Source organism: Bhargavaea ullalensis, from assembly GCF_042432615.1.
GTDB classification, from domain to species: Bacteria; Bacillota; Bacilli; order Bacillales_A; family Planococcaceae; genus Bhargavaea; species Bhargavaea ullalensis.
The window spans coordinates 57,672-114,312 of record NZ_JBHLWY010000005.1; the positions used below are offsets into that span (position 1 = coordinate 57,672).

General features: G+C 59.0%; 57 protein-coding genes and 1 other annotated feature (2 of these 58 only partly in view). Of the genes, 50 read left to right on the forward strand and 7 right to left on the reverse strand.

Annotated elements, in window-relative coordinates:
- The 5 genes from ACFFIY_RS01055 to ACFFIY_RS01075 form a co-directional block, all read left to right on the forward strand.
- Window positions 1–1,441 carry the 3' portion of an MDR family MFS transporter gene (locus tag ACFFIY_RS01055; protein WP_354197503.1) on the forward strand. It extends 224 nt beyond the left edge of the window, so the window shows 1,441 of its 1,665 coding nt (coding positions 225–1,665); its start codon lies off the left edge, out of view; it ends in the stop codon at window positions 1,439–1,441.
- A 186-nt stretch (window positions 1,442–1,627) separates the two neighbouring features.
- Window positions 1,628–2,407, forward strand: a complete 780-nt coding sequence (nadX, locus tag ACFFIY_RS01060) for an aspartate dehydrogenase (RefSeq protein WP_354197505.1) — start codon at window positions 1,628–1,630, stop codon at window positions 2,405–2,407.
- A 19-nt stretch (window positions 2,408–2,426) separates the two neighbouring features.
- Window positions 2,427–2,912, forward strand: a complete 486-nt coding sequence (locus ACFFIY_RS01065) for a tetratricopeptide repeat protein (RefSeq protein ID WP_354197507.1) — start codon at window positions 2,427–2,429, stop codon at window positions 2,910–2,912.
- Between the two features lie 30 nt (window positions 2,913–2,942).
- Window positions 2,943–3,137, forward strand: coding sequence for a DUF6980 family protein (locus ACFFIY_RS01070; protein ID WP_376837138.1), 195 nt, complete (start codon window positions 2,943–2,945; stop codon window positions 3,135–3,137).
- 89 nt (window positions 3,138–3,226) lie between these two features.
- Complete coding sequence (locus ACFFIY_RS01075) at window positions 3,227–3,571, forward strand: cell division protein FtsK (RefSeq protein ID WP_354197509.1); 345 nt, start codon at window positions 3,227–3,229, stop codon at window positions 3,569–3,571.
- Window positions 3,572–3,707: 136 nt separating this feature from the next.
- Here the strand turns inward: ACFFIY_RS01075 and pgeF are convergent, their stop codons facing one another.
- Window positions 3,708–4,505 carry a peptidoglycan editing factor PgeF gene (gene pgeF, locus ACFFIY_RS01080; protein WP_354197511.1) on the reverse strand — a complete coding sequence of 266 codons (798 nt, stop codon included), beginning with the start codon at window positions 4,503–4,505 and terminating at the stop codon, window positions 3,708–3,710.
- Between the two features lie 167 nt (window positions 4,506–4,672).
- Between pgeF and ACFFIY_RS01085 the strand changes: the two genes are divergently transcribed.
- The gene (locus ACFFIY_RS01085; protein WP_354197513.1) at window positions 4,673–5,281 is read left to right on the forward strand and encodes a biotin transporter BioY; all 609 of its coding nucleotides are present in this window, start codon (window positions 4,673–4,675) and stop codon (window positions 5,279–5,281) included.
- Between the two features lie 5 nt (window positions 5,282–5,286).
- The gene (gene bioB / locus ACFFIY_RS01090; RefSeq protein WP_354197533.1) at window positions 5,287–6,279 is read left to right on the forward strand and encodes a biotin synthase BioB; all 993 of its coding nucleotides are present in this window, start codon (window positions 5,287–5,289) and stop codon (window positions 6,277–6,279) included.
- 54 nt (window positions 6,280–6,333) lie between these two features.
- On the opposite strand, the gene ACFFIY_RS01095 is transcribed toward bioB, so the two are convergent.
- Window positions 6,334–6,960 carry a LysE family transporter gene (locus ACFFIY_RS01095; protein WP_354197515.1) on the reverse strand — a complete coding sequence of 209 codons (627 nt, stop codon included), beginning with the start codon at window positions 6,958–6,960 and terminating at the stop codon, window positions 6,334–6,336.
- A 382-nt stretch (window positions 6,961–7,342) separates the two neighbouring features.
- Here ACFFIY_RS01095 and ACFFIY_RS01100 point away from each other — a divergent pair, with 382 nt between their 5' ends.
- The 10 genes from ACFFIY_RS01100 to ACFFIY_RS01145 all read left to right on the forward strand — a co-directional run bounded on the left by ACFFIY_RS01100 (window position 7,343) and on the right by ACFFIY_RS01145 (window position 18,594).
- Window positions 7,343–7,999, forward strand: coding sequence for a hypothetical protein (locus ACFFIY_RS01100; protein WP_354197517.1), 657 nt, complete (start codon window positions 7,343–7,345; stop codon window positions 7,997–7,999).
- 172 nt (window positions 8,000–8,171) lie between these two features.
- Window positions 8,172–9,113, forward strand: coding sequence for an aminoglycoside phosphotransferase family protein (locus tag ACFFIY_RS01105; RefSeq protein WP_354197519.1), 942 nt, complete (start codon window positions 8,172–8,174; stop codon window positions 9,111–9,113).
- Between the two features lie 49 nt (window positions 9,114–9,162).
- Window positions 9,163–9,780, forward strand: coding sequence for a class I SAM-dependent methyltransferase (locus ACFFIY_RS01110; protein ID WP_354197521.1), 618 nt, complete (start codon window positions 9,163–9,165; stop codon window positions 9,778–9,780).
- Between the two features lie 164 nt (window positions 9,781–9,944).
- A complete protein-coding gene (locus ACFFIY_RS01115; RefSeq protein WP_354197535.1) occupies window positions 9,945–10,439 on the forward strand; it encodes a flavin reductase family protein in 495 nt (164 codons plus the stop codon).
- Between the two features lie 152 nt (window positions 10,440–10,591).
- Complete coding sequence (locus ACFFIY_RS01120; RefSeq protein WP_354197537.1) at window positions 10,592–11,200, forward strand: LytTR family DNA-binding domain-containing protein; 609 nt, start codon at window positions 10,592–10,594, stop codon at window positions 11,198–11,200.
- Between the two features lie 167 nt (window positions 11,201–11,367).
- Entirely contained in the window at window positions 11,368–12,897 is a 1,530-nt protein-coding gene (scpC, locus tag ACFFIY_RS01125; RefSeq protein WP_354197523.1) for a succinyl-CoA:acetate CoA-transferase ScpC, read from the forward strand.
- Between the two features lie 123 nt (window positions 12,898–13,020).
- Window positions 13,021–13,569: a cysteine hydrolase family protein gene (locus tag ACFFIY_RS01130; RefSeq protein ID WP_354197525.1), complete on the forward strand. Its 549-nt coding sequence runs from the start codon at window positions 13,021–13,023 to the stop codon at window positions 13,567–13,569.
- A 120-nt stretch (window positions 13,570–13,689) separates the two neighbouring features.
- Window positions 13,690–15,519, forward strand: a complete 1,830-nt coding sequence (locus tag ACFFIY_RS01135; RefSeq protein WP_354197527.1) for a hypothetical protein — start codon at window positions 13,690–13,692, stop codon at window positions 15,517–15,519.
- A 25-nt stretch (window positions 15,520–15,544) separates the two neighbouring features.
- Window positions 15,545–17,974, forward strand: a complete 2,430-nt coding sequence (locus tag ACFFIY_RS01140; RefSeq protein WP_376837139.1) for an LPXTG cell wall anchor domain-containing protein — start codon at window positions 15,545–15,547, stop codon at window positions 17,972–17,974.
- A 20-nt stretch (window positions 17,975–17,994) separates the two neighbouring features.
- Window positions 17,995–18,594 carry a class D sortase gene (locus ACFFIY_RS01145; RefSeq protein WP_354194055.1) on the forward strand — a complete coding sequence of 200 codons (600 nt, stop codon included), beginning with the start codon at window positions 17,995–17,997 and terminating at the stop codon, window positions 18,592–18,594.
- A 59-nt stretch (window positions 18,595–18,653) separates the two neighbouring features.
- Here the strand turns inward: ACFFIY_RS01145 and ACFFIY_RS01150 are convergent, their stop codons facing one another.
- Window positions 18,654–19,007 (reverse strand): hypothetical protein, encoded by a 354-nt coding sequence (locus ACFFIY_RS01150; protein ID WP_354194057.1) that lies wholly within the window; start codon window positions 19,005–19,007, stop codon window positions 18,654–18,656.
- A 102-nt stretch (window positions 19,008–19,109) separates the two neighbouring features.
- On the opposite strand from ACFFIY_RS01150, the gene ACFFIY_RS01155 reads away from it, so the two are divergent.
- Together ACFFIY_RS01155 and ACFFIY_RS01160 are read left to right on the forward strand one after the other, a co-directional pair.
- The gene (locus ACFFIY_RS01155) at window positions 19,110–19,796 is read left to right on the forward strand and encodes a GNAT family N-acetyltransferase (RefSeq protein ID WP_354194059.1); all 687 of its coding nucleotides are present in this window, start codon (window positions 19,110–19,112) and stop codon (window positions 19,794–19,796) included.
- A 71-nt stretch (window positions 19,797–19,867) separates the two neighbouring features.
- Complete coding sequence (locus ACFFIY_RS01160; protein WP_354194061.1) at window positions 19,868–20,197, forward strand: hypothetical protein; 330 nt, start codon at window positions 19,868–19,870, stop codon at window positions 20,195–20,197.
- 56 nt (window positions 20,198–20,253) lie between these two features.
- Here the strand turns inward: ACFFIY_RS01160 and mgtE are convergent, their stop codons facing one another.
- Window positions 20,254–21,612 carry a magnesium transporter gene (gene mgtE / locus ACFFIY_RS01165; protein WP_354194063.1) on the reverse strand — a complete coding sequence of 453 codons (1,359 nt, stop codon included), beginning with the start codon at window positions 21,610–21,612 and terminating at the stop codon, window positions 20,254–20,256.
- Between the two features lie 191 nt (window positions 21,613–21,803).
- Here mgtE and dacB point away from each other — a divergent pair, with 191 nt between their 5' ends.
- The 9 genes from dacB (at window position 21,804) to ACFFIY_RS01210 (ending at window position 31,705) form a co-directional block, all read left to right on the forward strand.
- Window positions 21,804–23,288: a D-alanyl-D-alanine carboxypeptidase/D-alanyl-D-alanine endopeptidase gene (gene dacB / locus ACFFIY_RS01170; RefSeq protein WP_354194065.1), complete on the forward strand. Its 1,485-nt coding sequence runs from the start codon at window positions 21,804–21,806 to the stop codon at window positions 23,286–23,288.
- A gap of 406 nt (window positions 23,289–23,694) precedes the next feature.
- Window positions 23,695–23,925 (forward strand) — a binding site (T-box leader).
- 64 nt (window positions 23,926–23,989) lie between these two features.
- Window positions 23,990–25,345, forward strand: a complete 1,356-nt coding sequence (locus ACFFIY_RS01175; protein WP_354194067.1) for an anthranilate synthase component I family protein — start codon at window positions 23,990–23,992, stop codon at window positions 25,343–25,345.
- The gene (locus ACFFIY_RS01180; protein ID WP_354194069.1) at window positions 25,342–25,947 is read left to right on the forward strand and encodes an anthranilate synthase component II; all 606 of its coding nucleotides are present in this window, start codon (window positions 25,342–25,344) and stop codon (window positions 25,945–25,947) included. The genes ACFFIY_RS01175 and ACFFIY_RS01180 overlap by 4 nt, the downstream gene beginning before the upstream one ends.
- 123 nt (window positions 25,948–26,070) lie before the next feature.
- A complete protein-coding gene (gene trpD, locus ACFFIY_RS01185) occupies window positions 26,071–27,102 on the forward strand; it encodes an anthranilate phosphoribosyltransferase (RefSeq protein ID WP_354194071.1) in 1,032 nt (343 codons plus the stop codon).
- Entirely contained in the window at window positions 27,099–27,899 is an 801-nt protein-coding gene (gene trpC, locus ACFFIY_RS01190; protein WP_354194073.1) for an indole-3-glycerol phosphate synthase TrpC, read from the forward strand. The genes trpD and trpC overlap by 4 nt, the downstream gene beginning before the upstream one ends.
- Window positions 27,896–28,513, forward strand: a complete 618-nt coding sequence (locus ACFFIY_RS01195) for a phosphoribosylanthranilate isomerase (protein ID WP_354194075.1) — start codon at window positions 27,896–27,898, stop codon at window positions 28,511–28,513. Before trpC ends, ACFFIY_RS01195 begins: the two co-directional genes overlap by 4 nt.
- Window positions 28,513–29,733 carry a tryptophan synthase subunit beta gene (gene trpB, locus ACFFIY_RS01200; protein ID WP_354194077.1) on the forward strand — a complete coding sequence of 407 codons (1,221 nt, stop codon included), beginning with the start codon at window positions 28,513–28,515 and terminating at the stop codon, window positions 29,731–29,733. Before ACFFIY_RS01195 ends, trpB begins: the two co-directional genes overlap by 1 nt.
- Window positions 29,730–30,524 carry a tryptophan synthase subunit alpha gene (trpA, locus tag ACFFIY_RS01205; RefSeq protein WP_354194079.1) on the forward strand — a complete coding sequence of 265 codons (795 nt, stop codon included), beginning with the start codon at window positions 29,730–29,732 and terminating at the stop codon, window positions 30,522–30,524. The genes trpB and trpA overlap by 4 nt, the downstream gene beginning before the upstream one ends.
- A 200-nt stretch (window positions 30,525–30,724) precedes the next feature.
- Window positions 30,725–31,705 (forward strand): DUF4003 family protein, encoded by a 981-nt coding sequence (locus ACFFIY_RS01210; protein ID WP_354194081.1) that lies wholly within the window; start codon window positions 30,725–30,727, stop codon window positions 31,703–31,705.
- Between the two features lie 51 nt (window positions 31,706–31,756).
- Here ACFFIY_RS01210 and ACFFIY_RS01215 read toward each other — a convergent pair whose 3' ends face one another.
- Both ACFFIY_RS01215 and ACFFIY_RS01220 read right to left on the reverse strand, forming a co-directional pair.
- Window positions 31,757–33,619 carry an SEC-C metal-binding domain-containing protein gene (locus tag ACFFIY_RS01215; protein ID WP_354194083.1) on the reverse strand — a complete coding sequence of 621 codons (1,863 nt, stop codon included), beginning with the start codon at window positions 33,617–33,619 and terminating at the stop codon, window positions 31,757–31,759.
- Window positions 33,616–34,041, reverse strand: a complete 426-nt coding sequence (locus tag ACFFIY_RS01220) for a hypothetical protein (RefSeq protein ID WP_354194085.1) — start codon at window positions 34,039–34,041, stop codon at window positions 33,616–33,618. Before ACFFIY_RS01220 ends, ACFFIY_RS01215 begins: the two co-directional genes overlap by 4 nt.
- Before the next feature lie 180 nt (window positions 34,042–34,221).
- On the opposite strand from ACFFIY_RS01220, the gene modA reads away from it, so the two are divergent.
- The 14 genes from modA (at window position 34,222) to ACFFIY_RS01290 (ending at window position 49,126) form a co-directional block, all read left to right on the forward strand.
- Complete coding sequence (modA, locus tag ACFFIY_RS01225) at window positions 34,222–34,995, forward strand: molybdate ABC transporter substrate-binding protein (protein ID WP_354194087.1); 774 nt, start codon at window positions 34,222–34,224, stop codon at window positions 34,993–34,995.
- Window positions 34,995–35,678, forward strand: a complete 684-nt coding sequence (gene modB / locus ACFFIY_RS01230; protein WP_354194089.1) for a molybdate ABC transporter permease subunit — start codon at window positions 34,995–34,997, stop codon at window positions 35,676–35,678. The genes modA and modB overlap by 1 nt, the downstream gene beginning before the upstream one ends.
- 5 nt (window positions 35,679–35,683) lie before the next feature.
- Entirely contained in the window at window positions 35,684–36,334 is a 651-nt protein-coding gene (locus ACFFIY_RS01235; RefSeq protein WP_354194799.1) for an ATP-binding cassette domain-containing protein, read from the forward strand.
- Window positions 36,335–36,501: 167 nt separating this feature from the next.
- Window positions 36,502–40,182 carry a nitrate reductase subunit alpha gene (locus tag ACFFIY_RS01240; protein ID WP_354194090.1) on the forward strand — a complete coding sequence of 1,227 codons (3,681 nt, stop codon included), beginning with the start codon at window positions 36,502–36,504 and terminating at the stop codon, window positions 40,180–40,182.
- The gene (narH, locus tag ACFFIY_RS01245; RefSeq protein WP_354194092.1) at window positions 40,172–41,752 is read left to right on the forward strand and encodes a nitrate reductase subunit beta; all 1,581 of its coding nucleotides are present in this window, start codon (window positions 40,172–40,174) and stop codon (window positions 41,750–41,752) included. The genes ACFFIY_RS01240 and narH overlap by 11 nt, the downstream gene beginning before the upstream one ends.
- Window positions 41,745–42,320 (forward strand): nitrate reductase molybdenum cofactor assembly chaperone, encoded by a 576-nt coding sequence (gene narJ, locus ACFFIY_RS01250; RefSeq protein WP_354194094.1) that lies wholly within the window; start codon window positions 41,745–41,747, stop codon window positions 42,318–42,320. The genes narH and narJ overlap by 8 nt, the downstream gene beginning before the upstream one ends.
- A complete protein-coding gene (gene narI / locus ACFFIY_RS01255) occupies window positions 42,313–42,993 on the forward strand; it encodes a respiratory nitrate reductase subunit gamma (protein ID WP_354194801.1) in 681 nt (226 codons plus the stop codon). Before narJ ends, narI begins: the two co-directional genes overlap by 8 nt.
- Before the next feature lie 50 nt (window positions 42,994–43,043).
- Complete coding sequence (locus ACFFIY_RS01260) at window positions 43,044–43,505, forward strand: GAF domain-containing protein (RefSeq protein WP_354194096.1); 462 nt, start codon at window positions 43,044–43,046, stop codon at window positions 43,503–43,505.
- A 32-nt stretch (window positions 43,506–43,537) separates the two neighbouring features.
- Window positions 43,538–44,569: a sensor histidine kinase gene (locus ACFFIY_RS01265; RefSeq protein WP_354194803.1), complete on the forward strand. Its 1,032-nt coding sequence runs from the start codon at window positions 43,538–43,540 to the stop codon at window positions 44,567–44,569.
- Window positions 44,570–44,581: 12 nt separating this feature from the next.
- Window positions 44,582–45,229 (forward strand): response regulator transcription factor, encoded by a 648-nt coding sequence (locus tag ACFFIY_RS01270; protein ID WP_354194805.1) that lies wholly within the window; start codon window positions 44,582–44,584, stop codon window positions 45,227–45,229.
- A gap of 15 nt (window positions 45,230–45,244) precedes the next feature.
- Entirely contained in the window at window positions 45,245–45,772 is a 528-nt protein-coding gene (locus tag ACFFIY_RS01275) for a hemerythrin domain-containing protein (protein ID WP_354194098.1), read from the forward strand.
- A gap of 253 nt (window positions 45,773–46,025) precedes the next feature.
- The gene (locus ACFFIY_RS01280; protein WP_354194100.1) at window positions 46,026–47,543 is read left to right on the forward strand and encodes a nitrate/nitrite transporter; all 1,518 of its coding nucleotides are present in this window, start codon (window positions 46,026–46,028) and stop codon (window positions 47,541–47,543) included.
- A 33-nt stretch (window positions 47,544–47,576) separates the two neighbouring features.
- Complete coding sequence (locus ACFFIY_RS01285) at window positions 47,577–48,596, forward strand: ThiF family adenylyltransferase (RefSeq protein ID WP_354194102.1); 1,020 nt, start codon at window positions 47,577–47,579, stop codon at window positions 48,594–48,596.
- A gap of 26 nt (window positions 48,597–48,622) precedes the next feature.
- On the forward strand, window positions 48,623–49,126 hold the full coding sequence (locus tag ACFFIY_RS01290; RefSeq protein ID WP_354194104.1) for a MogA/MoaB family molybdenum cofactor biosynthesis protein: 504 nt from the start codon (window positions 48,623–48,625) through the stop codon (window positions 49,124–49,126).
- A gap of 55 nt (window positions 49,127–49,181) precedes the next feature.
- On the opposite strand, the gene moaC is transcribed toward ACFFIY_RS01290, so the two are convergent.
- A complete protein-coding gene (gene moaC, locus ACFFIY_RS01295) occupies window positions 49,182–49,670 on the reverse strand; it encodes a cyclic pyranopterin monophosphate synthase MoaC (RefSeq protein ID WP_354194106.1) in 489 nt (162 codons plus the stop codon).
- Between the two features lie 70 nt (window positions 49,671–49,740).
- Between moaC and ACFFIY_RS01300 the strand changes: the two genes are divergently transcribed.
- The 8 genes from ACFFIY_RS01300 to ACFFIY_RS01335 form a co-directional block, all read left to right on the forward strand.
- Window positions 49,741–50,985: a molybdopterin molybdotransferase MoeA gene (locus tag ACFFIY_RS01300; protein ID WP_354194807.1), complete on the forward strand. Its 1,245-nt coding sequence runs from the start codon at window positions 49,741–49,743 to the stop codon at window positions 50,983–50,985.
- Window positions 50,973–51,494, forward strand: a complete 522-nt coding sequence (gene mobB, locus ACFFIY_RS01305; protein WP_354194108.1) for a molybdopterin-guanine dinucleotide biosynthesis protein B — start codon at window positions 50,973–50,975, stop codon at window positions 51,492–51,494. The genes ACFFIY_RS01300 and mobB overlap by 13 nt, the downstream gene beginning before the upstream one ends.
- Window positions 51,481–51,921 carry a molybdenum cofactor biosynthesis protein MoaE gene (locus ACFFIY_RS01310; protein ID WP_354194110.1) on the forward strand — a complete coding sequence of 147 codons (441 nt, stop codon included), beginning with the start codon at window positions 51,481–51,483 and terminating at the stop codon, window positions 51,919–51,921. Before mobB ends, ACFFIY_RS01310 begins: the two co-directional genes overlap by 14 nt.
- Window positions 51,918–52,151, forward strand: a complete 234-nt coding sequence (locus ACFFIY_RS01315) for a MoaD/ThiS family protein (RefSeq protein WP_354194112.1) — start codon at window positions 51,918–51,920, stop codon at window positions 52,149–52,151. The genes ACFFIY_RS01310 and ACFFIY_RS01315 overlap by 4 nt, the downstream gene beginning before the upstream one ends.
- A complete protein-coding gene (locus ACFFIY_RS01320) occupies window positions 52,151–52,714 on the forward strand; it encodes a molybdenum cofactor guanylyltransferase (RefSeq protein WP_354194114.1) in 564 nt (187 codons plus the stop codon). Before ACFFIY_RS01315 ends, ACFFIY_RS01320 begins: the two co-directional genes overlap by 1 nt.
- A 42-nt stretch (window positions 52,715–52,756) precedes the next feature.
- The gene (gene moaA / locus ACFFIY_RS01325; protein WP_354194116.1) at window positions 52,757–53,773 is read left to right on the forward strand and encodes a GTP 3',8-cyclase MoaA; all 1,017 of its coding nucleotides are present in this window, start codon (window positions 52,757–52,759) and stop codon (window positions 53,771–53,773) included.
- Window positions 53,774–53,906: 133 nt separating this feature from the next.
- The gene (locus tag ACFFIY_RS01330; RefSeq protein WP_354194118.1) at window positions 53,907–54,332 is read left to right on the forward strand and encodes a hypothetical protein; all 426 of its coding nucleotides are present in this window, start codon (window positions 53,907–53,909) and stop codon (window positions 54,330–54,332) included.
- 15 nt (window positions 54,333–54,347) lie between these two features.
- A protein-coding gene (locus ACFFIY_RS01335; protein WP_354194120.1) for a molybdopterin-dependent oxidoreductase crosses the window boundary here: on the forward strand, window positions 54,348–56,641 show its 5' portion. Its footprint extends 133 nt past the window's final position; 2,294 of the gene's 2,427 nt are visible here — the first part of the coding sequence; the start codon lies at window positions 54,348–54,350; its stop codon lies off the right edge, out of view.

A 56,641-nucleotide genomic window follows, 5' to 3' on the forward strand; every position in this document is an offset into this window, starting at 1 on the left:
GCCGTTCCTTCTCGCCGGAATCGGGTTCTTCATGGTCGGGGCATTCCTGTCCGGCCTGTCGTCCTCGATCTTCCAGCTGATCATCTTCCGCGGCATCACCGGGATCGGCGGCGGGATGATCATGTCGACGGCCTTTACGGCGGTCGGCGACCTGTACCTGCCCCGTGAACGTGCCCGCTGGACCGGCCTCATGAGCGGGATCTTCGGGATTTCCAGCGTGCTCGGTCCGCTCATGGGCGGCTTCATCGTCGATCACCTCGACTGGCACTGGGTGTTCTGGATCTTCCTGCCGCTCGGCATCGTGGCGTTCGCCATGATCTTTAAACTCTTCCCGAAGGTACCGAAGCGAGAAGGCGAAACGATCGACTATTTCGGTTCTCTGTTCCTGACGATGACCATCGTCTCGCTGTTGCTCGCCTTTAGCCTCGCCGGCGAAGGCGCCGGCAAGTACGCATGGTCGTCGTGGCAGATCCTGGGACTGTTCGGCCTGACCGTTGCGTCACTGCTTGTTTTCATTTTCGTCGAATCAAAAGTGAAAACGCCGGTGCTTCCGCTGACGCTGTTTAGAAACGACATTGTGACCGTCTCGAACCTCGCGGGATTCCTGCTCGGGATGGGCATGATGGGCGTCATGATCTACACGCCGTTCTTCATCCAGGGCGTCAAGGGGATCTCGCCGAGCGGCTCGGGCTATATCATGATGCCGATGTCGATCGTCATGGTGTTCGCCACGACGTTCGCCGGCAACTTCATGACCAAGACGGGCAAATACAAGGGGCTCGCCATTTCAGGTCTCAGCATCACGGCTGTCGGAATCTTCCTGCTGTCCCTGATTGATGCGGCGACACCGGTCTATGTGCTCATCAGTTATCTGTGCGTCATCGGCATCGGCCTTGGCGCCAGCATGCCGGTCTTCTCGCTCACCGTCCAAAATGCCGTCCCGCTCCGCCAGCTAGGCGTCGCTTCCGCCTCCTCCCAGCTGTTCCGTTCGCTCGGCAACACGATGGGCATCGGAATCCTTGGGGCGGTCATGAGTTCAAGAATGACCTCCCGCATGCAGGATTCGTTTGCCCAGGGCGGAGAAGGCGCAGGCGCAATGGCCCAGCTCCCTCCAGAGCAGGCAAAGGAACTCGGCACGCTCATGAATCCGGAGATGTTATTGGATCAGCCGAAACTGGAACAGGCGCTCTCCGGCATGCCGTCCGACTTGAAACCGGTCGCCGAAGGCCTCGTCGCGTCCGTCCGCGATGTATTCAGCGACGCGTTGACGACAACGTTCCTCGCCGGCGGCATCATCATGGTGGCTGCCGTCGTGCTTGCCCTGTTCCTGAGGGCCATCCCGCTCGTCTCCGCTATGACTGCGGGAAAACCGGACTCTGCAGCCGCCGGAAAAGGAAACACTCCCGGCAAGGCGGAACCGGCCATCCAGAACGAAAAGTAAATCAAAGACGCCGTGCGCCTTCCGTGAAGGGATGCGCCCGGCGTTTTTATGTTTCGGGAAGCGGCTTGCATGCGCCGGGGTTGATTGATAGGGTGGATTTATAGGGCGAGTGAGACGCTACTGGGCCCGAGTGAGACGCAAATGGGCCTGAGTGGGACGCTTTCAACCGGAAAGGGGACGGGAAGCATGAAAATCGGTGTGTTGGGAACAGGGAACATCGCGGCTTATCTGCTGGAGTGCATCAATGACAAACAGCTCGTCGACGGGGAGGTCACTGCGGTCTGCGGACGGAACCGGGAAACGGGAGCAGGGCTTGCGGAGCGGCACGGTGTCCGGTTTTATGAGAACTTCGAGGAGTTCATCCGATTGGACGTTGACGTGGTGATCGAGGCGGCGGCGATCGAAGTGGCGGCCGCCCGCGCCGTCGATGTCCTGATGAACGGGAAAGACTTCATTGCCAGCAGCATCGGGGCATTCAAGGACGCCGGTTTTCTGGAAGAGGTGAAGACAGCCGCACAGAAAACCGGACGGTCGGTCCACCTTCCGTCCGGAGCGATCGGCGGACTGGATTTATTGAAATCCGCGAACGCGATCGGCGGGCTGGAGAAGGTGAGGATCACGACAAGGAAGTCGCCGGAATCACTCGGGCTGGGGCCGATGGACGAAGAACGGCTGCTGTTCGAAGGATCCGCCGGCGAGGCGATCGGCAAGTTTCCCAAAAACATCAACGTCGCGCTGCTTCTGTCTCTCGCCGGGCTAGGCACAGAGAAGACGGAGGTCCGCATCATCGCCGACCCCGCCGCCAAGCGCAACACTCATCTGATCGAAGCGGGCGGCAGCTTTGGCGACATGGCGCTCACCGTCGAAAACAAGCCGATGCCCGGCAATCCGAAAACAAGCTACCTTGCCGCGCTCAGCATTTTGTCTGTCCTTCAGAACAAGGGCAATCCGGTCGTCATCGGTTGAAAAGGAAGGGAGAAAGCAAATGAAGGATCACCTTGAACAGGCCCGCCTCCTCGGAAAAGCGGGCCGGCTGGAGGAAGCCGGTGAACTGCTCGTCCGGCTGGCGGCAGATCACCCCGACGACGCGCAGATCCAATTCGAGTGCGCCCGGAGCCTGGACCGGACAGGAAAAGAGGCGGCCGCCGTTCCTTACTATGAACGGGCGATATCGCTCGGCCTGCCGGAAAACGAACAGAAGGACGCTTATCTCGGCCTCGGGAGCACGTGGCGCACGCTCGGCCGATACGACCGGTCCATTGCCGTGCTGGAGGAAGGGAGCAGCCGATTCCCCGAAGACCGTGCGCTGCAGGTGTTCCGGGCGATGACCCTTTACAACCTGGGGAAACACCGGGAGGCGATGCGCCTGCTTTTGCTGAACCTGGCAGACACCTCACTTGATGGCGAAATCCAAAAATACGCACCGGCCATCCGGTTCTACGCCGGGCATCTGGACCGGGTGTGGGAATGAACACAGGTCTTATTCCAAAAAGGAGTTTCCATGAAAACACATTGTTGCGACGAGATGAATGACCAAGCCAACTTCACATGCGAGATACATGAGGAGTTGTTCGACTGCCCGGATCAACTCATCTATTACGGTGAAGAGGATCATGATTACGGATTGATCATCCATGATGGAGGCTCTTCTTGCATCCAGATTACTTTTTGTCCCTGGTGCGGTTCGGCGCTATAGAACTGATTTGCCCAATCGATCGCACATAGGCAAATTGATGATCAAATCATTGCTGCAAAGTCATAAAAACGGAGGGACAGGGGGTTGCCATGACTGCATTCAGAAAACTGATTGCCTTCCTGAATCGGATAAAAGAATTCGATGTTTGGGGAGACAAGAAAAACTTGTCCGAAGAAGAAAGAGCGTACTTAGACAAATGGCCAAAACAAAACCCCTTCGGTTTGATCGGGCTGGTTCTTGGGGGAGCGGCATTTGCGTTTGGGCCGCAATTCGGTTGGATTCCGGTGGCCGCACTGGTCTTTTGCATCTTGACGCTGTTTACGTTCGACAAGAAAACGGAGGACAACATTTGGCCGTTTTATCTGGGCATCACGCTCTCGCTCATCGGGCTTTATATGTTTATTGCCGGAGAAGTGCATCAACTGGTGCTCTGACCGGGGGCAATGTCTTATACAAAAGGCTCCAACGCGCTAACCTTTTGGCAGCAGACGCCAACTTCATGTTGGCGCCGGCTGAGGCAATGCCCGCGGTAAGCGAGGGCCTGCAACGGAAATCAGCACTTTTCACTTTTTAGCGTTCCTCGGTACCGTGGCCTCCGGTTCCAGGAGTTTCGGTCCTCACAATCCAGCTTAAATGCCGCCCCGCTTTCTTGTCCTCTCGGTAGGAGAAGCCGCCGGGGCTTTTGTACGTACAGGACCGGTCGATGGCAATACGGCCGGGCGGGATGCCCGCCATGAGCAGCTGCGTTTCCACCGTTTTCTGGTTGTCGATGTGCCATTTGCCGGTCTGACCGTTGAACCGGATGAAGTCATCCGCGTAGCCGAGCGACCGGAACCGCTCATAGACATCCCGGTCGACTTCGAATTTCTCCTGGCTGAGGGCAGCGCCGATCCGGACCCGGAAGTCGAGCGGGTCCAGACCCTCTTCTTCGGTCAAATGCCTGAGCAGCTTCGGTGTGATTTCCTTCACGGTCCCCTGCCAGCCCGAGTGGACGGCGCCGACTAGGCCAGCGGCTTCATTCCAGAGAAGGACCGGCACACAGTCCGCGGTCAAACTGCCGAGCACGATGTTTGGTTCGTACGTATAGAGCGCATCGGTGTCGGGAATGGCATCCTCCGTTGTTTCTGCACCCCGTCCGCGGTCTTCCTCAGCCACCCGGTGGAAGTTGGCGCTGTGCGTCTGGCGGCCGCAGACGAACCGGCCGAGGGGAACGCCGATTTCCTTTGCCAGCTCCCGCCGATTCTGGAGCACGTCCTGCGGATTCAGGCACGCATGGAGGCCCATGTTGTTTTCTTCGGGCCGGCGTGCATCTTTCATCGTCATGCCGGCCGCAATGTTTCCTTCTTTCACATACATTCGCATGGTCATCACCTGCTTCTATCATATCCAAATCCGAGACTTCCCGCATGTGAAAATCCCGGTAAGAGTAAACCGAAACAAAAATACTGTTGACACAAAAGAGGAGCTTCCTTAATATTTTAACTGTTAACCTGAAACAAAATTAAGTTTACTCATTTTAGGAAAGGAAGATTCTCATGCACCAGGCTACAGTCAGTCCCAAATCCCGGTGGCACGCACTGGACCTTGTCCACTGCGCCCTGTTCGCCACACTCATGATGATCGGCGCGAACATCACCTCATTCGCTCCGTTCTTTGTGGTCGGCGGCGTGCCGATCACGCTCCAGACCTTCTTCGCCGTGCTTGCCGGGCTCATGCTCGGAAGCCGGAAAGGCGCAATGGCCTGTACGGTTTACATGCTCGTCGGGCTGGCGGGGGCGCCTGTGTTTGCACGCTTCAGCGGGGGCGTCTCTTCGATTGTTTCCCCGAACTTCGGATTCATCATTTCCTTCATCATCGCCGCATGGGCCGCCGGGAAAATTGTGGAACGCTACCGGACGGTGCCGGCCTTCATCATGGCGGCGCTCGTTGCCACGGCGATCAACTACCTGTTCGGCACGAACTGGATGTATGCGGCGTACATGCTTTGGTCGGGCGCGCCTGACGGTTTCTCCTACGGCATGGCGTGGCTCTGGCTGATGCCGCCGCTGCCGAAGGACATTGCACTCGCTGTGCTCGCCGGGCTGTTCGCCCACCGGATGGACAAAGTACTGAAATTGATCCCCGCACAACCGAAGAAAGGATGATGGAGATGAATTGGCAGGGACTCGCAAACCAAGTGATCAAAGGAAATGAACTGACGGATGCGGAGGCAATGGCGATTCTGACATCAGATGACGATGAACTGCTTCCGATTCTGGACGGGGCGTTCACCATCCGCCGGCATTACTTCGGCCGGAAAGTGAAGCTCAACATGATCATCAACGCGAAGAGTGGCTACTGCCCGGAAAACTGCGGCTACTGCGCACAGTCCCGCGACTCCACGGCACCGATCGACAAATACCCGTTCATCACGAAAGAACAGATCCTCGAAGGTGCCAGGCGGGCCCATGAAAATAAGATCGGCACTTACTGCATCGTCGCCAGCGGCCGCGGCCCGACGACAAAAGATGTCCGCGTCGTCAGTGAAGCCGTCGAGGAGATCAAGGAGAAATACGGCCTGAAAGTGTGTGCCTGCCTCGGCATTCTGAAGGAAGAACAGGCAGCCAAGCTGAAGGCGGCCGGGGTCGACCGCTACAACCATAACCTGAACACATCAGAACGCCACCATGAGTTCATCACGACTTCCCACACGTACGACGACCGGGTGGGCACGGTCGAAACGGCCAAGCGCAACGGCCTGTCCCCGTGTTCCGGCGCGATCGTCGGAATGAAGGAAACAAAAGAAGACGTGATCGACATCGCCCGCTCGCTGCGCGTGCTTGATGCAGACTCGATTCCCGTGAACTTCCTCCATGCCATCGACGGCACGAAGCTCGAAGGGACGAACGAGCTGAACCCGCGCTACTGCCTGAAAGTGCTCGCGCTGTTCCGCTACATCAATCCGACCAAGGAAATCCGAATCTCCGGCGGACGCGAAGTGAACCTCCGCTCGCTCCAGCCGCTCGGCCTGTACGCCGCCAACAGCATCTTCGTCGGCGACTACCTTACGACAGAAGGCCAGGAAGACAACAGCGACTTCCGGATGCTCGAAGATCTCGGCTTTGAAATCGAACTCACCGAAAAACAGGCGGAACTCGTCTGAATGTAAAAAGGCTTGCGGGAACCGTTTGAGGTTTCTGCAAGCCTTTTTGAATGATCAAAGCGCCGTCTTGATCCCGAACCCGACGAGCAGGGCACCTGCGGATTTCTGGAAGATGTTCTGGAAGCGGGAGTTGTTCAGCCAGCGCTTTGCATGATCCATGATGAAGACGAGAAGGAAGAACCAGGCGACCGCAAGCCCGGTCAGGATGAGTCCGAGGATGATGAGCTGCTCGTTCACGTTTCCTCCGAGATTAAGGAACTGCGGCATGATCGTCACGTAAAGCAGCACCGTCTTCGGGTTAAAGATATTGCTCAGCATGCCCTGGCGGAACGATTCCTTGTGATGGGAACCTGCACCGACCGCATCACCGGCGCCTTCCTCCACTTCATCAAGGGAGAAAAAGCTTTTGGAAAACAGGCTTTTGATGCCGAGGAAAATCAGATAGGCGGCTCCGAGGTAGCGGATGACATTGAACATGACGACCGATTTGGCGATGATGACCGCGAGGCCGAGCACGGCGATGAGCGTCCAGAACAAGAGGCCCGTCGCCATCCCGAGCGTAGAATACCGGCCGGCCTTTGTGCCGTGGCTGAGTGTATTGCGCACGAGCAAAATCGTGTCCGCACCGGGCATGACGACCATCATGAGGGCAATCGGAATATAGCCAAGGAGTCCGTCCATCTGAAAAACCTTCTTTCTGAATTGAAGTATATGCATAATTATAAGGCACGAACCTATAAAAACGTCGATAAAAGTATTTTCAGACGAATTTGAAAGGGGTTTCATAAATATTTATACATTTCGTATGCAGAATATCGCATTCCGTCAACTTCTCCGACGAACTGCCTGATCCAAGCAGGCGGCTGTCCGCTTTCTAATAGAAGTAACCGGAAACCGGCGTATCGCCTACCCGTCCCCGCTCCTCATCAAACCGGACGGTGGGATTTATTCCCTTAAAAATTGGCAAGTATTTTCTTTTCCAACTCTCATGGCGTTCTTATCATTCTCTCATCCGGCGGCGGTAAATTATAAGCATCCCAAACAACAGAGGAGAGGATTTCAAATGAAAAAAGTACTGACAACCGCAATGAGCATTGCCATGATCGCATCCGCAGGGGCGGGCGCAGCCGGAACTTTCCATGCAGACAAAGCGGAGGCGGCAGCACCCGCTGCATACACTTCTTACTCCCATCAGCACGGCGCATACAGCAACTTCACGTTCGGCCAGTCGGTCAAAGACCTTCCGGAATACGCCACCGTCTCTTCCGTGATCGGACAGGACCTGCACGGCCGGATTGTCGAAGACAACAACTTCAAGCGGACGGTCACTTATACGAATGCGTACGGCCAGGTGCAGTTCAAGTCGATCTTCATGAAAAATCAGCAGACCCTGAAAGTCATCAACACACGCGGCGGCCAGATCTACTACGGCGCCCTGAAAGCAGAAACGCCTGAAGCTCCGGAACAGGATGCCGTCCAGCCGGAAACACCTGCAACAGACAGCATCTCGTCACTGCCTGAATACAACAAGATCGCATCCGTCGTGAACGTGGACGGCCTGACGCCGGTTATCGCCGAAGACAACTACAGCAACCGCGTGATTGTCTTCAAGAGCGCAAACGGCCACGGCGAATATAAAACCATCTTCGTGAAACGAACGAACATGCTGAAAGTGATCGATCTTGACGGCGGCCAGATCTACTACGGCACAATCCGCTGAGCTGAGTGAACCGGACTGTCTGAAAACCGGGATGAACCGCCGCCGGATCTAGCTTCTGAATAAGCACCCACACAAACAGGCCCGACATCCGCAAACTGCGGATGTTGGGCTTTTTTGCGGGCACCCCGTACAATGGAGGCAATCGGAACATTTAAAAAAGGAGGCGATCAAGTTGCAGCTTCCGGAGGCATTCACCGGGCGGGTCCGCGCCGTGTTTGGGAATGAAGGCATTATTTTTCTGGAGAATCTTGAAGAAACGATCTGTTCGTATGTCCGAAAGTGGTCGCTTGAACCTGAGGTGCCGGTTGGGAATCTTTCTTATAACTATGTGCTGTTCGTCCGCCGGCAAGACGGGACGCCCGCCGTCTTCAAGGCCGGGGTTCCCGGAAAAGACAGCCGACGGGAGATCCTGGCAACAGAATCTTACAGAGGGAACGGTTGTGCTGCCCTCATCCGGTCGGTTCCGGAAGACGGAGTCCAACTGCTGGAACGCATCCGGCCGGGTGCAATGCTTTCAACGGTCTCCGATGAAGCCGAAGCGGCCCGGGCGTTTTGTGGAGTCTGGAAAAGACTCCGCAGGCCATTGCCGGCAACAACTGAATTTCCCTCCGTTGCATCCATGTGGGAAGAGGCAAGCCGCTCTTATCGCCGGATGCACCCGGTCGGAGGCCCGGTTCCGGAGGAGAAAATCCGTCTTGCCGGATCCTGCTTTGCCGCGGTGGAAGCGTCTTGCGCAGGCCGAGGCCTGCTCCACGGGGATCTGCACCACCAAAACATTCTGCTGAATGATCGGGGCGGATGGACGGCGATCGATCCGCACGGCTATTCCGGGGATCCCGCCTATGACCTGGCCCCGTTTCTGTACAATGAGCTTGAACACAAACCAGTCGAAGAACTGCTTGCCCTGCGCACGGGTATCTTGCTGGATGAACTGCAGATGAGCCGGAAACGCCTTCTGCAGGCAGCGCTTGCGATGACGGTGATGTCAGCCTGCTGGCATGCGGAAGAAGAAAATCTCGACGCCATCCGGCTGCATAACCGGATCACCGACTGGTATGAGATGCAGTTAAAGACGGAAGACGGACACGGGCAATCTTCCGATGGGCTACAATGAAGTCATCCGGTGCTTTCCATCGGGTGACTTCATTTCCGGAGGGCTTCAAATGAATGAACATGAAATCGACCGGATGCTCGGAATCCAAACAGGCGGCATGCAGGATTGGGGCGTCCGCTCCATCCATGACAACCGGTACGAAGCGACGCCATACGAGGCGCTTGATGCGCTGCTTGAGCGGTATCCTGTGAAAAAAACAGACGGTATCGTCGACTACGGATGCGGCAAGGGACGCGCTGCGTTTTATCTCAACCACCGGACCGGCGCTTCCGTGACCGGCATCGAGATGGACGGCTCGCTCTACCTCGAGTCACTTGAGAACCGGGACGCGTATATGATAAAGAAGAAGAACAAGCTGAAAGGGTCGGTCTCGTTCGTCAACTGCAGGGCGGAAGACTACCGCGTGAAGCCGCTCGACAGCTTCTTCTACTATTTCAATCCTTTTTCGGTGAATCTTTTCGCCAAAACCGTGGACCGCATTCTGCAGTCAGCAGAAGAACGTCCGCGCTCCGTGTCCGTCGCGCTTTACTATCCGACGCTGGATTACCTCGGCCACATGGAACACCATACACCGTTCGTCCACGCGCTCGACCTGCCGACCCCGGGACTGTCGGAAAAGAACCCGAACGAACGGTTCTCCGTCTGGCGGCTCGATTGTTCCACGTGAAAAAAGGCGGTTGAGCAAACCGGTCGAAAAACGTTCGATTGTTCTGATATAGTGAGAGGGCAATCATTGCGTATGGATCCATATAACAGAAGCTGATAAGTGCTCCTTTTCATACATCGCACGGATGCTTCGTTTGCAAGACAGGGGGAAATGAGGTGAAACAAATGACGGAAGACGAAAAAATTGCCCACTTCAAGGAAGTGATGGGGAATTATCCGACGGGGGTGACGGTCATCACCGCGACGGCGCCGGACGGAACGCCGGTCGGCATGACGGTGAATTCGTTCGCCTCGGTGTCGCTTGATCCGACGCTTATTTTATGGTCAATCGACAAGCGGGTATCGCTTTACGATATATTCACGAATGCAAAGAAATTCGCCGTTCACGTGCTGTCCGGCGACCAGGGGGAACTTTGTGCCCTGTTTGCAAGCCGCGGCATCGACCGGTTTGAAAACTGCGAGTGGGAAATGTCGGCTGACGGCGTGCCGGTGATCAAAGGCGCCTCGGGCGTGCTGCACTGCGACTTGCATACGACAGTCGGCGGCGGCGACCACCGGATCATCATCGGTGAAGTGAAAAAGATCGACAACCACCGGAAAGATCCACTTCTGTATCACCGTCGCAAATTCGGTGCCATCCCGGACTCGTTCCACGAATGAACAGAACCACTGAAGCACCGCCCGGGCGGTGCTTTATTTCATATGGATTGAAATGCCGGGACAAATGGCTTTCATTGTATAATGGAGAAAAGGAAACCGAAAGAAGGTGTTTTCCCGTGAAGCAGTTTTCGGAAAAGGATTTGTTGGACGTCATGGGCGAGCTGTTTTCCGACGAAGTGTCCATCGCCGTGACAGACAAGGAACAGTATGTCTATTACCGGCCGAGCAAGCGGGTCGACCTGAAAATCCGGCCGGGAGATCCGGTCCGCGAAGGGACGATCGCCCACCAGGCGCTCACTTCCGGGCAAAAGACATCGGAGTTCATCGACCGGGCGATCTTCGGCATCCCGTATCACGGGATGGCCGTGCCGTTTCACCGGGACGGGGAGCTGGAGGGCTGCGTGCTGGCGATCTATCCGACTTACACGGAAGGAAAATCGGTCGTCACGATCCGGACGGAAGACGGATGGAAGCCGGTGCCGTTCGGGCAGGTTCAGTATTTTGAAGTGAAGGAACGAAAAACCCAGGTCATTGCCGAGGGCGTGGCCGGGACGCATAAAAACACGCTTCAGGAATTCGAATACATTTTGCCGCGGGACATGTTCGTCCGCTGCCACCGCTCGTTCATCGTGAATGTCCATCACATCCGCGAGATTTATCCGGACTCCCACTCCACTTTCCTGCTGGAGATGAATACCGGAGAGCGTGTGCCGGTGAGCCAGTCGTATTCCAGCTACTTCAGGAAAATCCTCGGATTCTGAGAGCCGAATTGTGCGGTTTTAGACATAGTTTTATATGTCTGAATCATGAAACCGGCTTTCCTGTCCGAAAACCTCTGCCATGAAAGCGTTTTAGGGAATAATGATAGCAAGAGAATTTAAACTTGCACTTATTCTATACAAAATCTTTCAAGAAGAGGTTGATACACATGACATCACAACTCGATCGGATTCAGAACCAGTCCCTCCGGAACCGTGTTGTTTCACCGGAAAAAGCCGCTTCGTGGATTGAAGATGGAATGACGCTCGGCCTGAGCGGATTCACTCGTGCCGGTGACGTGAAAGCGGTTCCGTTCGCTCTCGTGGAGCGCGCGAAGGAAGAAGAATTCAAGGTGAATGTCTTCACCGGGGCTTCCCTCGGATCGGACATCGATGCCCTGTTTGCGAAAGCCGGGATTGTCCACAAGCGCCTCCCGTTCCAGGCGGACCCGGTGATGCGCAAAAGCATCAACAACGGGGACATGTTCTTCGTCGACCAGCATCTTTCCCACACGGCGGAACTGGTCCGGTCGGGTGTCATGGGGCCGATTGATTTTGCGATCGTCGAGGCGGTTGCCGTGAAAGAAGACGGGATGATCATTCCGACGACGTCCGTCGGCAACTCATCGCTGTTTGCGATGCATGCCGACAACATCATCGTCGAGATCAACATGGCCCAGACTCCGCTGCTTGAAGGGATCCACGATATATATGACACCGGCAGGCAGGGGGAGCGGGATCCGATCCCGATGACGTCGGTGAAAGACCGGATCGGCACACCGGGCATCCAGGTCGACCCGGAGAAGATCCGAGGCATCGTCTTCACGGAGCAGGAGGATTCGCCTTCGACGATCGTCCAGCCGGATGATGAGACCCAGATCATGGCGGACCACTTGCTCGCTTTTCTCCGCAACGAAGTGGGAATGGGCCGGCTTGACGAAACGCTTGCACCGATCCAGTCGGGCATCGGCAGTGTGGCGAATGCCGTCCTCCACGGCATGGTGGAATCGGAATTTGAACATCTTGAAGTGTACTCGGAGGTTCTTCAGGATGCGGTGTTCGACCTGATCGACGCCGGCAAGGTCGACTTTGCTTCGTGCTGCTCGATTACACTGTCCGATGAAAAGATGAAGCAGGTATTCGGTGACTTTGAGAAATACCGCGACCGCCTGATCATGCGTCCTCAGGAAATCTCCAACCATCCGGAACTCATCCGCAGGCTCGGACTCATTTCGATCAACACGGCGCTCGAGTTCGACATCTACGGAAACGTCAACTCCACACATGTGTCCGGCACGAAAATGATGAACGGCATCGGCGGCTCCGGCGACTTCGCCCGCAACGCACGGCTCGCGATCTTCGTCACGAAATCCACCGCAAAAGGCGGCAACATTTCAAGCATCGTGCCGTTCGTCTCCCATGTCGATCACACCGAGCATGACGTGGACGTGGTCGTGACCGAACAGGGATATGCGGATCTCCGGGGCCTGGCACCGAGGGAGCGGGTGCCGCTCATCATCGAGAATTGCGTCCATCCCGATTACAGGGAGCAGCTCTGGGCCTACTACGAGGAAGCGCTCGGGCGCGGGGGGCAGACGCCGCACGTTCTGGAAAAAGCCTTCTCCTGGCATCAGAACCTTGCCGAGAACGGCACGATGAAAGTCAAATCGAATCCGAAAGAAACGGTGGAAGTCCGCTGATCCGTTTAAAAGGGCCGGTCTCTCGGTTTGAGAGCCGGTCTTTTGTTTTGTTCCATAGTGTCAAGACAACTGTAAACAGAAATGGTATGATGGGGCTGACTAATACGGCAGGGGGTTGAAGACGTGAAAAAAGCGCTCATCAATATTGACTACACGATGGATTTTGTTGCGGACGGCGGGAAACTGACCTGCGGGGAGCCCGGCCAGGCGATCGAAGGGGAAATTGTGCGGCTGACCCGGAAATTTATCGACTCGGGAGACTTTGTGGTCTTCGCGATTGACCGGCATGAAGAAGGAGATGCCCATCACCCCGAGAATCGGCTCTTCCCGCCCCACAACATCGCCGGAACGCCGGGCATGGACTTATACGGGGAGCTGCAGAAAGTGTACGAGGAACATCGGGATGACCCGAATGTTTACTACATGAATAAAACCCGTTACAGCGCATTCGCCGGGACGGATCTGGAGATCAGGCTGCGGGAGCGGGGAATTTCGGAACTCCATCTTGTCGGCGTCTGCACGGACATCTGCATCTTGCACACCGCCGTCGATGCGTACAACAAAGGATTTCAGATCGTGATCCACGAAAACGCCGTTGCCAGTTTCAATCAGGCGGGCCATGACTGGGCACTTGGCCACTTTTCGGGAACAATCGGCGCAAAAGTGATTTAAGTGAATCAGGATATTAGACCTATACGGAAGAGAGTGGACACTTTCTTCCGTATTTTTTGTTATTATCGAGAAAGTTAGGGGAAGAGGAATGGCAGATTAATAGCGGAAGGGGGTGAATCCATGAAACGATTCGTGACCGGTGCTTTCCTGTGCGGAATGCTCATTGCCGCCATGCCGGCAGGCGCCGCCTTCGCAGAGGGTGACGAAAATGGAGAAGACGGGGCTCCGCAAAAAAACCGCGGACTGGTCGGCGGGCTCCTCGGAGCTGTCGGCGACACGGTCGAAGGAACGTTGGAGCTGGCGGGCAATACGGTCGGCGGCACGCTGGAAACAGTCGGCACAGTTGTTGAGGAAACAGTCGGCGGTGTCGGAAAGACCGTTGAGTCGGCAGCCAATTTTGTCGAGAGTGCGGCAGAGACCGCAACCGATTCCGAGACATACCGCAACCCTGCGGAAAGCAAGCCGGTTTCAAAGATCGTTGGCGATACAACGAAGCTCGTCAATGAAGCGGTCGGCCATACGACCGCAGCTGCCGGACAGGCGGTCGAAGAGACGGCAGGCCTTGTGCAGCATACGGCAAAAAACACAACGGACACGGTAAGGGATACCACGGATGCCGTCAACGAGGCAGCAAAAGAAGTTCCGGTTGTTTCAAATGTGACCGGCGCCGTCAATGAAACGGCCGATGCGGTCCTTGGGACGGCCGATACTGCAGTGAACGGGACGGCGGACACCGTCACCGGCACGGTTGGCGGGACAACGGACAGTGTGAATGCGACGGTTGAATCTGTCACTGACTTTACAGAAAAAACGGTGGAGACGGTGACTGATCCGGAAACGTATACCAATCCGGCGGAAAGCCGTCCAATTTCAACGATCGTTCACCATACAACCGGCCTTGTGGAAGAAACAGTCGGCAATACGTTGCCTGTCGTCGATCAGGCCGCCGGTGACGTGACCGGCCTGGTGACCGAAACGGCGAAAAGTGCGACGGAAACGGTGCGCACGGCGACCGGGTCCGTCAACGAAGCGGTGAAAGACGTGCCGGTCTTATCCGGCACCGTCGATCTCGTGCACGGAACCGTCGGCGGTGTAACGGAAACGGTGGACCAGGTGGTCGACAAAACCGGCGAAACCGTCAATCAAGTGACAGAAACGGTCACCGGCACGGTGGATCTGACCGTCGGACAAACGACGGACACGGTGGATGACGTCGTCACCGGCGTCACTGACCAGGTTGTGGGACTGCCGGAAATCGTGCCGTCCATCCGCCCTGTTCTTCCAGAGCGCCCGGCAGTTGAAGAGGCGCCCGGGCAACCGGCGGTCGATGCCACTCCGGAACGGCCGGCCGTTGACTCAGAGCCGGCGGAACCGGCAGTGCCGTCTATCCCGCAGCAACCGGATGCCGACATTGATACTTCGGCACCGGAGACTGCCGCGGCAAAAGAGCCGTCCGGACAACCGGCTGAACAGAAGGACGAAAGCACACCGGCGAAGGAATCCGCCCGGGCAACAAAACCGGATGCCGGAACTCCATCGGCGGAAACGGCAGCCCATGCCCCGGTGATCTTGGAACCGATAACAGCACAAAACCGGCCTGCAGTTGAAGCCATCCGCTGGTCCGAACGGGTTGGCCAGCCGGAAATCAGCCGCGCCGGCAGCAAAGAAACATCCGAAATGCCGGCATCTGCCCCGTTCCAAAACGGAGTGGACATCACCGGCACAACAGCCTTCCATCAACAGGCGGGCAGCGGAAGTTCTGCAGCGGCCGGCCCTTCCACATCAGCCGGAAGCGGCGATGTGCTCCAGGGGGTGATCGGCACTGCAATCGCCGGACTTTCTGAATCCGAAGCGGCCTGGCTCGCGGAAAGCCATTTGAGGAAAAGTCAATGGACGAATGCACCGCCCGGCCAACCGCCCCAAACCACTCCTTTTTTTAACTTGATCTGATCAATTAAAAAAAGGAGCGAACAACATGAAAACAAATTGGATGAAAATCGCCGGCACCAGCTTTGCGCTCTGCCTGGCAGTGACTCTATCTCCGAAAGCAACCGGTGCAGAAAGTGACGGAAACTTGCTTGAGCTGGACGTGAATGTCCTGACCGACAAGGAAGACACCGCCGAAGTTCTTGATGTGAAAGCGGAAGACGTGCCAGTTGTCGGAACGGTAAGCGTCGAACTTCCGTCTGAAAAAGAAAACGGCAGTGCCGTCCTAAACGCAACGGTTGAAGACAGTGCAGTCGGAAACCTCAACGCGGATGTACTGTATGAGGAATCTCCCGAAAGAGCCTCCGGCACTGAAGAAAAGTCCGGCGTGGCCGGCGTGACACTTGATGAAAGCCCGGTCGGTGACGTTCAGGCGGACGTGCTGCATGAGGAATCTTCCGAAGGAGCATCCAGCACGGAAGAAAAGTCCGGCGTGGCCGGCGTGACGCTTGATGAAAGCCCGGTCGGCGACGTTCAGGCGGACGTGCTGTATGAAGAGTACACGGAAGGAGCATCCGGCACGGAGGAGAAGTCCGGCGTGGCGGATGTCTCGGTCCAAGAGTCTTTGCCGGACACAGATGCGGCCGAAAATGAAGAGAACGCTTCTTCACAGAATCCTTCAGAAGAAGCGGCAGAGCCGAAAAAAGACGGTGGCCTCGGTTTGAATCTGAACAATCTTCCGCTGCTTGGAGATCTGCATGTCGGGCTGCTTGAGCATTCCGATGACGATGAAGCCAAGTCGGGATCTTTGATTAATGTCGGGCTAAAAGGCGGGATTCTGGAAGATGTGAATATTGACGTGCTCGGCCAATCTTCCGCTGATGGTACGGAACAGGGATCGCTCGCTTCGGTCAACCTGAACAATGGATTGACCCAAGATGTGACAGTCGACGTGGTGGGCGGCAAACAGACGGACGGTACGTTTGACGGCGGCGTCGTGGACGTGAACGCCTCCGACCTCCCGATTCTTGAACAAACACACATCGGCGTTCTCGACCGCCACGAAGCAACGGACGGCGAGACGACGGCAGTGACCGGTGGCGTGGTATCGGCAGACCTGTCGAACGACCTGCTGGATGACGTGTCGGTCGATGTGATCGGCGGAAATGCGGTGGTTACGGAAGACGGCTACGTCTCAAACGGCGGCGTCGTGGACGTGAACGCGTCGGATCTTCCAATTCTCGAACAAACACACATCGGCGTTCTCGACCGCCACGAAGCAACGGACGGCGAGACGACGGCAGTGACCGGTGGCGTGGTATCGGCAGACCTGTCGAACGACCTGCTGGATGACGTGTCGGTCGATGTGATCGGCGGAAATGCGGTCGAAACGGAAAACAGCTCTGCAGGCAATGCAGGCGTTGTGGATTTGGTCGGCAGCAACCTTCCGATTCTTGGCGGCACACATGTCGGTGTACTGGATCGCCATGAAGCAACAGATGGTGAAACGACTTCCAGTTCTTCGGGCCTTGTGCAGGGCGACTTGATTGACGGCGTGCTCGGCGAAGTCGACTTGGATGTCCTCGCCAAAGACGTGATTGAGAATGAAGACGGAACGTATATCAAGGAAAGCGGGGTGTCTCTCCGCTTGCCGGACCTTCCGCTTCTGCCGGTCAAAGTAGATATTCTGGTGAATGAACAATTCACTCCTTCGGCGGTCATTCCTCCGGTAACCAACCCGGGGGAAAACCCGGACGAAGGCACGAACCCGGATGAAGGCACGAACCCGGATGAAGGCACGAACCCGGATGAAGGCACGAACCCGGATGAAGGCACGAACCCGGATGAAGGCACGAACCCGGATGAAGGCACGAACCCGGATGAAGGCACGAATCCGGATGAAGGCACAAACCCGGACGAAGGCACGAATCCGGATGAAGGCACGAATCCGGACGAGGGCACGAACCCGGACGAAGGCATGAACCCGGACGAAGGCACGAACCCGGATGAAGGCACGAACCCGGATGAAGGCACGAATCCGGATGAAGGCACGAATCCGGATGAAGGCACGAATCCAGATGAAGGCACGAATCCAGACGAAGGCACGAACCCGGACGAAGGCACGAATCCGGACGAAGGCACGAACTCTGACGAAGGCACAAACCCGGACGAAGGTACGTCTGCAGTGCCGGGCAACGGGAACAACAATCATGCCGTGGAAGGCGAGGAGTTCGATCAAGGCAACACGGACAACAACATCGCTTGGCTGCCGGGCAACACAAACGGCACGGGCGGGAACAACTCCGGAACAACCGGTTCTGCCAGCAACATGGCCGGCACCGGTTCTGCACCTGCCATGGGCGGATTCGAGACCGGAGAAATGCTTCCGAAAACCGGCGGCTTCCTCAACAGCATCATGCTTGTCCTGATGGCGCTTGCCTTGATCGGCGGCGGATTCGGACTGAGGAAGGTCGCCTGATTGAGAGAGAAGGTGATCCCATGAAGAAAACGGTCAGACGGCTCGGAACCGTGCTGATCCTCGCCGGGCTTCTTCTCCTGTTCTGCCTCGGGGAAGGCCACCTCGAGAACCGGAAGGCGCAAGACCGCCTCATGGATTCGTTCGAATCGATCCGGGCGGAAGCGCATGGCCCCGGAGAACCGGCCACTGGTCCCGACGGGGACGCAGCGGCCGCCGCGGACGATGGATTGGCAGGTCTTCTTGAGATTCCGAAGATCGATCTTCAGCGCCCCGTCCTCGACGGAGCGACCCCGGAAAACCTGGATCTTTCGCTCGGGAGCATCTCGGGGCTGGATGATCCGGCGGCAGAGGGCGGCAGCCTGGCGATCGCCGGTCACCAGACCCACGTATTCGGAGAATATTTCAGCCGGATCGACGAACTCGAGCCCGGTGACCGGATCACTTACGAAACGTCATCCGGCACCTACACGTACGAAGTGTTCCGCAGCCTGGTGGTGTATCCGCATGAAGTCAGCGTGCTTGACCGGCAGGACGGCATCACCCTCCTGTCGCTCGTCACGTGCTGGCCAAAGCATTCCAGCGCGCAGCGCCTCATTGTCCAGGCGAAACAACTTGACTGAACTGGATAAGAAAACCCCGGACCGATAAAACAGGACCGGGGTTTTGTTGATGGATCCGCTCAATACAGTCCTGTACCGGCCAATTGCAGCAAGGTTCGAACGACATACCTCTTTCCAAGGTTATCATTATCAAAGCTCTTTTCGCTGAATACCAGGCCTCTCTCCCTAAAAAAGGTCACCCACTTGTCATCTTCCTTAAAGTAATGGAACCCTTCGGCCAGTGAATGCTTGCCTGTTTGTTCGCTATGCGGGATACCATGCACCTTCGTATATTCAAATACTTCATCCTCGGTGACAGAAAAAACATCGGAATATCGATGTTTTGTCATGTCTTTCACGCCCAATGTCTCGCAGGCAAAACGCAGTGCATCTCCGTAAAGCAGAACTTTGATCTGAGTTTCCTTATCCACCATGTCGACCGGCTCCCTCCGCTTGGCTTTATTGATATTTCCTCAAAGATACTTTTCAGAACTTCTTCTGTAAAGTACGATGGAAAACAGAAAGAAGGGATGTTGATGACAGAGAACCTTTTTGAGGGCACGCTGAATAACGGCGTCCACATTACAATGCGCCTGCTCAAAACAACCCAGCTGCCGGAAATCCTCCGCCTGCAGGAAGAGGTCGTGGAAGCGCTCGAAGACAAGGCGCGTCTCCAGCCGTTGTCGGAAGAGGAATTCCGGTTCCTCCTCGAAGGCAACGGTGACATGATCGGCGTGTACGACGGAGAGGAAATGGTCGCCTGGCGGGCGATGCTCATCCCGGACAACGACCACGAAGGGCTCGGCCGCGACGTCGGCGTGCCGGAAGATGAAATTTCGAAAGTCATTTACCAGGAAATTTCTGCAGTGTCTCCGCGATTCCGCGGCAACGGGCTTCAGAAAATGATGGCGACCGTCCTCATGGAGCGGGTGGACCGCAGCCGGTACCGCTATGTGTGTGCGACCGTCATGCCGGGCAACATCCCGAGCTTGAAAGACAAGTTTTCGCAGGGTCTTGAAGTGGCGGCACTCAAGGACAAGTACGGCGGCAAGCTGCGCTATGTGTTTTTCAAAGACCTTGCAGAAGCCGTCCCGCATCGCGATGAAAAATGTCTTGTTCCGATGGACGACATCGCCGGCCAGCAGGCACTCCTCGCAGACGGATGGCGCGGTACGGAATTGATTGTAAATGAAGATGGCTGGCAAGTTCGGTACAAACGCTGATCCATGAATCGCCGTTGCACGACCGCTGGCATATACTGATCAGAAAGATCATCTGCCAGGGAAGTGACGTCTTGCGTGGGTCTGGTCCGTTCCAGTTTGGTCAGATTAATAGCGGTCCGGAAAACAGGAGAGACAGCGGGATAAGCCCGGGAACGGCCATCGGCTTCGTCGGTGCAATTCTGGAGTTGATCGGAGGCACGCTGGAAGTGGTCGGTGCAGCGATCGCGATCGAAGAAGACCGGATTGCCGATGAACAGCTGCAGGAAAAGCTTGAACAGATCCAACAACAGATTGACGAACTGAACGACAGGCTAGATCAGAGCGAGGCTTCCGGTACCAATGAACGGATTGTAGCCCTGCTTGAAAAGGTCGTCGAAAATCAGGAAGCCGATGACAAATAAAAGCAGCCGCACCTCACCGAGAGGCCGGCTGCTTTATTTTTGAGGTTAATATGCCATCAAGTGAGCTTCGAAAGGAATGCAGTGGCGATGCCGAAGTAAATGAGCAGGGACAGAATGTCGTTCACCGTCGTGATGAGCGGGCCCGATGCAACGGCCGGATCGAACTTGAACCGGCTGAGGATGAGCGGGATGATCGTCCCGGCGAACGTCCCGATAATAAGCGTCAGAACGAGCGAAGAGCCGACGACGATCCCGAGCATGAAGCTTCCCTGCCAGATGAAGGCAATGACTGCAATAAGGGCGCCGCATGTGATCCCGATGATGACGCCGACGATCAGTTCCCGGACGATGAGCTTCAGCGACTCTTTCAGATTGATGTCTTCGGAAGCGAGGCCGCGGACCACGACTGCCAGCGACTGGGTTCCGGTGTTCCCGGTCATGCCGGCGATGAGCGGCATGAAGAAGGCGAGGGCGACAACCTGTTCCAGCGTGGCCTCAAAGCCGCTGATGATGCTGCCGGAAACGAGCCCGATGAATAAAAGGAGAATCAGCCACGGAAGCCGTTTGTAGGCGGCCGTGAACGGTTTCGTATGGAAGTCGATCTGCTTGCCGCTCGCCATGAGCATTTCAATGTCTTCGTTCGCTTCACGGACGATGATGTCAATGACATCGTCGACCGTGATGATGCCTACAAGCAGGTTGTCCTTGTCTGTCACCGGCACCGATACAAAATCATAGCGGGCAAACTGCTTGGCCACGTCTTCCTGGTCGGTGAACGCATCCACCGAGATGACCCGCCGGGACATGATGTCCGTAATTTTCGTCTCCGGATCCGCAAGCAGCAGCTGCCGGTAGGAAACGACGCCGACAAGCTGCTTTTCGCTGTTGATGACGTATATATAGTTCATCGACGTCGCATAACCACTATAATAGCGCAGTTTTTCCGTTGTTTTTCCGACAGTGTAGTTCTCGTGCACCCAGACGAACCGGTTCGTCATCGCCCGGCCCGCCGTGTCCGCCGGATAGTCGAGGATCCGGCGGACGTTTTCCGCCTCTTCGCGGACCATCATGTTCGTCAGCCTGTCGATCTCTTCCGGGTCCAGGTCGGTCAGCATGGCGGCCAGATCATCGTTTTGCATCATATCGAGGATCGGAATCGCTTTGTCCGGTTCCAGCGACTGAATCAGCTCTACCTGGGACGAAGCCTTCAGATAAGGCAGCATCTCCGTCAGCATGGACAAGTCCATGCACTCCACGAAGAGCGGATGCAGCTTCCTCGGAATTTTCATGTACTGGATCGCTTGGTCATACGGGCGGAGATCCTTCAATAACTTCAAAAACCCTTCCCGGTCGCCTTCCTTCAGTGTCCGGTTCAGGGCGATCGTCAATTCTTCCTGGTTTTCCTTGACCACCAACTCCCTCGCCTCCAGTCCATTCTTTCTCTATGGTTCCCCTATACCCTGTTTGCGCCTGGTTAGTCGCCGGACAAGCCGGATGGGCCTTTTTGCCTGTTCCTGCAAGAATAAAATGCGCCATTCATATGATGGAATATTCAAAAAACCTTGGTACACTGGTTAAAATGAGTTTTTCCAAAGGAGGATCTGTTATGCCGGCCACACCGAAAAAATGGCTTTCTGCAATCGCACTGTCCGCTCTGCTGCTTGTCCCGGCGGGCGCAGCCGAAAGCCCGCAGATTGCCGTCGCGACCGAAGACCATGCCGCGCTCGGCAACACGCTGAACCACATCCTGAACGACCCGAGGCTCGCCGGGGCGACAATCGGCGTAAACGTCTCCAAGGCCGAAACCGGAGAAACGGTCTATGCGCATACCGATGATCTGCTGCTCCATCCCGCATCGAACATGAAAATCCTGACCGGCATAGCAGCGCTGGACTCTCTCGGGCCCGACCACCGCTTTAAGACCGACGTCTCCCATGACGGCCGGCTGAACAACGGCGGCGTGCTGCACGGCAATGTCTATCTGCAGGGCAGGGGTGATCCGACACTCCTGAAAAGCGACTTCGAGAAGTTCGCAAAGGACGTAAAAGCAAAAGGCGTCAAAAAGGTCAAAGGCGACCTCATCGCCGACGCGACCTGGTACGACGATATCCGGCTTTCAGAGGACCTGAACTGGTCCGACGAATCCAACTACACGGGAGCCGCGGTATCGGCGCTCACCGCCTCCCCGAACACAGACTATGACGCCGGCACGGTCATCGTCAACGTCAACCCCGGAAAAGCCGCGGGCGACCCGGCAACCGTGACACTTGATCCGGCGACGGACGCAGTGAAGATCGACAACCGTGCGAAAACCGTCGCCAAGGACGGCCGCAAGAGCATCTCGATCGAACGGGCCCACGGCACCGACACCATTGTCATCGAAGGAACAATCCCGGCCGGCGCAACGGCCTCCCGTTCCTGGACTGCCGTCTGGGATCCTTCCCTCTATGCGCTCGATCTGTTCAAGAAAGCGCTCGAAGCCGAAGGGATCTCCATTTCCGGTGGTTTGAAGAAAGGCAGCGTGCCGGCCGGCGCAGCGGAACTCGCTTCCAAGCAGTCGATGCCGCTCCGGGACCTGTTCATCCCGTTCATGAAGCTCAGCAACAACGGCCATGCGGAAGTGCTGGTGAAGGAAATCGGGAAAGTGTCCGCGGATGAAGGCTCGTGGGACGCAGGCCTGAATGTGATGGCAGACGTGCTCGCCAAGTACGGGGTGGACCCGTCCGCCATGCGGCTCCGAGACGGTTCGGGCATGTCCCACAAGAACCTGGTGACCGCGGGACAGCTGTCCACTTTGCTCTACGGCATCCAGGCAGAGCCCTGGTTCCCGGTGTTCCTGGAATCCCTCCCGGTGGCAGGCGATCCTGACCGCATGACCGGCGGCACGCTGCGCAACCGGATGACCGACGGACCGGCAAAAGGAAACGTCCAGGCCAAAACCGGCTCACTCACAGGCGTCTCCACCTTGTCCGGCTACGTCACCGGTGCGGACGGCGAGGAATACATCTTCTCCATTCTGATGAACAACTACCTGGCCGGCTCCGTCACTCCGATCCAGGACGACATTGCCGAAGCCATCGCCGGACAATGACCGAAAAAGAATCGGCATGAACACCGGCCGCAGAAAATAGAATGAGGAGCAGGAGCGGCCTCGAAAAATCCGGAGTCCAAAAAGCGGACGTGAAAATTCTCCGGGCGGGTGTGAATTTCCCTGGAGCGGGCGCGAAAAGTCAAAGGGACCCGGAAAGCAGGCGCAGAAAGCTCCCGGCCAGGCGCGAATTTCCCTGAGGCAGCCGCGGAAAATCCAATAGCCACAAAAAAACGGTAAACAACACCAAACGCGATGCCTGCGTTCGTCGCTGGTTGTTTTCACCAAAAAGCGGGTTGACACAAATTTCTGAACAGTGTAAGATTGGAATCAACTTTTTCGTCCGGACGGGCAGAAGGTGCCGGGAGCGGCATCGCCCTTGGATTTAAAAGCAGAGTAGAGCATAGCCGAGAAATTGCAGAACAGGAAGAGTAGCATGCGAAGGGCGGCCCAGAGAGCCGGCGGTGGGTGGAAGCCGGCGCGCCCCGTGTGTGAATGGACCTGTGAGAGCCGCCGCAGCTTTTCTGCGGCGGACGTCCTTCCCGCGTTAAGGGAGCATGCCCGCTTCATCCGGGCATGGCCGAGCGGGGGCGTTTTGCCCCAACGGAGGTGGCAACGCGGATTTGATTCCGTCCTCCGCAACAGGACTTCTGTGCCTGTTGCGGGGGATTTTTTATTTCTTAAAAAAGAGGAGCTGAGCAGAGTTGAGAACAGCTGAGAAAAGAGTGGCGGCGAGGCGGCTGGAAGGCGACGGGCTGACGCCGATCGCGGTGTTCAGAAGGTTGAAGGGGAAGCGGAAGTTTCTGCTGGAAAGTTCGTGTGCCCGCGACGGGTCGGGCCGCTATTCCTACATTGGACAGGATCCGGTGAAGGTGTTCCGCGGCGAAGGCGGCGTTCTGGAGGAGACAAACTGCCGGACGGGCAAAGTGTATGAGCATGAAGGAGATTCCATCCGGCTGCTCCAGCGCCTGCTGCCGAGAGTGGCGGCAGGCACGGAATTCCCGTTTGCCGGGGGGGCGGTCGGAGCGGTCGGATACGGGGCGGCGGGGCTGAAAAGCCGGCATGGCCAGGCCGGACCGGATGTGCTGCTCAATGTGTATTCGACGGTCATCGTGTTCGACCATCTGCTCGGAACGGTGTCCATCGTGCAGACCGGCCTGGAAGACGGATGCGATGAAACGGCGGACCGGCTGGAGGAAGAGATCCTTCACGGAGCGGAAGAAGAACCCTCAGGATTTTCGCTCGGCGAGTTCGTCTCCGGCACAGACCGGGAGTCGTTTGAAGAGGCGGTGCGGAAAGTGAAGCAGCACATCGCGGACGGCGAACTGTATCAGGCGGTTTTGTCGCGGGAACTGCGTGCCCCGTTTGCCGGCGATCCGTTTTCGCTGTTCCGGCAGCTGCGGAAACAAAATCCGTCGCCGTATATGTATTTTATCGATCTCGGGGAAACCGTCATTGCGGGCACGTCACCCGAGAGCCTGGTCAAGGTGAAGGACGGGGTGCTTTCGATGAACCCGATTGCGGGCACGCGGTCGCGCGGGACGGATTCCGATGAGGACCGGGTGCTGGAGGCGGATCTACGGCAAGACCCGAAAGAGCTGGCCGAGCACGACATGCTCGTCGATCTCGGCCGCAACGACATCGCGGCGGCGGCCGAGCCGGGAACGGTCAGGGTGACGGCTTATCAGGAGCTCGTGAAGTATGAACATGTCATGCATCTCGTGTCGGAAGTGGAAGGGAAGCTGCGGCGAGATGCCGATGCATTTGACGCCATCGTGTCCTGTCTTCCGGCCGGAACGGTCACCGGTGCCCCGAAACGCCGGGCGATGGCGCTGATCGACGAACTGGAGCCGTCGCCGCGCGGATTGTACGGCGGGTCGGTCGGCTATATCGGCTTCAACGGCAACATGGACATGGCGCTCGCCATCCGGACGTTTTTCATCCAAGACGGAGAGGCGTCGGTGCGGGCCGGGGCGGGGATCGTGTTTGACTCGAAGCCGGAAGCGGAGTTTATGGAAACCGTGAACAAAGCCCGTTCGCTCATGGAGGTGGCCAAATGATTCTGCTTCTGGATCACGAAGATTCATTCACGCACAACCTGGCGGGCGCGTTCGCGATGCTCGGAGAGGAAGTCCGCATCCTGGCCGCGGGGGAAGCGACGCCGGATCAGGTCCGGCAGTTCGACCCGGCCGCCATCGTCCTGTCATCCGGCGCCGGGACGCCCGCCGACTGGCCGCAGTCCCTGGAAATCGTCCGGACATTCGGCAAAGAGGTGCCGACCCTCGGCGTCTCCCTCGGCCAGCTGATCATCGGGGAAGTGTACGGCGCGGATGCGCGGCGGCAGACCCGGTCGATCCGTCACGGCAAATCTGTCGCCGTCCGGCATGAGCGCGGCGGACTCTTCGCCTACATTCCGCAGCCGTTCCGGGCGATGTGCTGCCACTCCGCCGTCCTCGGACGGGATTCGCTGCCCTTGGAGCTGTGCGCAGATGCTTTCTCGGTGGAAGACGGCGCCGTCATGGCCATGCGGCACACGGCCCATCCTGTATACGGGCTCCAGTTCCATCCCGAATCCGTCGGCACCGAACGGGGAGACCGGCTCCTCGCCGCCTTTTTGGAAGAAGCAAGGGAGTTTCGCGGGCGGCAAGTACCGAATGGATGAGTGAGACGCAAAGCCGCGCGAGTGAGACGCTATGGCCTCCGAGTGAGTCGCAAAGACCCTCGAGTGAGACGCAATGCGGCCCGCGGGCCATGGAACAGATCAGCAGAGGAGAGATGAGCAGAGATGAGAAAGTTTATCCGGAAAGTGAGAAACGGCAAGGATCTGAACTATGAAGAAATGACGGAGGCGTCCCTGTTTTTGTTTGATGAACGGACATCAGAAGAGGAAATCGGGGAGTTCCTGGTCGCATTGGCCGAAAAGGGCGAGACGGCCTATGAAGTGGCGGCGCTCGCCGAAGTGACGAGGGGACTGGCGATCAAGCCGCGGGTTCCGGACGCCCCCTACTTTGACAATTGCGGGACGGGCGGCGACGGATCTGGCAGCTTCAACATCAGCACGGCTTCCGCATTCGTGCTGGCTGCGGCGGGCGTGCCGGTCGCCAAGCACGGCAACCGGAAGATTTCAAGCAAGTCGGGCAGTTCGGATGTGCTCGAGGCGCTCGGCATCCGGCTGGAACAGGATCCGGAGGAAACCGCCGAACAGCTCCGGCAAGAAGGGCTCGCGTTCCTGTTCGCGCCGCAGCTGCATCCGAAAATGAAGCGGATCGGCGGTGTCCGGCAAAGACTCGGACGGCGGACGATCTTCAACCTCACCGGACCGCTCACAAATCCGATGCCGCTTGACACGCAGTTCACCGGCATCAGCCGGAAAGAATTCACGATGGGGTATGCTTCGGTCCTGCGCATGCAGGGAAGACAACGCGCCATCGTCGTCTGCGGCGCCGGCGGCATGGATGAGGCATCACTCGCGGGGCCGAACGATTTTGTCCTGCTCGACCGCGGCGACCTGATCCCGTTCACGCTTGATGCGGAAGATGTCGGCCTGGACCACGCGCCGGCATCCGCCATCCGGGGCGGGGACGGCAGGGAAAATGCGGAGATCATCCGCCGTTTGCTTTCCGGCGAGAAGGGCCCGCACTTCGACACGGTTGCATTCAACGCGGGCATCGGGCTGTTCGCGGCCGGCAGGACCCGGACGGCAAAGGAAGGCGTGGAACTGGCGACCGGCACGCTTGCATCCGGCAAGGCAATGGAGAAACTGGAAGCCGTCACGGCGTTCCAGCAACAATACAGAAAAGAGGCGGTGGCCCGATGACGACGATCCTGGACGAAATTCTGGAAGAAAAGAAGCGGCGGCTGCAGACGTTGCGGGACGAAATCCCGGCGAGTCCCGCCATCCGCCATCCGCGGCCCCGGCTTGCCGAGATGTTTTCAAATGAAAACGGCCTTGCGGTCATCGCCGAAGTGAAGCGGGCCTCGCCCTCAAAGGGACTCATCAACGGCGGCGTGAATCCGGCGGAACAGGCCGCCGCCTATGAACGGGCGGGCGCCGCCTGCATCTCGGTGCTGACCGAGGAAGCGTTCTTCAAAGGCTCCTATGAGGACCTGGCCGCCGTGGCGGAAACGGTCCGGATCCCGGTCCTCTGCAAGGACTTTGTCATTGACGAGCTCCAGATCGACCGGGCACTTCAAGCGGGGGCCTCGGTCATCCTGCTCATCGCGGCCGCACTGACGGACGGGCGGCTTGAAGAGCTTTACCGATATGCGGCACAAGCGGGGCTCGATGTGCTTGTGGAAGTGCACAACGCAGAAGAAATGGACCGTGCACTCCAACTCGGCGCCCCGTTCATCGGAATCAACAACCGGGACCTGAAGACGTTCGGGGTGAACCTCGGACGCACAGAGGAACTGGCCGCGCAGGCCGGCAACCGGCCGGGCGGCTATCTCATCAGCGAAAGCGGCATTTCCGTTCCCGAACAAGCCGCACGCGCGGCAAAGGCAGGTGCGGACGGCATTCTCGTCGGCGAAGCGCTCATGAAGAGCGGCGATCCCGAAGAGGCCATCCGGGCGCTCAAGAGAGCGGGCAAGACGGCGGAGGAGGTGCAGCGATGACGAAAGTGAAGATTTGCGGACTCATGGAAGCCGACCATGTGAAGGCGGCGGTCGGGGCAGGCGCGGATGCAATCGGGTTCGTCTTTGCCCCGAGCCGGCGGCGGGTGGACCCGGTCTGGGCATCCAAGCTGGCCCGGCTCGTGCCGGACCACGTACTGAAGGTCGGGGTCTTCGTGAATGCCCCCGAAGAAGAAATCCTCACCGTCCACCGGAATGTGCCGCTCGATCTGATCCAGTATCATGGAGACGAGACGCCCGAAAGCATCCGGCGGATCGGCCTGCCGTCGATCAAGGCGTTTTCCGTCCGTTCGGAAGAAGACGTGAAGCGGGCCTCGGACTATGAGGTGGACTATTGGCTGTTTGATGCGCCGGGAACAGACTTCCGCGGCGGCAGCGGCCGGGTGTTCGACTGGTCGCTGCTCGACCGGGCGGGCATTCCGATCGAGCGCACGATCATCGCCGGAGGCCTGAATCCGGGCAATGCGGCGGACGCCGTCAGACAAGTCCGGCCGTTTGCACTCGACGTGTCAAGCGGCGTGGAGCGGGACCGGCGGAAAGATCCCGCGCTCATCCGGTCGTTCATTGCACAAGTCAGGGAAAGGAGAGAAGCGTGATGGTGAAAGTGGAAAAAGCGGTTTACAGCGCACCGGATGAACGAGGAAGATACGGGGATTACGGCGGGCGGTTCGTCCCCGAGACGCTCATGCCGGCACTTCTTGAACTGGAGGCGGCATACCGGGAGGCAAAGGAAGATCCGGCGTTCCAATCGGAACTCGACACCATCCTGGCCGATTACGTCGGCCGCGAGACGCCGCTTTATTTTGCAGAGCGGCTGACCGAAGCGGCGGGCGGCGCGAAGATCTACCTGAAGCGCGAGGACCTGAACCACACCGGCGCGCATAAAATCAATAACGCGCTTGGCCAGGCACTGCTCGCGCGGAGGATGGGCAAGCGCAAGATCATCGCGGAGACCGGTGCAGGCCAGCACGGCGTCGCGACCGCAACGGCCTGTGCGCTTCTCGGCCTCGACTGCATCGTCTTCATGGGCCGCGAAGACATCCGCCGCCAGGAACTGAACGTTTTCCGGATGGAATTGCTCGGCGCCCGGGTGATTTCCGTCGACGGAGGATCCGGCACGCTGAAGGATGCGGTGAACGAAGCGCTCCGCTACTGGGTCGCCAACGTCTCGGACACTCATTACATCATCGGCTCTGCGCTCGGGCCGCATCCGTTCCCGGAAATCGTCCGCGACTTCCAGCGCGTGATCGGCACCGAAACGCGCCGGCAGATCCTAGAGAAGGAAGGCCGGCTGCCGGACGCCGTTGTGGCGTGTGTCGGCGGAGGCAGCAACTCGATCGGCATGTTCCACCCGTTCGTCGATGATGCGCAGGTCGCGCTCCACGGCGTCGAAGCGGCGGGAAGCGGCATTGAGACGGGCAAGCATGCAGCCGCTCTCACCGGCGGACGTCCCGGCGCACTCCACGGTGCCTACATGTATCTGCTCCAGGAAGACGCCGGGCAGATCCGGGAAGCCCACTCCATCTCGGCCGGACTCGACTATCCGGGAGCAGGGCCCGAACACTCCCACTTCCGCGACACGGGCCGCGTTACATACGGTTCGGTGACCGACGGCGAAGCGCTCGATGCGCTGAAGCTCCTTTGCCTAACGGAAGGCATCCTTCCCGCGCTTGAGAGCTCGCACGCCGTTGCCTATGCGGTCGAGCTGGCGAAGGGGATGCCTCAAGACGGAATCGTCGTGATCTGCCTGTCCGGCCGCGGCGACAAGGATGTCATCACTGTGCGTGAAGCATTGAAGGGAGGCGGCCGAGCATGACGGCTGACAAGCTCACCGGGGCGATCAATGAAGCGAAACGGAAGGGCGGCTGTGCATTCGTCCCGTACATCATGGCCGGCGACGGCGGACTCGGGCGGCTCGAACAGCAGGTGTTATTCCTCCAGGAGGCGGGGGCGACCGCCGTTGAGCTCGGCATCCCGTTTTCCGATCCGGCGGCGGACGGTCCGGTCATCCAGCAGGCCGGGATCCGCGCGCTTGAAGAAGGGGTGACGCTCGGCAATGTAATCCGCACGGTCGCGGGGTTCTCCGACGAAGTCCGGATTCCCGTCATTCTCATGACGTACCTCAATCCGGTCCTCAGCCACGGCGTCGCAACCTTTGCGAATGACTGCCTGGAGGCCGGCATCGCGGGCGTCATCGTTCCGGATGTGCCATTTGAGGAAAGCGCCATTCTCGAGGACGCCCTGCGGATGGTCGATGTGGCCTTCATCCGGCTCGTCCCGCTTTCTGCGCCGGAAGACCGCATCCGGGCGATCGCCGGCGCGGCGGAAGGGTTCATTTATGCGGTTACGGTCGACGGCATCACGGGTGCCCGCGATTCATTCGGCGGCTCTTCCGCCGAACGGCTCAGAAGGCTGAAGGAAATCGCGGACGTACCGGTCCTCGCCGGCTTCGGAATTTCCTCTGCGGAGCATGTCCGGGAATTCGGCCGGGCGGCGGACGGCGTCATCGTCGGCAGCGCCATCGTCGACGCCCTTCACCGGGACGACCTTGTGTCCATCTCCGGTCTGATCCGGGCCGCCCGGGAGATTGCCGTTCCGGCAGAATAATGGAATAGGCCGTCCGGCTCCAAACCGGGCGGGCTTTTTTATGGGATCCCCGGGGAAATGAAGCGGGTATGGTATACTCGTGGAATCAATCGGGCACAGCGGCGATTCAATGGATGAACCGGTCTTCTCGCCCGGCGGCAAAGACGGGACGAATCTTTTCCATCATCCATCCGTATATATCGGCACAAGGAGTGATCCCCATGGAAAACGCGGAACTCAAGGGACGGTTTGAAGAGGTCTATCCAAAACTGCAGAATTTGTTCAGCTGGACGGTCGACAAGCGGATCCTGCTGTCGATGGCGGGCGCCTATGCGCTGGCGGACCGGCCGTTCGACGGGCGCCGGCTGATGGAGATTTCGGATGAGCTGAAGCGCCGGTCCGGGTGGTTTTCGCCTGTCCGGGGACAGATCCACCCGATGCTCGCAACGCTGCTGGACAATCAGGAAGGAACGGCGGAGTCGGTCGTTGATGATTTGATGGAGAACCAGGAGATGCTGCGCGGACTCGGGTTCCGGAACACGATTCATTCCTACCTGGCCGCGATCTTGCTGCCAAACGGCGGACCCGAAGCGAGAAAGCGCGCGGTCGCCGGCAAACTCCTCTATGACGAGATGAAGCGCCGCCACCGCTTCCTCACGTCGGACGACGACTATGCATTCGCCGTCCTGCTCGGAGAAGAAGGCGGCAGTCCGGAAAAGCTTGCCGACGTGATGAAAGAGTACTACAGTGAACTGCGGTCGCTCGGTTTCCGGGCGGGCAATGAACTTCAGTGGATGTCCCAGACGCTCACTTACGGCAATGCCTCGTTCGACCGAAAACGGGCGGAAGCGGCGGCGGATCTTCGGGAACGCTTCAAAAAGGCCGGGGTGAAGCTAAAGCCGCTCCATTATCCGATGCTCGGCTTCCTCGCAGCGTTCCATGTGGAACAATCTGCGGTCGACCGGATCGTGGGCGTGACCCGCGCCCTCTCGGATATGAAGCTGTTCAGATGGTACAGGGAGATGGCGTTCTCGTTCGGCATCCAGGCCGTACTCAAGGAAGCGGCGGGCGCGGACAACGCCGTCGACATCGGAATGGCGGCCTCGATCGAGCAGATCCTCCGGGCCCAGCAGGCCGCAATGGCAGCGGGGGTTGCCGCTTCCGCCGCTGCCGCTTCATCCTCTGGAAACGGCGGATCTTAATGAAATGAACAACCCCGCATGGCCACAAACGGCGATGCGGGGTTTTTGAACTTAATTCTTTTCCAGGGTCTTTTCCAGAAACGTCCAGATGAGACGGGCCTCTTCGGGCGATCTCGGCGTAACGGCGGCCGATTTCGGATACGGGTCAGCGGCCGGCCGATCCCGCACCCACTTCACGGCATACGGGTTCTGGTCCGACGCCGTCCGGTAGGCCTCTTCCGCAGCTGTGCCGAGCACATTCCGCCTGCGCTCGGCTGCCCAGCGGAACCATGCATAAAACGCATTGTCCGCACCCGGTTCCTCATAGTGGTCCAGAAGGCTTTCCGCCTCGTCCAGGCGACCGAGCGAAATGAGCGCCGACAGGGCGACGTAGCGGGCACCCTGATGGTCACCCGGATTAAGCCGGAGAAGCGCATACAGCTCCTTGAACGCTTCCTCCATCCGGCCCAGTTCCCACAGATGGACGGCGAGAGCGAACCGGGCCCTCAAATACGGCCGGTTCGGCAGATACCCCCACGCCACATCCATCTCCTCTTCGAATTCTCCCTTGCCGGCTTCGACCGCCCGGCGGAGCAGCTCAAGCCGCGCATCTCCGGCCTCCGCGCGCTCTGCCGCAAGCAGGAGCGCATCCGAGTTTTGAGAATCCAGCCGGAGCGCCTCCGCCGACTTTTCTGTGCGCAGTCCCGGCTCTTTTGCCAGGTAAGCCTCATAGGCCCGGACCTGCGCCTCTTCCACGGGAGAGGCCGGCATGTACGGTTTCCCGTCATAGGCCTCCATCAGGCGGCGCAGTGCCTTTTCATCGGCAACCTCCGCCTTTGCCAGGTGCATGAACAGATTCCACTGTGAAAACTCGGCCGCAATCGGATCGGTTCCGACGCCGAACGCATACACCGGCTCTTCTTCCTCGTCATCCGGTACGTCCGCCCCGGCAATAAATTCCGCGAACGCTTCCGCAAATTCGGCCGTCTCGGCCGGATTGGTCCCGAACCGCCCGGCCGTCTCTTCGAGCGTCCATCCGAGTTTAAACGAGCCCACAGAAACGGCGTGCCAAACGGCGCCGGCAATTGCCTCCGACGGCACGGTCTCCAGTCCGCCGATGTAATGGAAAAAGGCCTCAAGCAGCCGGTCGTCCTTCAGATCCCGGCCGATCATGAACTCTTCCATCCGGTCGCAGACTTCCGTCACATCGTCCGCGACGGAAATCGGCTGTCCTTCCGCTTGTCCGAACAACCGGTAAGCCGCAAGCGGATGCTTTGCGTGAAATTCCTGTGCATCCGCCAGACCTGCTTCCATCGCGGCTTCCTTCAGCTTCCGCATCGCTCCTGCGTCCGCGCCCTGCGCATGGACAAGGCTGTTGAGCGGCATGAGCAGATGGTCTTCCCCGGGTTGGGGAACGAAAAACCCGATGAGCACATCTCCTGCGGCCGCTTTCACCGCCGCATCAGTCCGCAGTTCAAACGCCTCTCCCGACACAAGGTCGCTGAGCCGAAGAATTCCGTCTCCCGCACCTGCGACAAGTGCGGCAAGGAACAGCGGGTCTTCAAAGCCCCGGACGGCGTCTTGGGTCTGCGCCCGCTGGCCGGGTCTGGCCGAGCGGCGGACATAGCCGTTCCACTCGCCGACCGCCTCGCGGAAGAAGTACAGGTCGCCGATGATCGCGGCGGCCTCTTCCTCGCCGTGAAGCCGTTCGAGTTCACTGCCGTATTCACGGTGGCGCTCAAGCAATGCCCGGCGCTCGGCGGGAGTCGGATGGGCTTCGAAAAATCCGGCGATCACTTCGGCGGTTTCCCGGTCGGTCTGCTGCCGGAGGTGTTCGCGGCCGGTGTCGGATCCGCAGCATTTCTTATACTTTTGGCCGCTTCCGCACGGGCACGGATCGTTCCGGCGGACGACGGCGGTTTCCCGGCCCGTCATCGGTTCGGCTCGTCCAGCAGCATCCGTTCTTCGTCGCGGCTGTGGATCGCATTGACGACGAGAAGTGCATGGAACTGCTCGATGACCTCATCCGTCAGGCCGTCTTTTTCGAGCATGCCTTTGATGTCCGCCGCGATGATGCGGAGGAGGTCATGGTCGCGCGTCAACCGGACGACGGCTTCATCCAGTTCCGGATGAAGCTCGACCATCTCCTGATAGAAGCCTTCTTCTTCGGCGTCCGCATGGCTGATGACGCGTGTTTCCCAGTAATCGAGCAGATGGTCAGCCGCCTGGCGGGCAACTTCGTGTTCATTCGCCTTGATCAGGTCTTCCATTTCCTTTGTTTTCTGGATGGCTCCTGTCAGTCCGCCCTGGTGGATGGCGTGGTGGGCGTGGAGCTGTTTCAGTGCTGGTCCCGGCATCGGTCTCCGCCCTTTCAGATTTTTCATTCAGTATAGCATACGACATAGATTCCGGCGGACCGTCCCGGGAGTCCCCTGCGCCGGTACAGGGAATTCCCTGATCAAACCGAAAGTCTTTGACAGGATGCGCCGGCTATTCTACTTTTGATTCAGACAACTTAAGAGACTGGGGGAAGGAAGATGAGAAAGCTGATGAACGCGGCGGCGTGTGTCCTGTTTCTGCTTGCGGGCTGCGGAAGCCAGGGCGCCGCGGAAGAAAAAGAGGAGCTGCGCATTTCGGCCGCGGCCAGCCTGGCGGAAGTAATGGCCGAGCTGGAGCCCGGGTTCAAGGAATCCCATCCCGGGGTGAAGCTTGTCGTGAACTACGGCTCATCCACGAAGCTGCGGGCACAGATGGAGCAGGGTGCCCCGTTTGACCTGTTCCTGTCGGCGAGCGAAGAAGACATCGACAAAATGGCGGCAGACGGCCTGGTCGACCCGGACAGCATCCGGGTGTTCGCCGGAAATAAACTCGTGCTGGCCACCGCGGGGGAAGCGGACGGAAGCACGCCGGCAGAAAAGCTCCTGCTGGAGTCGGAAGGGAAAATCGCGGTCGGCGATCCCGACAGTGTGCCGGTCGGAAAGTACACGAAAGAGTCGCTCAGGGAGCTCGGCATCTGGGATGAACTGGACCGCCGGCTCGTCTTCGGAAAAGACGCGCGCCAGGTGCTGTCTTATGTGGAAAGCGGCAATGCGGAATACGGCATCCTTTATTCTTCGGACGCCTTCATCTCGAAAAAGGCGCATGTGGCGGGGGAACTGCCTGAGGGAGACACGCCGATCCGCTATCCGGCGGCCATCGCGAAGAAGACGGAGTTGAAGGCCGAGGCGGAAGATTTCCTTGAACTCCTGACGGGCGGGCAGGGCAGGCAGTCCATCGAAGACTACGGCTTCACCGTGCCGGACGGGGAATGATGGGCATTCCGGACCTTTCGCCGCTCGCGCTGTCGCTGCGGGTCGCCGTCCTGTCGACGGTGCTCGTCTTTCTTTTTGGAACTGCGCTCGCCCGTTTTCTGGGCCGGCGGGACTTTCCCGGAAAAAGCATCGCGGAGGCGCTCATTCTGCTGCCGCTCGTCCTTCCGCCGACCGTCGTCGGATTCGGTCTCATCATGCTGTTCGGCCTCAACGGACCGGTCGGCCGGCTGCTTGAAGACTGGTTCGGCATCCGGATTGTCTTCACATGGGTCGGCGCGGTGATCGCTTCATTCGTTGTCTCGCTTCCTCTGATGTACCAGAGCGCGCAGGGCGCGTTCGAAAAAGTTGACCCCCGCTGGGAAGACGTGGCCCGCACGATGGGCGTCGGCGAATGGCGCATTTTCCGGACAGTGACTTTCCCGCTCGCCTGGCCGGGCATCCTTGCCGGACTTGTGCTCGCCTTCGCCCGGGGGCTCGGCGAATTCGGCGCCACGCTCATGATCGCCGGCTTCATCCCCGGTGAAACGGTGACCGTTCCGCTCGCGATCTACTTTTCCTATGAAGCGGGCCGGACGGGAGAAGCCGCGTTCTGGGTCGTGCTCATCACGCTGCTCGGACTCGCAGCGATCACCTGGCTGAACGGCCGCCGCAGGAAAACCGCCCGTCTCAGGGGAAGGGAATGAACGAAATGCTCAAAGCGGTGTTCAACAAAAAACTGCCGGATTTCGAACTGGCAGCGGACTTTTCGATGGACCGGGAAATCGTCGCCATCGTCGGCCCGTCCGGTTCGGGCAAGACGACGTTCCTGAACTGCCTCGCCGGCATTGCCGACCCGGACGCCGGCACGATTGTCCTGGACGGCCGGACACTCTTCGGGAAAGGCCGGACGGTGAAGATCCGGGACCGGCAGGTCGGCTACCTGTTCCAGGACTATGCGCTGTTCCCGCATATGACCGTCCGCGGCAACATCCTGTTCGGCCTGCCCGGCAAGCCCGAACCCCCGCATGTCACCGAGCTCACCGGCCTGCTCGGCATCCGCGGCCTGCTCGGCAAATACCCCCGCGAAATTTCCGGGGGAGAAAAGCAGCGGACCGCACTTGTCCGTGCGCTGGCCATGAAGCCGCGGCTCCTGCTGCTGGACGAGCCGTTTTCCGCGCTCGACGATGCGACGAGGATCAAGTGCCGCGAAGAACTGATGCGCATTCATGCAGACTGGAAGATCCCCGTCCTCCTGGTCACCCACAGCATGGATGAAGCCCGCAGGGTCGCCACGCGCATCGTCAAAATCGAAAAAGGCCGGATGGATGAACTCCCGGCCGGTCCCGCTCTCCTTTCATGAGGAGGGCGTTTTTATTTTCCGAAAAGCCCGAACGAGGGAATTCCCGAACGCTAATAGGTCATTCCCTAATGGGACGAAGAAATTAGAAACTTCATAATAGAATCATCCAAACTAGGAGAATTGGCGATTCTCGAAGCTTTGCCTGCCTAACAAAGGAGTGTCGAATGATGAAAAAGAGAAGATATGGGCTCAACTTCCTCAAGCCGGTCGAGAGCTATTCGGGGAACTGGTCGATCCTGGAGGCGAAAAGCCGGGACTGGGAGAACATGTACCGCCAGCGCTGGTCCCATGACAAAGTCGTCCGGACGACGCACGGCGTCAACTGCACGGGCTCCTGCAGCTGGAAGGTGTTCGTGAAAAACGGCATCATCACATGGGAGAACCAGCAGATCGACTATCCGTCCTGCGGCCCCGACATGCCGGAGTTCGAACCGCGCGGCTGCCCGCGCGGCGCGACGTTCTCCTGGTATGAGTACAGCCCGCTCCGCGTGAAGTACCCGTACATGCGCGGCAAGCTCTGGCGGCTCTGGCGCGACGCGCTCGAAGAACACGGCGGTCATCCGATCAATGCGTGGGCAAGCATCGTCGAGGATCCCGAAAAGTCCCGCTCCTACAAACGGGCGCGCGGCAAGGGGGGCTTCGTGCGCGTCAGCTGGGAAGACACGCTCCGGCTCATTTCGGCGCAGCTCATCTACACGATCCGCAAATACGGCCCGGACCGGATCGCCGGCTTCACGCCGATCCCGGCGATGTCGATGATCAGCTACGCATCGGGCGCCCGCTTCATTTCCCTGCTCGGCGGGCAAATGCTGAGCTTCTACGACTGGTATGCGGACCTTCCGCCGTCCTCGCCGCAGATCTGGGGCGAACAGACCGACGTGCCGGAGTCGTCCGACTGGTACAATGCCGGCTACCTCATGATGTGGGGCTCGAATGTGCCGCTCACCCGGACGCCGGACGCCCACTTCATGACCGAAGTGCGCTACAAGGGCACGAAAGTCGTGTCTGTTGCGCCCGACCTTGCGATCAACGTCAAGTTCGCCGACAACTGGCTCGCCCCGAACCCGGGGACGGACGCCGCGCTCGCACAGGCGATGACGCACGTCATCCTCGATGAGTTCTACCAGAAGCGCAAAGAAAAGATGTTCATCGATTATGCCAAGCAATACACCGACATGCCATTCCTCATCCTGCTCGACCCGCACGAAGATGCACTCAAGGGAGGCAGGTTCCTCCGGGCGAGCGACCTTGGACAAGACACCGGAAATGCCGAGTGGAAGCCGGTCATCTTCGACGAAGCGGCGGACGAGATGGTCGTTCCGAACGGGACTGTCGGCCAGCGTTGGGAGAAAGACGGCAAGTGGAACCTGATCCTCGACAAGGAAGACGGCACGCGCATCGAGCCGGCGCTGTCCGTCGAGGGCCACGGCGAGGAATGGAAGGAAATCGTCTTCCCGTATTTCGACGAATCCGGCGACGGCACATTCCGCCGTGTCATCCCGGCACGCAAAGTCCGGCTCGCCGACGGCACGGAGCAATACGCCGCAACCGTCTATGACCTGATGATGAGCCAGTACGGCGTTGCGCGCACGGACAGCCCCTACAACGCCAAGGGATATGACGACGCCGACTCCCACTATACACCGGCGTGGCAGGAAAAGATCACGACCGTCAAGGCTTCCGTCGTGACGCAGATCGCGCGTGAATTCGCCCAGAACTCGCTCGATACGGGCGGCCGTTCGATGATCATCATGGGCGCGGGCATCAACCACTGGTTCAACTCGGACACGATCTACCGCTCGATCCTGAACCTCGTGCTCCTGACCGCGTCGCAGGGCGTCAACGGCGGCGGCTGGGCACACTACGTGGGCCAGGAAAAGTGCCGCCCGATCGAAGGGTGGTCGTCGATTGCATTTGCAAAAGACTGGCAGGGCCCGGCACGCCTGCAGAACGGGACGTCGTTCTTCTACTTTGCGACCGACCAGTGGAGATACGAGGAGCGGGGCACCGATACGCTGAAGTCGCCGCTTGCCGGCGAGCTTGACTACCAGCACCCGGCCGACTACAACGTCCTCGCCGCCCGGCTCGGCTGGCTGCCGTCCTACCCGCAGTTTGATAAAAACAGCCTGCTGTTCGCCGAAGAGGCCGCCCGGGAAGGGAAAGAGACAAATGAAGAAATCGTCGAGCGTGCCGCCGAGGAGATCCGTTCGCGCAAGACGAAGTTCTCAATCGAAGATCCGGGCGCACCGGAAAACTTCCCCCGTTCGCTGTTCGTCTGGCGCTCGAACCTGATTTCCAGTTCGGCAAAAGGACAGGAATACTTCATGAAGCACCTGCTCGGCTCGCAGGACGCCATGTTTGCGCGTCCGAATGAAAAGGACAAGCCGGAGGAAATCGTGTGGCGGGAAGACGTCGAAGGCAAGCTCGACCTGCTCGTTTCGATCGACTTCCGGATGACGACGACGCCGCTCACATCGGACATCGTCCTGCCGGCGGCCACCTGGTATGAAAAGACGGACCTGTCCTCGACCGACATGCACCCGTTCGTCCATCCGTTCAACCCGGCGGTGAACCCGCTATGGGAGTCGAGGACCGACTGGGATACGTTCCGTCAGTTGTCCGCGGTATTCTCGGAAATGGCGAAAACCCATCTGCCGGGCGTCTACAAGGACCTTGTCAGTTCTCCGCTCGCCCACGACTCGGCTAGCGAAATCTCACAGCCGTTCGGACTCGTCAAAGACTGGGCAAAGGGGGAGACGGAAGCGGTCGTCGGCAAGACGATGCCGAATCTGAGCATCGTGGAGCGGGACTACACGAAGATCCACGACAAGTACGTGACGCTCGGACCGAACATGTCCGTCGGGAAGACCGGCGCGCATGGCGTCAGCTTCTCCGTGGCGGAGGAGTACGAGGAACTGAAGCGCATCAACGGCGTGTTCGTCGATGAATCGATCAAAAGCGGACTGCCGAAAATCGAGACGGCCCGCCAGGCGGCCAATGCGGTGCTCCATCTGTCTTCCGCCACAAACGGCGGCGTCTCGCAGAAAGCGTACAAGGAAGCGGAAAAGATGTCCGGAGTCGAACTCGCCGACATTTCCGCGGACCGGGCAGCGGAACGGATCACCTTCCAGAGCATCACCGCACAGCCGCGGGAAGTGATCCCGACGCCGGTGTTCAGCGGGTCCAACAAATCCGGCCGCCGCTACTCGCCGTTCACGACGAACATCGAGCGGCTCGTGCCGTTCCGGACACTCACCGGGCGCCAGCATTTCTACATCGACCATGAAATCTTCCTGCAGTACGGCGAGGCACTGCCGGTGTACAAGCCGACGCTGCCGCCGATGGTGTTCGGCGCAGGGGACAAGGAAGTGAAGGGCGGCCACGACTCGCTCGTCCTCCGCTACCTGACCCCTCACGGCAAGTGGAGCTTCCACTCGATGTACCAGGACAATCAGCACATGCTCACGCTGTTCAGGGGCGGCCCGGTCGTCTGGCTGAACAATGACGACGCGGGCGCACACGGCATCAGCGACAACGACTGGATCGAAGTGTACAACCGGAACGGCGTGCTGGCGGCGAGAGCCGTCGTCAGCCACCGGATCCCGCGCGGTACGATGCTTGCCTACCACGCGCAGGACCGGCATATCCAGACGCCGGGGTCCGACCTCACGGACACGCGCGGGGGCAGCCATAACGCCCCGACGCGCATCCATATGAAACCGACCCAGATGGTCGGGGGCTATGCCCAGCTGAGCTACGGATTCAACTACTACGGACCGATCGGGAACCAGCGGGATGAATACGTGATGATCCGCAAGACGAAGGAGGTCAACTGGCTTGAAGATTAAAGCACAGATTGCCATGGTGATGAACCTGGACAAATGCATCGGATGCCACACATGCAGCGTCACGTGCAAAACGGCCTGGACGAACCGCAAAGGCGCTGAGTACATGTGGTTCAACAACGTGGAAACAAGGCCGGGCGTCGGCTATCCGAAGAGATGGGAAGATCAGGAACTGTACAAGGGCGGCTGGCAGATGCGCAAAGGGAACCTGGAGCTGAAATCCGGGAACCGGCTGTCGAAGATCGCCCTAGGGAAGATCTTCTACAACCCCGACATGCCGGAGATGCGCGATTACTATGAACCGTGGACCTATAACTATGAGCATCTGACGACGGCACCGGAAAGCGAGCATCCGCCGGTCGCGCGCGCCTACTCGACCGTGACGGGCGAAAAGATGGATCTGGAGTGGGGGCCGAACTGGGAGGATGACCTGGCCGGTGGCACGGTCACCGGACCAATGGACCCGAACATCCAGAAAATCGAGGAAGAGATCAAGTTCAACTTTGAAAAGTCGTTCATGATTTATCTGCCGCGACTCTGCGAGCACTGTCTGAATCCGAGCTGCGTCGCGTCCTGCCCGGCAGGCGCGATCTACAAGCGGGACGAGGACGGCATCGTGCTCGTCGACCAGGAAGCGTGCCGGAGCTGGCGGTACTGCACGACCGGCTGCCCGTACAAGAAGGTCTACTTCAACTGGCAGACGAACAAAGCCGAGAAATGCACGTTCTGCTTCCCGAGGATCGAAGAAGGCCTCCCGACGGTCTGCTCCGAGACCTGCACGGGCCGCATCCGCTACCTCGGCGTCCTTCTGTATGACGCCGACCGGGTGCTCGAAGCGGCATCGACGCCGGACGAAAAGGACCTGTACAAGGCGCAGTGCGACCTGTTCATGGATCCGTTCGACCCTGAAGTGATCGAGCAGGCCCGCCGAGACGGCATCGCCGAAGACTGGATCGAGGCCGCCCAGAACTCGCCGGTCTACCAGCTCGCGATCGAGCATCAGCTCGCCTTCCCGCTGCACCCGGAATACCGGACGCTGCCGATGGTCTGGTACGTGCCGCCGCTGTCGCCGATCATGAACTACTTTGAAGGCAAGGACTCGATCAAGAATCCGGACATGATCTTCCCTGCGATCGAAGAGATGCGCACGCCGGTCCAATACTTGGCGAACATGCTGACGGCCGGCGACACGCAGACGGTGAAGGAATCCCTCCAGCGCATGGCGATGATGCGCCAGTATATGCGCGCCCTTTCCTCGGGCAAGGAGTTCGACGAATCCCGCCTTGAGCGGGTCGGCCTGACGGCGGAGCAGACCGAGCGGATGTACCGGCTGCTCGCAATCGCCAAGTATGAAGACCGGTTCGTCATCCCGACGTCGCACAAAGAAGACCAGAACTCCTACAGCGCACAGGGGTCGGCGGGCTTCGGAAGCGACACGATGGGCCTCGGCCAGATGGGCACGGGGGGAGCCGGCTGCGATGGCTGCGGACCGGCGAGCCCGGCGGGAACCACGATGAAGACCGGCAAGGAAATCTACGAAGAGAACTTCTACGGGGGAATCTGGCGTGATTGATCACCGGAAGCTGTATACGTATAAAGAGTCGTTCGGCTTTTTCGCAGACCAGCTCATCTGGCCGGAAAACCAGGACTTCAGCCGGGAAACGATCGAGGCGGTGTTCGGGGCGGATCATCCCGCCCGGCACCATGTCCTCGAATTCGGTGCCCTCATGGAGCCATTTGATGGGGACGAGATCCAGGAGATGTACACGGCCACGTTTGACTTCGAAAAGGACTGCGCCCTCTACATGACCTGGTTCAAATTCGAAGATGCCCGCGAGCGGGGGCAGATGCTGGCCAAGCTCAAGGTGCTTTATGAAATGTACGGGCTGGAAATGCCGGACGAGGAGCTGTCGGATTACCTGCCGATCATCCTGGAATTCCTGTATGCAGCAGAGTGGCTCGGCGACCCTCGGACACCGGACAGTTTCCGGATTTTGATGGCGGTCCTGGAAGACGGGACCTACCATCTCGTAAAAGCGCTTGAAAAGGAGGAAAGTCCGTATTTCCATCTCGTGAAGGGACTGCGGGAAACCTTCAAAGCTTGTATAGAACAGGAGGCGCCGGCTCATGAGCATGGGTGATCAGTTTCTGTGGGTCATTTTCCCCTACATCTGCATCGTCATTTTCATTCTCGGCCACATTTACCGCTACCGCACCGACAAGTTCCACTGGTCGGCCAAGTCAAGCGAGTTCATCGAAAAAAAACAGCTGATGGTCGGAAGCCTGCTGTTCCACCTCGGGATCATCCCGGTCATTCTCGGCCACATCTCAGGGCTCGGCATTCCGAAATCCTGGCTTCACGCCTTTGGGGTCAGTGACCATCTGTACCACATCGGGGCGGTTTATATCGGCGGATTCTTCGGATTCATCACGCTGCTCGGCATGATCATCCTGACATTCCGCCGGTACTCGATCAAAAGCGTGCGCCGGCTCAGCACGACGTCAGACCTCATCGTCAATGCACTGCTCCTGTTCATCGTGTTCATGGGGATGTATGCCACGGTCGTGACGAATGTGACGAATCCGTCATTCGACTACCGGGACACGATCTCGGTCTGGTTCCGGGACCTGTTCCTGCTGCGTCCGGACCCGTCCTATATGATGGGCGTCCCTCTGTCGTTCAAGATCCATGCGCTCACCGGATTCGCCATTTTCGCCTTTTGGCCGTTCACCCGGCTTGTCCACGTATGGAGCGTTCCCCTGTCCTATGCCGGAAGAAGTTATATCTTGTACAGAAAGCACAAGGTGAATTAAGCTAAAGAAAGAAAACGCCGCATTTCGGGCAAAAACAGGAGAGTATTCAAATGGACAATAATCTGACCTATCAGGAGCTGGTGGACGGTTTGCGCACCCGGTTTGGCTTTGACTTCACTGCGCTAGCCGTCGAGGAGGACTCGCTGAATCAGTATGCGATCAGGTGGCGGGTCGCATCCGGCAATCTCAACAGCCGCTACAAGCGGATTGTCCTGAAGAAGGGGCGCGGCGTGGCAGGGACGGTGTACAAGACCGGCAAGCCGCTCCTCATCCAGTCGATTGACCCCGAGCGCCATGCGATCGGCCTGTTCGACTACCCGATTGTTGCTTCCGAACAGCTTACGAGCGTCGCGGCGGTGCCGCTTTGGAACGGCGGCCGGATTTCGGGCGTCGTGCTCGGGGGCTACCGCGGCGGCCGCGCGGAGTTGACCGAAGAGCAGATTGCCGCGCTCCAGGCCGCCGTGTCGGAGGGACTGCCGGGTTTTGACGGGAAGGAGCTGGTCTTCCGTTGAATTCAGTGCGCCGCGACCAGCTCAATGAGCTCATGCTGAAGATGTATGCGAATAGCTCGGAGGCCATCCTGTTTTTTGACCGCGGCGGAAAAGCGCTTGCGGCGAACCCGGCAGCCGAGGAGATCCTGGACGAAGACGTGCTGGCGGCGCTGCTCGAGGGAGAGGACGGTGCGATTTGCAGGGCTTGCGCAGGGTACACGAACGAGCACGGCCTCCGCTCCTGCCGGGACTGCTATTTCCACCATCCGGAGCGGGATGACTTCACATCGTTCCAGGTGTATCTGCAGACAAAAGGCAAGGGGCTTGTCCCGTACACGTCGTCGTTCCAGACGGTCGACGCGGACCGGGACATCCGCGTGTTCATGCTGCGCGACATGACTCGCCAGTTCCTGACGCAGGAAAGGCTTTACGAAAACAAAATGATGAAGCACGTCATCGATGCCCAGGAAAACGAACGCAAACGGATTTCAAGGGAACTGCACGACGGCGTTGCTCAGGAGCTGATGAGCGCCGTCGTGGACCTCCGGGTTTTGAAGTACATGACGGGGGATGCCGGCCTGCTGGAGAAAGTGCGCCAGACCGAGGCCTCTCTTTCGCGGCTTCTGGAAGACATCCGGAATCTGTCGGTCGAGCTGCGGCCGGCCGCGCTTGATGATCTCGGCCTGGACGCGGCGTTCCGGTCGCATTTCAAGAGGGTCGAGGAGAACTTCGGCCTGCTCGTCAATTACGGCGGGGAGCTGAAAGGCCGGAGGTATGCGTCGGAGATCGAGACGGTCATCTACCGGGTGTGCCAGGAAGCCATTCTGAATGCCGTGAAATATGCGGACGTGGAAACGGTGGATGTGATCCTGTCCGAGCAGGGCGGACGGGTCCTGCTGTCCGTATCCGACCGGGGCAGAGGGTTCGCGCCGGGCGGACGGCCGGACGGCACGGGCCTAGGCCTGTACGGCATGAGGGAACGTGCGGAACTCGTCGGCGGCACGCTGGAAGTGGAAAGCGCGCCGTACGCGGGGACGACGGTCCGACTGAATGTGCCTGCCGTTCCCGAGAAAGGGGAGGGCTGATCAGTGGAGAAGATCAGAATCGTCATTGCGGACGACCACGCCGTCGTCCGCAGCGGTTTTTCGATGATCCTTAATTTCCAGGAAGACATGGAAGTCGTCGCCACGGCAGCGGACGGCATCGAAGCCCATGCGATGGTCGCCAGGCATGCGCCGGACCTGCTCATCATGGATCTGAGCATGCCGCCCGGCGAAAGCGGACTCATCGCGACGGGGAAGATCCGCGAGGAATTTCCGGACACACACATCCTCATCCTGACGATGTATGATGACGAGGAATATCTGTTTCACGTGCTTAAAAACGGAGCGTCCGGATACATGCTCAAAAACGCACCGGATGAAGAGCTGCTGCTCGCCATCCGGACGATCCACAAAGGCGGGACGTACATCCACCCGAAAATGGCGACGTCGCTCGTGAGGGAGTTTGTCAAGTCGGAATCGAAAGCGGCTTCGGACGATCCGTTTGACGTGCTGTCCAACCGGGAGATGGAAATTCTGCCCCTCGTGGCGAAAGGCTACGGCAACAAGGAAATCGCCGAGATGCTTTACATATCCGTGAAGACCGTCGAGGCGCACAAAGCGAAGATCATGGAAAAGCTCGGCCTCAAGAGCCGGCCGGAACTGGTGGAGTATGCGCTGAAAAAGAAACTGCTGAATTTCTGAAACGGGGGGACTGACATGGGAAGCGCTCAGCTTCAGTTCACGGAGCCGGCGATCCGGATCCTCGAGAACGAACACCGGTACCTGATGTATGTCGCCGAGGAGTGGCATGGGATCGTCCTCCGCTTTGAACGCGAAGAAGAGATGGACCGGGACACGGCGATCGGCCTTCTGAAAGAGCTGCGCCGGCTTGTCATCGAGTTCATCGAGCCGCTCAAAAACCATACCGACAAGGAAGAGGCCCACTTCTTTCCGATGCTCGGCAACTATATCGGCTTCGAGCAGGGCCCGATTCTCGGCATACAGGAGGAACATGCCGAAATCGACGGCTACATCGGCCACTTCCTGCACCACATCCGCGGCGATCTCGGCGATCTGACGATGGAGCAGATCCGGTCGGCGGTCGGAGATGCCGGCGAAGCCTTCGAAGTGCTCACCGTCCACTTCATGAAAGAAGAGACGGTCCTGTTCCCGATGGCCGAACGGCTCATGGGTGCAAACGATCTGGATGCGCTCGCCGAAAAACTGAACACGAAGATCATTTGACCCAACCGGCGCTGGACAAGACGGAGGGCAGATTGTGAGAGCAAGGAACTAAGCTGCAAAGGGCGGCTGGTGTCCTTGCTTTTTTTCATTTTGTAACCGCGGGCTTTCCCCAATTGCCGGCGGATTGAGGGAATCCCCGGACAGGGAAAGGGGACTCCCCTATTTAAGAGAGGGCGTCTTCGACTGTAAACTGGGAATAGTAGAAAACCAGGCAACACCTGCAATGAAAACAACATTCAAGTAGGTGAATCTCATGGTCAAGAAAATCCAGCTTCCTTTGCAGACGGCCAACCTCGTCGTCGGGTTCATGGTGTGGGTCATCCTGTCCTCGCTCATCTCATTCATCACCGAGGACATTGCGATCCCTCCGGAGCGGCTCGCCGTCGTCACGGCGGTGCCGGTCGTGCTCGGCTCAATCCTGCGCATTCCGCTCGGCTACTATGCCAACTACGTCGGCGCGCGGATCATCTTCATGCTGAGTTTCGTGCTCCTGCTCTTCCCGGTTTGGTACATCAGTGAAGCCGACTCGTTCACCGATCTCATCGTCGGGGGGCTCATCCTCGGCGTGGGCGGTGCCGTCTTCTCGGTCGGCGTCACGTCGCTGCCGAAGTACTATCCAAAGGAAAAGCACGGGCTCGTCAACGGGATCTACGGGGCGGGGAACATCGGGACGGCGGTCACGACATTCGCCGCGCCGATCATCGCCAACCAGATCGGCTGGCAGTCGACGATCAAGCTGTATCTCATCCTGCTCGCGGCGTTCGCCGTCCTGAACTTCTTCTTCGGCGACCGCAAAGAGCCGAAGCCGGAAGTGAAGGCGTCGATGTTCCAGCAGATCAAGGGAATTTCGGGAAGCGCCAAGCTGTGGCTGTTCTCGCTGTTCTACTTCATCACATTCGGCTCATTCGTCGCGTTCACCGTCTATCTCCCGAACTTCCTCGTCGGAGAGTTCGGACTCGAGAAAGTCGATGCGGGTATCCGGACGGCCGTATTCATCGCAGTGGCGACTTTCCTCCGTCCGATTGGCGGTTGGCTCGCGGACAAGTTCCAGCCGCTGTTCCTGCTCATCGGCACGTTCGCGGTCTATACGGCCGCGGCGATCATCCTGGCATTCTCGCCGTCGATCGGCCTCTACACAATCGGCAGTCTCGCCATCGCCGTGAGCGCAGGAATCGGGAACGGTGTCATTTTCAAGCTGGTCCCGTTCTACTTCAGCAAGCAGGCCGGCATCGCCAACGGTTTTGTGTCGATGATGGGCGGGCTCGGCGGATTCTTCCCGCCGCTCATGCTGTCGGCGATCCACTCGATCACCGGGCAGTACTCGATCGGCTTCATGCTGCTGTCTCAGGTGGCGCTCGCGAGCCTCGTCCTTGTGGTCTGGCTGTACTACCAGGACCGTCTGTCTCTGCAGGCGGAAGTGTTCCGCTCGACCGGCCAGGGCGTGCTCGTGACGGACGTCTCCGGGACGATCAGGGCGGTGAATCCGGCCTTTACGAAACTGACCGGCTACACGGAGGACGAAGCAATCGGCGAGAACCCGCGGATCCTTTCATCCGGCCGGCAATCAAAGGACTTCTATGACCAAATGTGGAAAGAGATTAAACAAGAGGGCATGTGGCAGGGGGAAATCTGGAACAAGCGCAAAAGCGGCGAAGAGTATCTGCAGTGGCTGAACATTTCCGCCGTCCGCGACGAAACGGGCGAGGACATCCGCTACGTCGCCACGTTCAGTGACATCACGAAAGAACACGGAGCGGCCGTCCGGTCTTAACGGACGGCCCTTCGGCCATGAGGGGGAAAAATGGTGGACGGACGCTATTCAAGACAGACATTATTCAACCCGGTGGGGGAAGCGGGCCAACAGGCGATCGGAGAGGCGGCGGTCGCCGTCATCGGCTGCGGAGCGCTCGGATCCGCAATTTCGGAAACGCTCGTGCGCGCGGGGATCGGGGAACTGCTGCTCATCGACCGCGACTACGTCGAGCTGTCGAACCTGCAGCGCCAGCAGCTGTTCACGGAAGAAGATGCCCGGCAGATGCTGCCGAAGGTGGTGGCTGCCGAGCGGCGGCTGCTGGACATCCGCCGCGATGCGAACATCCGCACCTGGATCCGCAACGCGGATGGTCCCCTCATGGAGGAGCTGGCCGGACAAAGCACGCTGATCATGGATGCGACCGATAACTTCGAGACGCGGCTGCTGATCAACGACGCGGCCATGAAGCACGGCATCCCGTGGATCCACGGCGCCTGCGTCGGCAGTTCGGGCACGGTGTTTCCGTTCGTCCCCGGACAAACGGCCTGTTTCCGCTGCCTCCTGCCGGTGTTGCCGGCGGTGAACGCCACATGCGACACGTCGGGCATCATTCCGCCTGCCGTGTCGGTGACCGCGGCGATCCAGTGCGCGGAAGCGATGAAGTGGATTACCGGCAACCCGGACGCAATGCGGACAAAAGTGCACCATTTTGATCTGTGGAGCAATGAGCAGCTCGACATCGGGGTTTCCCGGATCCGCAATGCCGGCTGCGAAACATGTGGCGAAAGCCCGTCCTATCCGGAATTGAAGGTGAGGGCGGCCGGCAGCACTGCAGTTCTTTGCGGCCGCAATGCCGTTCAGATCCTGCCGGAGCCATCGCGCCCGATTACACTCGATGCGGGAGAATCCGTCGGGAAGCGGATTGCCGGCCATGTTCGCCGGACGCCATATTTCATCGAGTTCCATGCATTTGACCGGCGGCTCGTCTTGTTCGGCGACGGCCGGCTGCTCATCCACGGCGCAAAATCGGCGGATGAAGGCAAATCGATTTACCACCGCCTGTTCGGCTGACCGGCGGTTGAAAGGAGTTATTGCAGTTGGCACACGGAAAAGAGACGGAAGGCCCGCTCGGCATTGCGGTTTTGACGATCAGTGACACGAGGACCGAAGCGGAGGATACGGCGGGTGCGCTCATCGTCCGGCTGGCGGAAGAAGCGGGCCACCGCATCACGGAGCGCGGCTGGGTGAGGGATGACCCCGATGAAATCCGGGATATGCTGTCCGGCTGGTTCCCGAACGATGAGGTTGATGCCGTCATCACGACGGGCGGCACCGGCATTGCTGCGCGCGACATCACGCTGGAGGCAATCCGGCCGATGTTCTCAAAGGAAATCGATGGTTTCGGCGAGCTGTTCAGGTACTTGAGCTTCGCGGAAGATGTCGGAACGAAGGCGCTCCTCAGCAGGGCGGCGGCAGGGGTCAGTTCGGACAAGGCGATCTTCGTCCTGCCAGGCTCGCGCGGCGCCGTCCGACTCGCGATGGAACGCCTGATCTTGCCGGAACTGCGGCACATCACGGCGGAATTGCGGAAGGACCGGTGAGCGGAGCGCCGGCAGATTGGACATAAAAAAACCGCCTCATGGGCGGCTTTGGAAATCATTTGCGGACGTAGTCGCCGGACTTGCCGCCGGTCTTTTCCAGCAGCATTGTCGGGCCGATGACCATATCCTTGCCTGCGGCTTTGCACATGTCGTAAATGGTGAGCGCGGCGGCGGATGCGGCGGTGAGGGCTTCCATCTCGACGCCGGTCTGGCCTTTCGTTTTGACGGAGGCCTCCAGCAGCACCTCGTAGTGGCCGGCCGCCTCATCGATGTTCCAGTGGAACGAGATTTCGATCGCTTTAAGCGGGAGCGGATGGCACATCGGAATGATTTGGGCCGTGTTTTTCGCGGCCATGATGCCGGCCACCTGCGCCACTGCGAACACGTCTCCCTTCTTGTTCGTGCCTTCCGAGATCTGGCGGTGGATCGTTTGATTGACGAGGACGGACGTCCTGGCGGCCGCCGTCCGGGTCGTTTCCTCCTTGCCGGAGACATCGACCATACGGGCGCGGCCCTGTTCGTTGAAATGGGTGAGATCGGACATGGGACTCATCCTTTCGGTATGATGGAATCAATGATATGAGTATAGCATGAGGAAACAGGAGGCGGTCGAAGTGGTGGAAATCCGAAAACCGATACCGGTGGCAGAAGCGGTGGAGCGCGTATTGTCTCATGCCGGAAAGACCGGCACGGAGACGGTGCCGCTCGAGGAAAGCGAAGGAAGGGTCCTCGCCTCGCCGGTCCGCGCCACCCACCCCGTGCCGCCGTTCAACCGGTCGCCCTATGACGGATTCGCCGTCCGGTCGCAGGATACCGCCGGTGCTTCGGGCAGCAGCCGGGTCCGGTTCCGGGTGATCGACGAAATCGGCGCCGGCACCGTTTCCGCCAAGACGGTCGGCGAAGGGGAGGCAGTCCGCATCATGACCGGCGCACCCGTCCCGGACGGCGCCGATGCGGTCGTCATGTTCGAGCAGACAGTGGAAGACGGGGAGGCGTTCACGATCCGCAAGCCGTTTGAGCCGCTTGAAAATGTTTCGCTCAAAGGCGAAGACCTGGAAGAGGGCGAGGAAGTCGTACCGGCCGGCAGCTTCATCCATGCAGGCACGGTCGCCGTGCTGGCGACATTCGGCTATGCGGAAGTGGAAGTGGCGAAACAGCCGACTGTCGGGATCCTTGCGACCGGAACGGAACTGGTCGACGTCACCGAACCGCTCGCACCCGGCAAGATCCGCAACTCCAACAGCCCGATGATCGCCGCCCAGCTGCGTCGGATGGGCATCGGCTATAAACTGTATGATGCCCAGTCGGACGACCTGGACGCCGTTGCCGAGGCCATCGAATCCGCGCTGACCGAGACGGATGTGCTCATCACGACCGGCGGCGTCTCCGTCGGGGATTTTGATTATCTTCCGGCGGTGTACGGGCGGATCGGCGCCGATGTCCTGTTCAACAAGGTCGCCATGCGGCCGGGCAGCGTGACGACAGTCGCGGCGGGAAGCGGCAAGCTGCTGTTCGGCCTGTCGGGCAACCCGAGCTCCTGCTTCACGGGCTTCGAGTTGTTCACAAGGCCTGCGCTGCTCCGGATGATGGGCGCAAACAAGCCGTTCCTGCCGCACACGAAAGCCGTGCTCGGGGAGGACTTTACGAAAGCGAATCCGTTCGACCGGTTCGTCCGCGCCGTCTATGACGGCAAGACGGCAACCCCCGCCGGCTTCAACAAGTCCAATGCCGTGTCGTCGATCGCCCGCGGCAATGCGCTGATCGTCCTGCCGGGCGGGACGCGCGGATACCGCGCCGGCGATGAAGTCGACGTTCTGCTGCTCGGGATGGAAGAGGGAAGCGCAAAGTGGATGGAGTGAGGGTGCTCCAGGTGGCCGGCTTCAAAAACAGCGGCAAGACGGCGATCATCCGGGAACTGCTCGGCGAAGCAAGAGTGCTCGGACTGAAAACGGCTGCCGTGAAGCACCACGGCCACGGGGGACCGCCCGCCCTGCCCGATCCCGGGACCGACAGCATGAAGTTCTTTGCGGACGGCGCCGCCGTGTCCGCCGTGGCGGGCGGCGGGATTGCGCAAGTCCATCTGGACATGGATGACGGGGATCCCGAGCCGCTCATCCGGCTCGCTGCAGCGGTCCGGCCGGATCTCGTCTTCATTGAAGGATTCAAGAAGGCGAACTACGAGAAAATCGCCGTTGCCCGGACAACCGAAGACTGGCAGGAACTGAAAGGCTTGCCGAACATCGTCCTGTCCGTCGTACCGGAAGAAGCCGATGCGGACGGCGACCGGGCAGTGTGGGGAGACAACGAAGCGATCCGCGGCTGGTTCGGCCGCTGGTGGGAAGGAGGAACCGGATATGTCCGTCTATGAAATCGTCAGGGAACCGATCGATCCGCAGCGGTACGCGGACCTCGTCGTTCGCCCGGAAGCAGGTGCGGTCGTCCTGTTCACGGGGCATGTGCGCGAATGGACAAAAGGAATCCGGACGCTGCATTTGTCCTATGACGCCTACGTGCCGATGGCCGAGAAGAAAATGGCCCAGATCGGCCGGGAAGTCGAGGAGAAATGGGAAGGGACCCGCACGGCGATCGCACACCGGATCGGGGAACTCGGAATCGGTGAAGTGGCGGTCGTCATCGCAGTGTCTTCCCCTCACCGAAAAGCCGCCTACGAGGCAAATGAATATTGCATCGAGCGGATCAAGCAGGACGTGCCGATCTGGAAAAAAGAAATCTGGGAAACCGGGGAAGAGTGGATCGGCGACCAGAACCGCAAACCGGAGGTGAAGAATCCATGATCAAGCTGCTTTACTTTGCCGGCATCCGCGATCTGACCGGCAGGCCGTCCGAAGAAGCGGACCTGTCCGGCCGTACGGTGGAAGAACTGTGGAAATGGGCGGAAGATAAATATCCGGGCATCCGCGAAGGCGGCGCTCGAATCGCCGTCAATGAGGAATATGCATTGCCGGATGACAGGCTCGGCGAAGGAGACACCGCCGCCTTCATCCCCCCTGTGAGCGGCGGCTGATGGCGACGGGCATCGTGCTGGCAGGGGGCGAATCCAGGCGGTACGGTTCCCCGAAGGCGTTTGCCGAACTGGACGGCCGCCCGTTCTGGCGCCGGGCGGCGGAAGCGCTAGCGGAAGCCGGCTGCAGCCCGGTTGTCATTTCGGTACGTCCCGAGCATCTTGGCAGGATGGATGGCGGATTCTGCACGGTGACGGATGAGGCGGAATTCGCAGGCGACGGCCCGCTCGCCGGAATTTATTCCGCGATGGAAGCCTTCCCGGATGAGCGCTATGTGATCCTGCCGTGCGATATGCCGTTCATCGGCCCGGAGGAGGCCGCCCGCCTGATGGAGCTGGCCTTGCGCGGGACGCCGGTCACTGCCGTCCGCACGCAAGATCACCCGGTGCCGCTCGTGGGCGTGTGGTCCGGCACGCTGAAAGAAAGCCTGCGCCAGTCGCTGGAAGCGGGGGAACGGGGCGTCATCCGGTTTCTCGGGAGCGTGAGCACAGACTGGATCGATGCCGCTGAACTGAACGAAAATCCGGCTGTGTTCCGGAATGTGAACACACCGATTGATGGGTAATGGATACATACCGGCAGCCTGAACGGAAAGGGAGGAAGCGACATGACCCGACAACCATTGACCGACCGGTTCGGACGGCCGATCCGCGATCTGAGGATTTCGGTGACCGACCGGTGCAACTTCAGATGTTCCTACTGCATGCCGAAAGAGGTGTTCGGGGATGATTACGCATTCCTGCCGAAATCGGAGCTGCTGTCATTTGAAGAGATCCACCGCCTGACGAAGCTGTTCGCAGAAGCGGGCGTGAAGAAAATCCGGCTGACGGGCGGCGAGCCGCTCATGAGGCGTGGCCTGCCCGAGCTCGTGGAACGCATTCTGAGCGTTCCCGGCATCGAAGACATCGGCCTGACGACAAACGGACTGCTGCTCGGTGCGCACGCCCGGCCGCTCCATGACGCGGGCCTGCGCCGGCTGAATATCAGTCTCGACGCGCTCGACCCGGACATATCCGGCGAACTCAACGGGCGCGGCGTGGACCCGGCCCGCATCCTCAAGCAGATCGACCTGGCCCGCGACATCGGCTTTGAGATCAAAGTGAACATGGTCGTGAAAAAAGGCGTCAACGATTCGGAAATCCTGCCGATGGCCGCGCACTTCAAGGAGCGGGGCATCACACTCCGGTTCATCGAGTTCATGGACGTCGGCAACGACAACGGCTGGAGCTTCAAAGACGTCGTCACGAAAAAGGAGATCTACGGGCGGCTGGCCGGGGCATACGACCTCGAGCCGGTCGGCCGCGACTATTACGGCGAAGTCGCCAAGCGCTACCGGTACCGGGACAACGGGGCCCAGGTCGGCTTCATCACCTCCGTGTCCGAGTCATTCTGCTCGACCTGTACGCGCGCCAGGCTGTCATCCGACGGCAAGCTGATCACCTGCCTGTTCGCGGAAGGCGGCTTTGACCTCCGGGAGCTGGTCCGCGGAGGGGCTTCGGACGATGAACTCGCGGATGCGATCCGGGGCGTCTGGGAAAGCCGGGCTGACCGGTATTCGGACGAGCGCACAGAACAAACCGCCAAAAACCGCAAGAAAATCGGCATGTCTTATATCGGCGGATAAAGAAATACGGGGCAGGCAGGTGTATTGCATTAGGGATATCCCTTTAATGTGCCCGCCTGCCTGTTTTTGCGTTTGTTCCGAACCGCCGGGGGAAAGGGAATAGTGGCGAGAATGAAGAGGGGAGGAGATTCATATGCCGAACGGGCTGGGTCCGCTTCTCGAAGAGGCATGCAGCGATAACCGACGGGCACTGGAGTTGCTTGGGAATTACGACCATCCTGCGGTCATTCTGCTTCGAACGGCGCTTGAGGACCAAGAAAACCAGTTAAAGCAGCTGGTCTCTCAGTTCCGTGAAACCGATCTGCCGGCACTGGAGGACATCAAGACCTATTGCACGGCGTCTTATCATGCAAATGAAGTGATCGGACCGTTTTTCGAATCGTGGAAACGGGCAGTCGGCTGGATGGATGATCCGTCCGGAGCTGCGGTCGATGAAGTCGGCCCGATTGTGAAAGACATGAAAAGTTTGTTTGAAAAGGCGGCGGTGCAATTGGAAAAGACGTATGGCCGGCTTGAAGTGAAATATGTTGTGCCGGACGTCTATTTTCCGGCAGTGTGAAGGGAGGAAATCTGGATGGCTTGGGAAAGCGAACGAATCGACCAAAATGTCTACAGCCAGGGGAATGTCGACAGGTGGGTATACAGTACATGCAATATCTGTTCCGTCGGCTGCGGCTGTTACATAGCCGTCAAGGATGAGCAGATTGTCGGAATCAAGGGGAACGGTGAGCATCCGATCAACCGGGGGCGGCTCGGACCAAAAGGTGAAAACCAGTGGTATGCCAATCAGGCCCCCGACCGTCTGAAAACGCCGCTTATCCGCAATGCGGCCGGTGACCTCGAACCGGCCACATGGGAAGAAGCGATGGGCCTCATCGCCGAAAAGGCCCGCAAAGCGATGAAGGAAAAAGGAACGAACAGCATCAGCATTTACTCAACCGGACAGGGATTCATCGAAGACTACTACACGATTGCCAAAGTCGGGCGTGCCGGCCTGCAGACCCACCTACTCGATGCCAATACGAGGCTGTGCACGGCGACGACGGAGTTCTGCCTGCTCCAGTCATTCGGGGCGGACGGTGCGCCGGCCTCGTTTGATGATATCGACGAAACGGAAACCCTCATGCTGTTCGGCCACAATGCCGCCGAAACGGGGACAGTCTTGTTTGAGCGGATCATGGACCGCAAAAATCGGACGGGCAAGCCGTACCTCATCGTCGTCGACCCGAGGAAAACCCTGACGGCAAAAGAAGCCGACCTGCATATCCAGCTGACGCCGGGTGAGAATGTGCCGCTCATGAACGGGATCATCCGCGAACTGATCAGCAGGGGACAGATCGACCAGGAATTTATCGGAATCCATACGGTCGGCTTTGACGAGATGAAAGAGTCCGTGGAAGAGTGGACAATGGAAAAAGCATCGGATGCGTCCGGCGTACCGATGGAAACTTTTGAGAAATTGGTCGACCGGCTCGGAAACACCCCGTCCCTCGTCACAACCACCCTGCAGGGGGTCTACCAAAGTTCGGAAGCGACAACGGCATGCGTGGCGGTCAATAACCTTCATCTGATCCGGGGGCTGATCGGCAAGCCGGGCAGCGGCCCGCTCCATATGGCCGGCCAGCCAAGCTCCTCGGCCAACAGGACGGCAGGCGGGGTCGGGACTTATCCGGCCCACCGGAATCCGAACAATCCCGACCATATCAAGGAAATGGCTGAACTCTGGAATGTAGAGGAAGACAGATTGCCGGTCGGTCCGGAAAAAGGGATCGAAGACATCATTTCAATGATTGAAAAGGACGAAGTGGACTTGTTCTGGAACATCGGGACCAATCCGATGGTATCGCTGCCGAACCGCAGGCGGGCAAAAAAAGCACTCGAAAAGACATTCGTCATTGTCCAGGATCCGTTCCTCACCGAGACGGCGGCAGTGGCGGACGTGATCCTGCCGGCCGCGCTCTGGGGCGAAAAAGAAGGCATCATGGAAAACGGCGACCGGACACTCAACCTTTCCAGAAAAGCCGTCGAGCCGCCGGCAGGGGTCAAATCGGATTTTGAAATTTTGCTGGATTTCGCCGGACGGATGGAATTTCAGGACAAAGACGGAAATCCGCTCATCCAATACTCGACGCCCGAACAATGTTTCGAAGAGTTCAAGCGGGTATCGAAGGGACGTCCGTGTGACATGACCGGTGTCACATACGACCGCCTTGAACGGTTGAACGGCATGCGCTGGCCGGTTCCGGACGAGGAATCCACCGGCACGACGCGCCTGTATTCCGACTTCAAGTTCCACACGAAAGTGAATGATGCACAGACCTTCGGCAAGAACCAGTTCACCGGACGGGCCAACTCAAAGGAAGAGTATGAGGAAATCGGAGCGGAAGGCCGGGCCATCCTGCATCCGACGCGCAATCTCCGCCCGATGGAAAAACCGGATGACAATTATCCGATGTGGCTGACGACGGGCCGTCTCGTCTGGCACTGGCACACCCGGACCAAAACGGCCCGTTCGCCGCTGCTCCACATGGCGGCGCAGCACGGATACGCCGAAATCCATTCCGACGATGCTGAAGAGCTCGGCATCGTAGAAGGGGAAGTGGTCCGCATTTCATCGCCGCGCGGAGAAATCGAAGTTCCCGCAAGGATTGGTGAAATCGTCCAGAAGGGGCTCGTGTTCGTTCCGTTCCACTTTGGCAACTGGGAGAAAAAAGAGGCGGCCAACGAGCTGACGCTGGACTTGGTGGATCCGCTTTCCAAACAGCCCTTGTTCAAGCAATCGGCATGCAAAGTGGAGAAAATCCGCGGCACCCATGAAGTGGCCGAAGGCGAATCGCTGGAGGGCATCGCTTCACACTACGGTTTGTC

Bases quoted from the DNA above. Each gene is read 5' to 3' on its own strand.
- ACFFIY_RS01085 (WP_354197513.1), top strand. From the start codon at position 4,673: ATGCACCAGGCTACAGTCAGTCCCAAATCCCGGTGGCACGCACTGGAC.
- trpA (WP_354194079.1), top strand. From the start codon at position 29,730: ATGACGGCTGACAAGCTCACCGGGGCGATCAATGAAGCGAAACGGAAG.
- ACFFIY_RS01110 (WP_354197521.1), top strand. From the start codon at position 9,163: ATGAATGAACATGAAATCGACCGGATGCTCGGAATCCAAACAGGCGGC.
- trpD (WP_354194071.1), top strand. From the start codon at position 26,071: ATGAGAAAGTTTATCCGGAAAGTGAGAAACGGCAAGGATCTGAACTAT.
- trpC (WP_354194073.1), top strand. From the start codon at position 27,099: ATGACGACGATCCTGGACGAAATTCTGGAAGAAAAGAAGCGGCGGCTG.
- ACFFIY_RS01235 (WP_354194799.1), top strand. From the start codon at position 35,684: ATGCTCAAAGCGGTGTTCAACAAAAAACTGCCGGATTTCGAACTGGCA.
- ACFFIY_RS01315 (WP_354194112.1), top strand. From the start codon at position 51,918: ATGATCAAGCTGCTTTACTTTGCCGGCATCCGCGATCTGACCGGCAGG.
- modA (WP_354194087.1), top strand. From the start codon at position 34,222: ATGAGAAAGCTGATGAACGCGGCGGCGTGTGTCCTGTTTCTGCTTGCG.
- narI (WP_354194801.1), top strand. From the start codon at position 42,313: ATGGGTGATCAGTTTCTGTGGGTCATTTTCCCCTACATCTGCATCGTC.
- nadX (WP_354197505.1), top strand. From the start codon at position 1,628: ATGAAAATCGGTGTGTTGGGAACAGGGAACATCGCGGCTTATCTGCTG.
- ACFFIY_RS01095 (WP_354197515.1), bottom strand. From the start codon at position 6,960: ATGGACGGACTCCTTGGCTATATTCCGATTGCCCTCATGATGGTCGTC.
- moaA (WP_354194116.1), top strand. From the start codon at position 52,757: ATGACCCGACAACCATTGACCGACCGGTTCGGACGGCCGATCCGCGAT.
- ACFFIY_RS01210 (WP_354194081.1), top strand. From the start codon at position 30,725: ATGGAAAACGCGGAACTCAAGGGACGGTTTGAAGAGGTCTATCCAAAA.
- ACFFIY_RS01140 (WP_376837139.1), top strand. From the start codon at position 15,545: ATGAAAACAAATTGGATGAAAATCGCCGGCACCAGCTTTGCGCTCTGC.
- ACFFIY_RS01100 (WP_354197517.1), top strand. From the start codon at position 7,343: ATGAAAAAAGTACTGACAACCGCAATGAGCATTGCCATGATCGCATCC.
- ACFFIY_RS01135 (WP_354197527.1), top strand. From the start codon at position 13,690: ATGAAACGATTCGTGACCGGTGCTTTCCTGTGCGGAATGCTCATTGCC.
- ACFFIY_RS01320 (WP_354194114.1), top strand. From the start codon at position 52,151: ATGGCGACGGGCATCGTGCTGGCAGGGGGCGAATCCAGGCGGTACGGT.
- ACFFIY_RS01240 (WP_354194090.1), top strand. From the start codon at position 36,502: ATGAAAAAGAGAAGATATGGGCTCAACTTCCTCAAGCCGGTCGAGAGC.
- ACFFIY_RS01215 (WP_354194083.1), bottom strand. From the start codon at position 33,619: ATGACGGGCCGGGAAACCGCCGTCGTCCGCCGGAACGATCCGTGCCCG.
- ACFFIY_RS01070 (WP_376837138.1), top strand. From the start codon at position 2,943: ATGAAAACACATTGTTGCGACGAGATGAATGACCAAGCCAACTTCACA.
- ACFFIY_RS01115 (WP_354197535.1), top strand. From the start codon at position 9,945: ATGACGGAAGACGAAAAAATTGCCCACTTCAAGGAAGTGATGGGGAAT.
- ACFFIY_RS01260 (WP_354194096.1), top strand. From the start codon at position 43,044: ATGGACAATAATCTGACCTATCAGGAGCTGGTGGACGGTTTGCGCACC.
- modB (WP_354194089.1), top strand. From the start codon at position 34,995: ATGGGCATTCCGGACCTTTCGCCGCTCGCGCTGTCGCTGCGGGTCGCC.
- pgeF (WP_354197511.1), bottom strand. From the start codon at position 4,505: ATGACCATGCGAATGTATGTGAAAGAAGGAAACATTGCGGCCGGCATG.
- ACFFIY_RS01310 (WP_354194110.1), top strand. From the start codon at position 51,481: ATGTCCGTCTATGAAATCGTCAGGGAACCGATCGATCCGCAGCGGTAC.
- ACFFIY_RS01195 (WP_354194075.1), top strand. From the start codon at position 27,896: ATGACGAAAGTGAAGATTTGCGGACTCATGGAAGCCGACCATGTGAAG.
- ACFFIY_RS01075 (WP_354197509.1), top strand. From the start codon at position 3,227: ATGACTGCATTCAGAAAACTGATTGCCTTCCTGAATCGGATAAAAGAA.
- trpB (WP_354194077.1), top strand. From the start codon at position 28,513: ATGGTGAAAGTGGAAAAAGCGGTTTACAGCGCACCGGATGAACGAGGA.
- ACFFIY_RS01155 (WP_354194059.1), top strand. From the start codon at position 19,110: ATGACAGAGAACCTTTTTGAGGGCACGCTGAATAACGGCGTCCACATT.
- ACFFIY_RS01275 (WP_354194098.1), top strand. From the start codon at position 45,245: ATGGGAAGCGCTCAGCTTCAGTTCACGGAGCCGGCGATCCGGATCCTC.
- bioB (WP_354197533.1), top strand. From the start codon at position 5,287: ATGAATTGGCAGGGACTCGCAAACCAAGTGATCAAAGGAAATGAACTG.
- ACFFIY_RS01150 (WP_354194057.1), bottom strand. From the start codon at position 19,007: ATGGTGGATAAGGAAACTCAGATCAAAGTTCTGCTTTACGGAGATGCA.
- ACFFIY_RS01145 (WP_354194055.1), top strand. From the start codon at position 17,995: ATGAAGAAAACGGTCAGACGGCTCGGAACCGTGCTGATCCTCGCCGGG.
- ACFFIY_RS01280 (WP_354194100.1), top strand. From the start codon at position 46,026: ATGGTCAAGAAAATCCAGCTTCCTTTGCAGACGGCCAACCTCGTCGTC.
- ACFFIY_RS01120 (WP_354197537.1), top strand. From the start codon at position 10,592: ATGGGCGAGCTGTTTTCCGACGAAGTGTCCATCGCCGTGACAGACAAG.
- ACFFIY_RS01065 (WP_354197507.1), top strand. From the start codon at position 2,427: ATGAAGGATCACCTTGAACAGGCCCGCCTCCTCGGAAAAGCGGGCCGG.
- ACFFIY_RS01180 (WP_354194069.1), top strand. From the start codon at position 25,342: ATGATTCTGCTTCTGGATCACGAAGATTCATTCACGCACAACCTGGCG.
- ACFFIY_RS01265 (WP_354194803.1), top strand. From the start codon at position 43,538: ATGCTGAAGATGTATGCGAATAGCTCGGAGGCCATCCTGTTTTTTGAC.
- moaC (WP_354194106.1), bottom strand. From the start codon at position 49,670: ATGTCCGATCTCACCCATTTCAACGAACAGGGCCGCGCCCGTATGGTC.
- scpC (WP_354197523.1), top strand. From the start codon at position 11,368: ATGACATCACAACTCGATCGGATTCAGAACCAGTCCCTCCGGAACCGT.
- ACFFIY_RS01330 (WP_354194118.1), top strand. From the start codon at position 53,907: ATGCCGAACGGGCTGGGTCCGCTTCTCGAAGAGGCATGCAGCGATAAC.
- dacB (WP_354194065.1), top strand. From the start codon at position 21,804: ATGCCGGCCACACCGAAAAAATGGCTTTCTGCAATCGCACTGTCCGCT.
- ACFFIY_RS01220 (WP_354194085.1), bottom strand. From the start codon at position 34,041: ATGCCGGGACCAGCACTGAAACAGCTCCACGCCCACCACGCCATCCAC.